The sequence below is a fragment of the Clostridium sp. CTA-5 genome (assembly GCF_054768135.1).
Map to the genome: position 1 here is coordinate 1 of NZ_BAAAAT010000015.1, position 53,554 is coordinate 53,554.

The following is a 53,554-nucleotide window of genomic DNA, read 5'->3' on the forward strand; positions in this document are numbered from 1 at the left end:
ATTTAGCAGTTATATATACTTAATTAAAACATTAGCTACACCTATATTAGGAGTTTGTTTAATAAAGTTAGTATGTGAAGCTTTATATAAAATTTTAATTGTAGCAGAAATCATTATTAATAAAAATATCAAAGAAAATAAACAATAATTTTATTATTGAATATTCTTTAAATCATTCATATTTACACATTATTTTAAAATAAGGCCAAATAAATTAAAAGGAGAGACTGCCCTACAATGGTAAGAAAAAAGGACTTTATTATAGATAAAAATGATTTAGCATATCAAGAAGAGGAAGAGGAATGTTGTTTTACTGACTATGTACCACCTGATAAAGATTCTATAACTCTGTTTTCATTTAATAATGATCCAGTAGCAGCTTCTAATGAAGAAAATAATAATACAATAAATTTAGATGTTAATAATGCTCCTAATAAAAATGATAATACTTTAGCAGATTTAGCTGCTAATAATAATTCTAATGAACTTTCAGAACCTCAAAGAAAATCTAATAATAGTTCTGCTAATCTACTATTAAATAATAATACTAGTAATGAAAACATTAATAGTAATATGCTTTTTAATAACTCAAATAATAATACTCCTATTTCATCAAATACCACCTTATTTGATAATAGAAAAACTCCTCTAGCTAATGGAGCTGCCCCTCCAATTGATGGAGAAGATGCTAATATAAAAAGAAGTTATACTCTTCGCAGTTCTACTGTTAGAAAAATAAATGAACTTAAAAGTATACACCCAGATATAAATATATGTGTTAGTACACTCGTTGATATTGCTATATCCTATTATCATAATCGCATAGTAAATAAAGGTGGCTTTAAATAAATCTTTTATATAATAGTCCTACTTTTATTATATAAAAAAATATTACTGGAAATTTTCCTTTCCAGTAATATTTAATAGCAAATATATAAATTACACAAAATTATTTACAGTTCCATAGACATTCTTATTTCTTCTATTTCCGCAATAGGTAACTCAGTTAATTCATTTATAAGTTTATTACTTATTTCCTTTTTAATAGCTTTTTTAGTAACTTCAATACTCTTATTCTTTCTCCCTTGAAGAATTCCTAATTCTCTACCTTTTTCAATTCCTTCTTGAATTAAACTTCTTCCTAGTTCAGTCATTTTAATCTCTAATTTTAATTAATATTAACATAATTAATTATGAGTAATTGCCTTTCTTATTATCTCTATATCCTCAATAGATAACTCTGTCAATTCACTTATTACTTCATTACTCATACCCTTTTTAATAGCTCTTTTTGCAGTTTCTATTGCATTTTCTTGTTTTCCTTCTGATTTACCTTTTTCAATTCCTTCTTCAATTAAGCTCTTACCTAATTCTGTCATCTTAATCTCCTCCCTTACTTTATCTAAATCTTTACCGCTTAAAAACTTATTTGCAAAAGCATACAGAATTGACTCAACATCATATCTATAAGCCTTATCAATATCCTTAACAACTCTTATTGCATTTACTATCTTATCACCTTTACTAAGCTTTCCACCCATTATAGGCGTAAAAGTTAATGCTATAATATCTTGCTTACTAAGTTCTTCTCCTGATTTCATTTTATCTATTATATCATTAAAGATTTTATCTCCATCTTTATTAGCCATTGAAATAGCATTAACTCTATATGAATTAATTCCACTTTCATATCCACTTAAGGGATTTTTAATATCTCCTGAGTAAACTACATAAGTTATAACATCTTTTCCAGTTTGCATATTTAATAATGCTTCATATGTTCTAAATCTTCTTAAATCAGTAACACCTTTATTAGTTGTTTGGAACTCAAAATGTATATACGTATCATCTTCCATTAAGAATGTATAGTCCATAAACATATTCTTAATTTCAAGAACAACAATCTCAGTAGATCCTGTATCCTTAACTTTTTTATCTATTCCAAAGAACTTTAATCCATCTTCTGCAAATATATCCATAGCTCTCTTTAAGTGAGAATCAAAATCTATGATTTTGTTCTTCGAACTTACCCAGTGAACGTATGTGAATCGGGCTTCCTTTTATCATATCTTCGTAATTAGTAGCTCTCATCACTTCACCCCTTTAGCTATAAAATAATATTCCTAGCATATAACACTTTTAATATATATGTTCTAATTAAGTTATTACATTTATACTTTTTATATAATTTTTATATAAAATTATATCTTTAATTAACAATATCTAGTTAGAAGCATATATATCATAAATTTGTTGTTACTTCAATTATAACCTATAAAATAATCACCTTATAAACATATATTCTCTATGTAGGAGGTGATCTTTATGGATATTAATGAATTAATAAGTCTTATTGGTAATGTTGGTTTTCCTGTAGCATTAAGTGCATATTTACTTATAAGATTAGAAAAGCAAATGAATAATCTATCAAATTCAATTAATAAACTTAATACAATAATATCAACTAAACTTGGAGTTGTTATTGATGCTAATGATAAAAATAATGTTGCATAATTAAAAGCAATAAACATTTTGAATTTAATGTTTATTGCTTTTAATTTTTATTATATAAATTAGAATCTTTAATCATTATATTGTTTATTATAGATGTAATGCCCACCCTATTTAGTTTGATTATATATTTAGAAGAGACCTAGATGTATTTACAATTGCGTCATTCTCAATCCTTCAACATTTCATATAGTACCTATTGTCCATCCAATAAGAAATCTATGAAAGTTCTAAGGATTAAAGAATGACTTAGATGTTTCAACGCTCCTTATTTACCCTTTAATCTATAAAATTTACCTTTAGCACTTCGTTTTAAAAGAAAATTTTATATATACAGGACAAAATAAGGAGCTATTACCAACCCATTTGATTTTATTAATTATTTAATATTGGATTTATGATATGCTTTTTACTTTTAAAATACATACTTTGTAGATTTCACGTAGTAATTTGAAAAATGTTCTTTGAAAATTGAATTACATGGTGCTTACAATTTGTGCTATAATTGAGTCATTATAGCAAGATATAATGACTGAAATTACTTTAAGGAGGAAATGAAAAATGTTTGGTCAAGATTCAAAAAGATTTGATGTTATTTATAAACAAGGTACTGTATCTGGGTTTAAAATAATAGTAGACAAGGAAACAGGAGTAAATTATTTGTCTAATTGGGATGGATATTCAGGAGGAATAACCCCGCTTTTGGACAAGGATGGTAAAATAGTTATTACACCAAATAATTAATAGGTTCAATTACTAAAAATAAATAGCAAATTGTAAAATCGCATTATTCAAAAAAGTTGGATTTGCGATTTTTTTAATACACCATACTATCAAAATGTGTATTTGGTTACAAAGATTTTATCACCTAAAAATAATAATATTCAAGAGGTCAAAGCTTTTAAGTAGTTTGAATATTTTTATTTTATGTTATGCACAAGTGGTAGTCAAAATCATGCCTTTAGGCTTGTTCTTAAGTTTTATTTGTTTTTTAACTATTGTAGTAATTTTATAGTTTACCTAATACAGACCCCTAAGAGCTATCGCTCTTAAAGGTCATTGTCTATGTACACTATTAATAACTATTCTAAAATTTAATAGTAATTATTTTTATTTTGTTTAGTTTTATCTTTATATTATATGTACTAGAATGGTAACTCTTCTAATGGTATATATTCCTCCTATACTATAGCTTCTTTCTCTTCCTTTTCCCAATCTATTATTGAATATTCATTTGAGTATTCTTCTTTCATGCGTTTTGAAATTCTCTTCCATAAATCAATTTCAGTTTCAGTTATAAAATAGTTTCCATCTCTTCCAACAAATCCTGTATAAGAAGTTTTAACAGCATATTCACTATATTTACCACCTAGAAAATGCATAAAATATTCTCCATTTTTATCTCTATATAATTGTTCATATGTATAATTTTCTTTTGAAGTTAAATTTCTATACCTCACCTCATACAATAATTTTGATGTTTCTAAATTAAATCTCATTTTTTGATACACCCTTTCTACCATAAATAAAATTTATCCCCTTTTAATATTTTGCCCTATTAAAAGTATTTCCAATTTAAGTAGTTACTATACATATGATAAAAGAAATATAAAATAATATGGTATAATAAGTAAACATATTAAAATTATTTATGTTAAATGAGGTGAAATAATAATGGCTAAAGTAGAATTAACCAATATGTGTATGGTTTATGATAAGGAAACTAATAGAGTTTTAGTTCAAGATAGAATTAAATCTTGGAAAGGAATTTCATTTCCTGGAGGACATATAGAAGATGGTGAAAGTATAGTAGAATCAACAATAAGAGAAATAAAAGAAGAAACTGGTTTAACTATATCAAATTTAGAACCATGTGGAATTATTTCTTGGTATAATACTGAAACTAATGATAGATATTTTGTATTTAATTATAAAACAGAAATATTTAGTGGTGAACTATTAGAAAAAACTGCTGAAGGTAATGTCTTTTGGGTGAATAAAGAGGATTTGTTAAAACTTAATCTTGCAGATGGATTTAAAGAGAGATTGCCTATGTTTTTTGAAAAAAAGTATTCAGAAGGATTTGCAACTTGGAATGAACATAGTATCAGCCAAATAAAATTTATTTAAATTTTATTTATACAATATAACTATTACTATCCTTCTACATATACACAACATTCTTAAATTTCTTATACATAAAAACTCTAATTTAATCATTTTTAAACCTATTACCATTTTTGTAGACAAGCCTTAAGTATGTTTGACCTAGCTACAAAAGTATTATAAAAAATTAATAATGTCAATCTGCTTCATAGTCCTAGCTCCTTGACATTATTAACTTTTTTTATGATATAATTTTGCTTTTCAAACTACAGATATATAGAAAATAATATATTAAATAAGGGGTGGTGGTCGGGGTATGTTTAGAATATATAAACACTCTAAAAATTCGTTAAATTTAGTGCTATCAATTTATCGAATTTTTTAGAGTGTTATTTTAAAAGAGTATTTATAAACTTAAAATATCTAAATTTACAATATAATAAGTGGTGGTAAAAATTTTAAGACCATCTGTATTCGTTAAAGGATGGTTAATGTTGTGCATCAAGATTAATCATGCTTTATCGAATAAATTTCAGAATATCTGCAATAAGTATAGGAGCTGTTCTTAAAATTCCTACTGCTTTAGCTGCAGCTCTTATACCTAACATCTATAAATTAGCTACATAGGAATATAACAATTTGGAGATAGAATAGCCATAAATGAAGTAGGAGTGGCTTGGATGTTCTATCTCCTGGTTGTTTTATTCCTCTTCCAGAATATTATCTATGAATTAACTAAGTTTAAAAATTAGGATTTTTTTATCTTAAAGAATATCTATTTTATTAAAAAATATAGGCATGTCTATTTAGGTAAACAAAGTTTCCCGAAGTGTACTAGCCTGTTTAGGCTTGTATCATTTACGGGATAACGTCTTGTTTGCCGGAAGTAGACTTGCCTTTATATAATATGATTTTTATTTAAAAAGATTATTGAAAAAAATCTTCCTTTAATCAACTTGTCTTAACATTTATAAGAAAATAAATATTTCATCAACAAAAAATTTTAAATTTAACTGTTGCATTATACTTATTTGGTGAGATTATGCATGAAAGCCCTCCGCTCTTCTTGTTTCCATTATTGTTGCTTTTTGAGTTTAACCGTTGTAGTCGTGCCCATAGCGGAAGCTTCATAGCTTAATACACCATTTTGGTATTTGATAGTTTTAGTATCATCACTTGAAGCGAGCAAAGCACTCTCAGTTTTACTATGATCATTTTCCGAAGTCCATGAATAAGGTTCGTCAGCAGTTGTTGGAGCGACAAAAGAGCCAGCCCAATAAAGTGATTTTGTATCTCCGTTATCACTTACCCAGTAAATTGTAATCGTATCACCAATTATTGTTGCAGCTTGATAAGACTTATCAGATTTGCTATTTTCTTGTTTCCATTCACCAGTCAAGTCAGGTATTTGCTTTTCAGGGGTATTACCGCCATTGCCCGAGCTTGTCGGCGTGGAGCTACACCCAGTAAATATTGTTATTAGCAGAGCCACGCAAAGGCTAATTTTCGCTAGTTTTTTCATTTTTATTATCCTCCTATTTTTTAATATAGTCTTAACTTAAGAAATTATCTGATAAATTACTATTTATCTATTGGTTAATTATATCATATTTTGTAAATACATCCTTGAAAATTTTTTAAGAGAATTCTACTAATGACTACAACTTTACATATTATAGAAATACTTATAACTTTTTTTCTTCTAACCTTGTATTTTTTAATTCTAAAACATATATCCTATATGAAATCAAATTAAAGGGTGTTAAACTAATGTCTATAAACAAACTTGTAAAGGACACTATTATGAGCATTGAAATTCAAAGAAGTGTTGATAAGAATGGTGATCCAGTATTTACAAAAAAGAACTTTTCCAGTGTAAAAGAAGATGTATCTGAAGAAAATGTCTATGATGTAGCTCAAGCTATTAAAGACATTCTGGATGGTGAAACTAGATCTACTTTCATCACTGTATCATCTAAGCTAATGAAAGCTTAAAAACAATAAGCAATAATTAATAAATAAGGGGGTTATACTAAATGGATCATATTTTAACAATGTCATTTTTAACACAAACAGGTAAAAAACTTCAATAACTATAAATGGAGTTAAAGAAGATATTGATGCAGATAAAGTTAAAGCATTAATGAACCTTATAATCGAAAAAGAAGTATTTTTCGTTAATGGTGGATTATTAAAAGTAATTGATTCTGCTCAATTAACAAACAGAGCTATCACAAAATTTGATTTAAAATAATATTTCTTTCATAATAAAACACCCATGTATAAGTTAAGATTTATACATGGGTGTTTTATGTTTATTATTTAATTTTCTTTCATCTTAATATCTAAAAATTATATCTACTATACTATTATTTAAAGTTAAACTTTATATTTTATGAATAATTAGAAGTTAGATATATTTAATTAAATCTTATCTTTAATACTTCTTTATTCTTTTTTATCATTAATTTTTCCATATTGTTTTCTAAAGATATTTCCCTCTGGAGAATATAATATTGCAAAGCTTGTATTAACTTCTATAACAACATATCCCCTTTCCTCTAAACTAAATTTAAATTCTAGCTCTTTGTTATAGTTTTCTATTTTATTTATAGATTCAAATTGATTTTTTATACTTGTATAGTTACTTCTTACATCTTCTTCAATTAATCTTATATCTTCTAAAATATTATCTGCATTATTTGTATGTATAATACTTGTCCCTACACTATTTAATCCTCCACCGATAGGGAAATATACTTTATTATTGATTGAATATAGCATAAAAGAACCATTTTTTCTTGCTTCTTGGATTTCCTTATTTGTTAACCTATTTACTGAAGCTACTCCTTTAGCTAAATATTTTTCTAATATAAAATGCCAATTTCTATCTAGAGTTTCTAATAATTCTTGATTTGAAAATACATTTTTTGTATTATGATGATATATGTCTATAAAATATATTTCATTATTTATTATTTTGATAAATAATAAATATTTAGATCTATTTCCTTTTTCTTTGTTAGTTTTATCACTACGCATTTCTTGTTCAGTCTTAGCCTCTTTTTCATTTAAATGGATATGATAAATTCCCCAATCGTCCAATAAATAATCTCTTGAATTTCTATAAATAGGACTTCTTTTATCTTTTATAGACATGTCAGAGTAATATATATTTGCACTTAAATGACCATTCATATCTATCCCTTTTTCAAAATTAAACTTGAATTTTAATAAAGCATCTATATATTTCTTTTCAAGTTGATTTTGCTTAATACTCTTTTCAATATTATCAGATAAAAAAACCTTTCTTGGTATAGGTTTAATTGTTCTATTTATGACATTTAAATAACTTATTAATAATCTAAATGTTGAATCTTGTTCATTGAATCTTATTTTACCTTCACTTAATAATTGAATCATTTGTTCTCTTAAATCTTTTTCAAAATTCATGACATCCCTCACAATAAATATAAAAATAACTCATGCCTTAAATTTACTTTTATGTAAAATTTATTGAATATATTACTATCACAAGGCAACTTCATACAGATTGAAATTACTTGATAAATCTAAAATTTTACGGCATAGCTTGTCACAGATTCTTTCTATATAAACATCCAATTATTAGCCTAATGAGTATTTAGATAACGAAAAGTTATCCAGTATGATAATAGTATTCTCTAATAACTATAATATTGATAATTTTTACTATATTTTCAAATAGAATTAATAATTGTAATATTGTTAAATTGTATTAGCTTTCTGCTAATATGTGTACTCATACATTGAAATATTCCCTTATACTGGCTGACTCAAGGTGACTTATATAATGTCAATTCGGTCCACTTTCGTTCATGTAACATTCAATCATCTAATTAAAATTTCTGTACTTGAATTGAAAATGTTATATAAGCCTACTTAGCAAATGATTTGTATAAAATATATTTCTTATTGTATCCACATCATTTTTTCTTAAATTACCTGTATGTGCACCACTTCTTCTTAATCTATTGATACTATATAAATCAGTTAAATATTGATTATACGGACTAACTCTATTGTTGCTGATTGTATAAAGCACACCACCTAATGTTTTTGCATCACTTGGAACCTTAGACCCTAAAAGCACTCTTAATTGCTTTTCTACAACTTTACAATATTCTACAACAATAGGTGCAAAATCAATAATGCTAGATTTATGAATCTCATACAGCGTTTCAGCAGTAATTAAAAATTCTTTTGCGACATTATTTAAATGTGCGAATGTTGAATTAACAAAGGTCTCTGAATTTCTATAAACACTACTTTCCTTATTAATTATCTGCGACATCTCATTAAGTATGTTTTCCATTTCATTTTCATACTCTGTCCAGTCATCATCTTCATCTAGATTTAATTGCTCCGAATTATTCTGAAGTTGCATAAGTTTAAATGCCCAATTTCTAATAAAATTTTTTTGAGCACCAATACACCTCTCTGTTTCCGAAAGTTTCTTTTCAATTTCTTTGTGTTTTTCTACGGTGACCTCAATCTCTGGCAATGTTTGATCCCATATCTCCCAATCGCTCTTTTGGGGAAGTTTTTCTTTTGCCATTTCCAAATAAGCTTTTGCATTCTCATAATCTTTCTGCAAATTAAAAGATGATATTATACCTTTTAGTATTTCATATAATATTAAGTCCAAACTATTGTTGGATGCCATGGAATACATTGTATATTTGTTAGCATCATCAAACTTATAAACATTTTCTCTAGCATTTATATGTCCAAGACACAATTGATACATTTCAACTGCATCTTCATATTTTTTCATCCTTTTATAAATATCGGCAACCACCAATAATGTTGTATCATCTTCTATTAAGAAAAGTGCCTTGTTTCCCCAATGCAGAGCTTCTTCATAACGCCCCTGACGTTTCAATAACTCTGCATAATTAGAAAAGTTTTGATTACATGGATTTCTTTTAATTAAATCCAATATTAATTTCTCCGCTTTATCAAAATGTTCGTTCTCCATTAATGCAACAAAATAATTACCATTCATTTGAGTTTTTTGATTATCATCATCTGAAAGTTCTATAGCTTTAAGGAAATATGTTAATGCATCTTCTTTTCTGTTCATTTCTGAATTCAGACATATCCATCCTAAGTTATTATATGTTGATGAATTCGGCCATTCTTCAATGCTTCTTTTTCCCAATTCGTATGCTCTTAACGTGTCATTTCCAATGCCAAGATAATACATAATAGCTACTCCACATAGACCTGCATTCATACCAAATTTATTGAACAACGTGTCTGTTATCTTATCTAGTCCTTCTTTTACTGTTTCAGAGTACTTATTTCTATTTGCATACTCAATTGTATTCTGATATTCTATAATAATTTGTATACTCATCGGACTAAAAATATTCGTCTCCTCATATTTTTCTAACGCTAAACAGGCTTCTTGGTATTCTTTTAATTCCAGACATATTCCATACTTGTTTTTTAAGGCAGCTTGATTAGTCTTTTTTAATTCAAGCGCCTTATTACAGTATATTTTGGCATCGTTCAAATCGGATATATTATGGTTCAAATAATAAAGTACTCGTTTTGCCAAAGCCATATTTACATATGTACCAGTTATACAAACACTTCTTGTATTATTTGATATAATCCTCTCCCCAATTTCTAATATTACATAGCAATTTTTCTCATCCTTAGGTCCTTTTGCCAACTTCAATTGTTTAAGATACAATTCTTCTATCTTTTTTTCAATTAATTTATTAATACAACATTTTTTATATTTTTTCCCACTACCACAAGGGCATGGATCATTTCTTTCAATTTTCATCTTTCACCTTCATTCTACAGCTTTGTTTTGACAACTTGATGTTAGTATCACCACCAAGAATGATTTCCACAATGCCAACAACTGCAATAACAGCCATAGTACCCAATGAAATCATTTTTAAGTTAAATTTCTCGCTAGACGCTAATATACAGTATATTTCATTGGAAGTATAGAATAATCCTAGCTGTTATTTTTCAGTTTAAGCAATTCCTGTATTTTACAACTTTACACATTACATATTATGTAAATACTTATTTTTAAACTTCCCATTATAGACATTATCTGTATATAATTTTACTTTTATTTTTACATTTTATTGCATATTATACCATATTAATCTAACTTCTTACTACTAAACTTCCAATAAATTTCCCTTTAATTAGCACATCAACTTCTTCCCCAAAAAATAAAACCCACCACATAAAACTTCTAAAAGTCATACACAGCAGTTCCTAAATATATCACTATTTTATTAAATATCCTCTTCCAAATACTAACTAATCTTCACCTAAGTCTATAATTATTCTCTTGCCTCTTCTCTATTTCCACCACATAATCTTTACACATTTCATAAAGTCTAGAACCTATCCCCTCAGCAAAGTAAAGCAATCTATCTACTGTAAATTCAGTGCTTATTATAACTGGTAAATGATTTAGGTATCTATAATTTATTATTTCAAACATTATGTTAATATCACTCTCATTAACTTTTCCTTTGAATAAATCATCAATAAGTAAAACATCACAGGTTTGGTATTTTGAAATCATTTTTGTATAGTATTCATCATCAAGCATATTTCTTTTTATCTTTGTTAAAACATCTCTATATGACATATATACAACCTTAATTTCTTTATCAAGAAAATTAATTCCAAGAGCTACTGAAAGATGCGTTTTTCCACTTCCTACTTGACCACAAAATAAAATACTATTTTGTCTATGATTTTTTATATTTTTAAAGTCATTATAAAATGCTATTGCTACTTCTTTAGCAAACCCAGAACTTTCATTCCAAACTTCAAAATTAGAAAAGGTTTGTGTACTCATCTATGTATTAATACTAGATGATTTCCACTTTCTTTTCCATTTATATATCAAATTGGGTATCAATAAAAGTTAATAAAGTCGTGTCAGAGGTGAGGGAATTCTTAGGGGTGCATTAGGGGTAAGTAGTAAGGGAAGATGGACTTTAGGTCCATTTATTTTCCATTCTTTTATCCATTCATTCTTCAAACCTTTCCATTCCCCTATAACCTTACCCCTTCAAATCAGAGGCTTGAAGAGGTTTTTCTATTCTTTTTCTCTTCTATTTTCTTTTCTGTATAACAAAAAAAGTTGTGAAATAACAGAGGATTTCTCCTTCATTATTTACACAACTTTTAACACAACTTTATTATCAGTAACACAAGTTTATTAACTGTGACATGACTTTATTGTTGTTGGATAGTTGGTATTACTATTTGTTCATACCTTCTTCAACAGCAACAGCAACTGCAACAGTAGCTCCTACCATTGGGTTGTTACCCATACCAATTAATCCCATCATTTCAACGTGAGCTGGAACTGATGATGATCCTGCGAATTGTGCATCTGAATGCATTCTTCCCATAGTATCAGTCATACCGTAAGAAGCTGGACCTGCAGCCATGTTATCTGGGTGAAGAGTTCTTCCTGTACCACCACCTGATGCTACTGAGAAGTATTTCTTACCTTGTTCGATACATTCTTTCTTGTATGTTCCTGCAACTGGATGTTGGAATCTAGTTGGGTTAGTTGAGTTACCAGTGATTGATACGTCAACACCTTCCATGTGCATTATAGCAACACCTTCTCTAACATCGTCACAACCAAAGCATCTAACTTTAGCTCTTTCTCCGTTTGAGTAAGCTTTTTCTTTAACTACTTTAACTTCTCCAGTATAGTAGTCAAATTGAGTTTGAACATAAGTAAATCCATTAATTCTTGAGATTACGAATGCAGCATCTTTTCCAAGACCGTTTAATATAACTCTTAATGGTTCTTTTCTTACTTTGTTAGCTTTTTCAGCTATTTTAATAGCACCTTCAGCAGCAGCGAAACTTTCGTGTCCTGCTAAGAATGCGAAACATTTAGTTTCTTCTCTTAAAAGCATAGCTCCTAAGTTTCCGTGTCCTAAACCAACTTTTCTGTCATCAGCAACTGATCCTGGGATACAGAATGCTTGTAGACCTTCTCCGATTGCTTCAGCAGCTTCAGCAGCCTTCTTGCAACCTTTCTTTATAGCTATAGCAGCACCTAAAGTGTAAGCCCATCCAGCGTTTTCAAATGCTATTGGTTGAGTTTCTTTAGCTATTGTGTATGGATCGATTCCGATTTCTGCACAAACTTCCTTAGCATCTTCCATAGTTTTCATTCCGTACTTTTCTAGTACTGGAGTGATTTGATTAATTCTTCTTTCATAACTTTCAAATAATGCCATAATAAAAATCCTCCTTTACAAATAATTATTTATGTCTTGGGTCTATTAATTCAGCCGCATCTGCAACTCTTCCGTATTGACCTTTAGCTTCTTCTAATGCTGTATTAGCATCCATTCCCTTGCCTATGTTTTCCATCATTTTTCCTAAGTTAACAAACTTATATCCAATGATTTCTTTATCTGAATCTAATGCTACATCTGTAACATATCCTTCAGCCATTTCTAAGTATCTAGGTCCTTTTGCAAGAGTTCCGTACATAGTACCAACTTGAGATCTTAATCCCTTACCTAAATCTTCAAGACCTGCTCCTATTGGTAGTCCACCTTCTGAGAATGCAGTTTGAGTTCTTCCATAAACGATTTGTAAGAATAATTCTCTCATAGCTGTGTTTATAGCGTCACAAACTAAGTCTGTGTTTAATGCTTCTAATATAGTCTTTCCTGGTAATATTTCTGAAGCCATAGCAGCTGAATGAGTCATTCCTGAACATCCAATTGTTTCTACTAATGCTTCTTGGATTATACCATCCTTAACATTTAAAGTTAATTTACAAGCTCCTTGTTGTGGTGCACACCAACCTATTCCGTGAGTTAATCCTGATATATCAGTTACTTCTTTTGATTGTACCCATTTTCCTTCTGCAGGAATTGGTGCTGGTCCGTGATTAGGACCTTTAGCAACTACACACATTTCTTCAACTTCTTTTGAATACATCATATAATTTTGCTCCTCCCTAATTAATAGATAATACTAATATTAAAATCGTATAATAATTACTTTCTTAATACTGTACTGGGCTAAAAAACATCCCAGTGGGATATTACACCCATATATATTCTAGCAAATGATTTAATTTGTAACAACCTTTATTTAAAAATTTTGAAGAAAAGTACCTAAAAAAATATTTCTTGAATTATTTTTCATATTATGCTAGAATAACTATTGTTCGGTAACAAGCCGATATGGCGGAACTGGCAGACGCACATGACTCAAAATCATGCGGGAAACCATGTGGGTTCGAGTCCCACTATCGGCACCATTTTAAAAGAGAAAACCCCTTGAAGTATTGAAATTACTAAGTTTCATTATTTCAAGGGGTTTTGATTTTATGCGTTTTGGCGCTACGTTGGCGCTACCGTAAATAACTTTATTTTTTATTGAATTTTTTTAATATCTATTAATCAACTTATATAGATATATTTATCTTTATTGCATTTTTATGTATTAATTCTAAATGAATCTTTATTCATTTTTATAGTTTAAAATACATTTAAATAATAAAATTTTTACTCAAAATAAAAAACACCTACTAAAATTAATTAAGTAAGTGTAATAAAAAATTCTATTTTTATTAAAATAAATTTTATTTTATTCTAAGATCCTCTCCTATATAAATCATATTCTTATCTTTAATTCCATTAAGTTCTACTAAACTTTCAACTGTAGTATTAAACTTTTTAGCAATTTTATATAGAGTATCTCCTTTAATCACATTATAATAAATTTGATTTTCATTAAATGAACCTGATAACTCATTTTCAATATCAAATATATTACATATACCACTAAATATAGCTCCTGCCATTTTTTCAGGATTATAACCATTCATATCACTTTCACTATCACAAAAAGCACACTCTATTAGTAAAGCTGGCATTATAGTTTAATTAATTATAAATATATGTTTTTTTATGTTTAAAATTAATTAAAAAATAGTAAGGTTATAAATTAAAAATCTTCTTAAAGCGCATTATACAAGCAAATTCTTAAATTCTTAAGTTCTTAAATTCTAAACTTCTAAAATTTTTTTCTTTTTTTATTCTTTTCTTTTTTAGAATTTTAGATTTTTAGAAGCTAAAACATATAATATCTTTTAAAATTAATTAAGAGGTGAGAATTTATGGGAAGAAAAAAGAAAAGGACTTTATTATAGATAAAATGATTTAGCGTATTAAAAAGAATAATTCTAATTAATGTTTAGAACTTCAAACAAATTAGAATATTTAATTATTATATATGTAGTACTCACTCTATATATTTTGATCATACATTTAGAAAAGATAAAAATATATTTACAATTTTGCCATTCTTAATCCATGAAAGTTTTAAGGATTAAAGAATAACTATATTGTTCCTGCACTCTTTATTTCTAATTTAATCTATAAAATAAAGAGCCGTTACCCACCCATTTGATATTAGATTTATAAATATTTTTCCAATATATGTTATAATAAATTCATAAATAGTAAATTATTTCAAATTAGTTTTATTCTATTAAGAAAGTGATGTCTGAATAAATATGATTATTTCAAAATATGAGTCATATGATGCTAAAATTTTTTCTGTTTATAATTAGAAAGGAGATAAAGCTATGTATAAAGATATTGAAAATAGATTGGGTATTAAAATAAAAGAAGTTAAAGTTTTAAAATCAGGATGGGCAGGAGAAATTATCTCATTAGAATTTAAAGACAATACTCAAAAATATGTAATTAAGACCTATAATAGTAGTAAAAATGGACTTGAAAATATAAAACAAGAATGGACAGGACTAAACATACTTTATAATGCAAATTATCCAGTTCCAAAGCCAATAATGAGTAACTTTATAAATGAAAAACCTTATATAGTTATGGAAAAAATTCAAGGAAAAAATTTATGGGACTGTTATCAGACTGTATCCAAAGAAGATAAAGAACAATTATTAGAAAAATTTGCAAAGGTTTTTTTTGAACTTCATGAATTAGATGTCTCCATAGTAGACAAGAACCTTGTAAAAAATTCTACACTCTCTTTTATTGAAAAAGAGATTAATGAGATTAAAAAATTAGTAGAAGAAAATAACTTAGAATATTTTACTCAAATAATAGATTGGTTAAAGAAAGAAAAAGTAAATATTATAGGTGAGAAATTATCTATAATTCATAGAGATTATCATCCTTGGAATGTAATAGTTGATAATAATGAAGAACTCTATGTAATTGATTTACTGTGGGGAATTGGAGACTATAGATTTGATTTAGCATGGACGTATACACTAATGGAAAGAAGCGGATTTAAAGACTTTAGCAAAAATGTATTACAAAAATATAAAGATCTAAAAAATGGAAATATTAATAATTTTGAATATTTTAAAGTGTTTTCAACTTTAAGATGGCTAATTAATGTCATGATTTCATTAAAAACTGGTGAGAATCTTAATGAAACAAGAAATAAAGAATTTGAAAATTTTGTTTCCCCACTCATACAGAATGGAATAATGACAATTCAAAAAATTACTGGCATACAAATAACAATTTAAATTAGCTACACTTATTATTTTTACTACTTAGTTACAGCTCTTATACCTAACATCTATAAATTAACTGCATAAGAATATCCCCCTTGAGATACTGAAACTACTATGTTTTTGTATTCCAAAGGGGTTTTTGTTTTATATCATATTCTCTATTGATTTAATTCTACATTATTTGCCCACATTGCAGGAACACTTATATTTCCTCCTAATGTTGATTCATAAGTGTATATGCCTAAAGACTTACCAGATATAGTAACATAATCATTTTCTAAAATTCTTACACTTGTAATACTTGGATCATATCCTACAAATAATATAGTATCATAATTATTATTAATTGCTATTCTTAAATCTATTTCCTTTTTATCTTCTACAACTTGAATAACTTTTCCTGTAAATTTAGCCTTTTTACCTTTGTAATCCTCAGGTGTTCTTGCTAATTGTTCATAAGTTATTCCTGTATTATATGAAGCTTTTTCTTCTTCTGCCTTTTTGGCTTCTGCTACCTTTCTATCTTCTTCAGCCTTTTTAGCTTCTTCAGCTTTTTTAGCTTCTTCTTCCGCTTTCAATCTATTAGTATATTCTGTTTTACTATTTAATATAGAATCTTTTTGTGCTTGATATGAAGTTTGGAATTCTTGTTCAAGTTTATCCCACTTAAAAATTAACTCATCAGCAGTTTTTCTTTCTTCATCATTCATAGTTTCATAAATATTATTACTTTCTAATAAAATTTTATATTTGTCTTGTAATGCTTTAATATCTTCAGTATTTTTAGTTTTTTCAACTTGATTATTTGAATTTAAACTACTTGAGTTGTTTGTTGTAGTTGGACTAGCTAATATACATATAATAAATATTATAAAGCAAGCACCAAGCCCAATAAGCCAATATTTAGTTTTTTCACTTTTTGTTGCTTTAAAAATAATCAACATTATTAAACAAATAAAAAAACCGATAATAGAACTAATCCCTAAAAATGGTATCATAAAAATCCCCCCCTAATTTTTAAACATTTTTATTTTAATATAATATGTTTTTAACTTATAACATTTAATCAAACTACTTTATAAACTATTCAATGACTTAAAATTTTATGTCTATTGCGTAAATAGAAATATTATCATAAAAAAAAACAGTAGATAATTTTGTTTTTTACACAAAGTCATCTACTATCCTTAATCAAATTAAAAACCTAATAAAAATCACATACTTAAAATCAATTATATATATTAAAAAAGTACCTATAACTTAAATTATAGATACTTTTTTTGCTATATATAATGTAATATTTTTTTTAATATTTATAGCCTGAAAATACCACTTTACAAAAGTTAGTATTTAATTATCACTAATCTTTTTTCTAATAAGTATATCTCCGACCTTCAGCTCATGTTGGCATCTTACAGTAAAAATCATTTGTGGACAATTTGCACTTTCTATAACTTCACCATTTTCTTTTCTCATATCTTCAAGTTTTATAATCTTGTTATCTCCTTTTATGGCTAAAACTTCAACAAAATCACCATTATAAACTTTATTTCTTTGCTGTATCTTTACAAGATTGATATCTCTATTATAATATTTCACAATACCTACCATATCATAATTTTGAATATATGCTGAACTTTCATAAATTTGTCTTAATTCTTCATCAAAGTAAAAACCTGTTGTATATGGTCTATGACTAGGTTTTTCAAGCTCTTCTATCCATTTAGAATTAAATTTATAATTTTTAGGATCATCTATAAATTTATCAATGGCCTCTCTATAAACTTTTACTACGGATGCCACATAATATGAACTTTTCATTCTTCCTTCGATTTTAAGAGAATTTATACCCGCTTCAATAAGTTCAGGAATATGTTCTATCATACATAAATCTTTTGAACTCATAAAATTAATTCCATTATCACCCTCAGTGATTTTATAATATTCTCCAAACTCCTTCTCTTCATATAGTTGGTACTTAAATCTACAAGGCTGTGTACAAGATCCCCTATTAGAATCCCTTCCAGTTATATAATTTGATAATAAACATTTACCGGAATACCCCATACACATTGCTCCATGAACAAAAGCTTCTACCTCACATGTTTCTGGTAGTTCTTTTCTCATTGTCTTTAACTCTTCAAGACTCATTTCTCTTGCAGCTACAATCCTTTTAACCCCAACCTTATGCCAAAAGAGTGCAGATTTGTAGTTTAAATTACTTGCCTGAGTGCTTAAATGTATTTCAAGATCTGAAGCTACTTCACGAGCTATACTAAAAATCCCTGGATCAGCAATAAGTACAGCATCAATACCTATTTCATATAATTCAGTAATGTAATCTTCAATACCTATTAAATCGTCATTATGTGGAATTACATTTAATGTAACATGTACTTTTCGTCCTCTCGAATGTGCATATTCAAGTCCTTCTTTTAATTCTTCTATTGTAAAATTATCTGAGGCCGCCCTTAAGTTTAATTTATCGCCCCCAAGATATACTGCATCAGCACCAAAATCTATAGCAGTTTTAAGTTTCTCTAAATTTCCCGCTGGTGCTAAAAGTTCTGGTTTATACATAATTAATTCTCCTCATACTTAAAAATCTTTGTACTATTGCTAATAATTTTTGAATAAACAGTTGGTCTTCTTAAACTCATATATGGTTTCTCATTCTATCTCCACCTTCTGCTTTTGTAGTTAATTTAGCTTTTATTAACCCATCTAAAACATTATTTAAATCTTCTATTTTTACAGAATGGAATTGAACATCCTGCCTTGTTGTAAAACGTATCTTACTCTCCCCATACTTTTTTGCTATTTCACTTATTGCCTTTAATTGTTCTACCGTTATACATCCACCTTGAATTCTTGTTCTTACCATACACGTCTCTTTCAGCCTTTCTTTATGTATTTAAAATTTTGATATAAGCTGTTATTCTTGTGCTGATAATTTAAATACATCTGGCTTTGAATAATGGCCATCCACATCTTGCAAGCTTTTATCTTTGTATTCATATTATTATAGTATGAATTTTATATCAACAAATAAATTCTCTATCTGTGCTAGTACAGATAGAGAATTATAATTAACTCACTAAATTTTACAACCAACTTTTTCTCCAATAATCACCTTAGTTTCAAAGCCTTTCTTAGTTTGATATATTATATCAATATCTATCTTAGCCCTACCTTTTTGTAACATCATTATAATTGTAGATCCTCCAAATTTAAAATGCCTCTTTTCCTCTCCTTTAGTAAAATGTATATTAGGTTTATAAGTTTAAATTATTGAACCAACACAAGTTGCTCTGCCCTTAATGTATAGTACACGTCCAAAATTTTTAGTTACAAGAATATTTCATCAAACAAAATTTATAATATTACCAAAAATACATTATCCTTCAATCACCTTTTTTCTAGACCCAAGTTCTTTTGATACCATTCTTCCTATAGAGGCTATTTTCCCATTAATGCAATTCCAACATTTATTTGGTGTATCATTTATGCATATCTTTCCTGGATAAATAGCATATAACTTTCTATATTCTCCTTCTGTAATATTTGGCATAACAACGTTTGCTCCACTTGAAAGGGCAATTATTCTGCCATTTCTATTTAAACTTTCCATTGCAGTTGTTGCAGGTACATTAGAATCTGGAAGTAGTAATCTAACTAAAGCCATTACTTTTAAGCTCATTGTGAAATTATCTGCTTTAAAATCTCTTAATGGCGTGTCTTCATTCGGAATAAATGGACCTAAGCCAATCATGTCTGCATCTATCTCTTTAAAAAACAGTATATCATCAGCTATAGATTCTATAGTTTGATTAGGCAAACCTACTAAATTGCCTGTTCCAACTTCATAACCTAAGGATTTTAAATTACTAAGACATCTTTTTCTCTCCTCATGAATCATTCCTGGATCTAAATCTTCATATATTTTTTTATCAGTAGTCTCTATTCTAAGTAAATATCTATCCGCTCCTGCTTCCCTATAATCTTTATATTCTTCAAAACTCTTTTCACCTAAACTTAAAGTAACTGCTACTCCTAATTTTTTTATATTTGTTATTATTCTACAAATAATATCTACTGTGTAATAAGAATCTTCTCCTGATTGTAAAACTATGCTCTTATATCCATAGCTTACTGCTTTTCTTGCTAAATCAATTATTTCATTAGGCATCAATCTATACCTTTTAATATTTTCATTTGACCTTCTTAAACCACAATATAAACAGTCTTGTCTGCATATATTGGAAAATTCAATAATCCCACGTAAATGTACCTCATCGCCCATATATTTCTTTCTAACCCTATCTGCCACTTCAAAAAGTCTATTATCTATACTACTATCTTTAAGTATAGATATTATCTCTTTTCTATTTAGATTATGACTTTTCTCAGCTTTTTCAATTAGTTTTATATTCATATTTATAAGATTTCCTCCTAAAATTTAATTATCATATATAAAAGGCGCAACTATGCGCCTTTTGTTTTTTTATATATAAGTGTTTTTTTATTCTTCGCCTCCTACTGATAAATTAATTTCTTCATATGTTATAACCATATTTTTACTATCCCCAAATTTTCTAACAACTGGTGTAGGATTTTGATTAAAATTCATGCTTAAGCTTTGGTTTGAATAATGACCTGCTGGATCAATATAGTATTTAAAGTCTATTGTTTTTTCTACGTCTATTTCTGCATAAGCTATTCCTTCTGTTTCTGCTGGAATCATATTACTGATTGGTTCTCCATCTGGTCCATAAATGCAAGTATGTCCACTCTTAAATGTATCAAAGTATTCTCTTTGTTCCGATGTTAAACAAATCATATCTTTCATTTCTTTTGAATAAATTGATGAAGTCATTAATACAAATGTTTGAGTAGAAATTGCATAGTATCTGCTTGATATTTCATCATCAAAATATCCTGGCCACGAAGCTACATGAACTTGTTCATTTTGTGAATTCATAGCTAAAAGATCTAATGGCACTTGGTGCTCCCAACACATACAGCCACCTAAATTACCGATTTCTGTTTCAAATACTGGCATTAAGCTTCCGCTTCCATCTCCCCATATTAATCTTTCTGCAACAGAAGCTCTCATCTTTCTATGCTTTCCAATTAAATCTCCATCTGGATTAAACCATAATTGTGTTAGATATAAAGAACCATTATCTTTCTCACTACAAGAAATACATACATAAGTTTTATTTTTTTTAGCTGCTTCACTTATTTTTTGAATTGCTAAACTTGGAATTTCAACTGCATTTTTATATAATTCATGATAAAATTTTCTTGTATATTCTGGATGTCCAATAAATGCAAACCAAGGATAACCAGGAAGAAATGCTTCCGGAAATGCAACTAATTTTGCTCCATTTGATGCAGCTTCATCAATTAATTTACAAGATTTCTCAACCGTTGCATCTAAATCTAAATATACTGGTGCAGCTTGAACGGCAGCTCCTATGAATTTTGGGTATTGTTTTGCCATAATTATATCCTCCTTTTTTGTAATACATACAAGTGACTAAGTATTTTTTTCCTCAATTTCTACTGCATATACTCTACATTCTTCCTACACTCCACAATTAGTATAAACTGCCCCTGTTGGGTTATTAGGATTATTTATTAAAATTGCTTTAGTCCTTGAACTTACTGCATTTTCTAATATAGTTTTTGTATATTTAAAACTATTTTCTTCTTTATGAGCTAATTAAAACTTTTGACTTATCTAATAATTTTACATACTTTATCAATAATTTCTTCATTATATCCAAGTCTTTTTAGAAATAATCTTACTAAAATTTCATTTTCTTTAAAATTATTATTTTCTGCCATAACTACTTCCTCCTTATATATTATTTGAAAAGCTATATACTGACTTGCTTTTTTATGTGCTAAACTAATAATTACTATACAATCATGGTATTATAGTGTAACCTATATATCAACAAATAAAATTCAAATCTGTGCTAGTACAGTACTTAAGGAGTGATTCATTTTGCTTAAATACGAAGAGATTATAGAATATATTAAAAACAGTATAAAAACTGAGAAATTAAATCATCCAAAAAAATTGCCTTCTATAAGATTTATTCAAAATCTGTTTCATTGTAGCGCCGGTACAGTTTTAAAAGCATATACAAAGCTTGAACAAGATCATATTATTTATTCTATTCCTAAAAGTGGATACTATATAATTAATGATTTTCATAATAAAAGTTTATCAAAACATCAAATAATTGATTTTTCAGCTGTAAACTTAAATTGCGAAGCTTTTCCATATAAAAATTTTCAACATTGCTTAAATCAGGCAATAGACCTATACAAAGAAAAACTTTTTGCTTATTCTGATCCTAGAGGATTAGACTCTTTAATTAATGTATTAAAAAATCATATTCAAAACTATCAAATCTTCACAAAACCGGATAACATAATAATTACATCAAGTTCTCAACAAGCGCTAAATATACTATCAAATATGCCGTTTCCAAATGGTAAATCTAATATTCTTGTTGAACAACCTACATATTACGGAATGATAAAATTTTTAGAACTTAATAACATCCCTACTCTCGGCATAAATAGAGACTTTAGTGGAATAAATTTAGACGAATTAGAAAAGTTATTTAAATATGGTAATATAAAATTTTTTTATAGTATTCCAAGATTTCATAATCCAACTGGAACTTCATATAATAAACTTGAAAAACAGGAAATTATTAGACTAGCAAATAAATATGACGTATATGTTGTTGAAGATGATATTGCTGCCGATTTAGATATGAATAAAAAAAATGATCCTATGTTTTCATACGATACTTATTCGAGAGTTATATATCTTAAAAGTTATTCAAAAGTACTTATGCCTGGCTTAAGGGTTGCAGCCCTTATAATGCCTGAATTATTGATTAATAAATTTTTAGAATATAAAAGATGGACTGACATAAGCAGTCCTATATTATCTCAAGGAGCTTTAGAAATATACATAAAGAACGGAATGTTTGATTCTCATATGAAGCAATTAGTTAATTTATATACTAATCGTATAGACTCTTTAAAAGATACTTTATTAGTATATAAGCATCCAAGAATAACACATAATATCCCTGAATCCGGGTACTTTGGCTGTATTTATGTAGATACTCCTTTAAATTATGATAAAATAATCACTTCACTTTATCATAAAAATATAAAAATACTTGATACACGTGAATGTTTCCTCAAAGAATATATGTGTGATAACTATTTTAGAATTACTATTAGCGAAGTAAATGAAAAACAAATCACTAAAAATATTCCTATAATACTTAATAGTATTGAAAATAATTTAGATTAGCATTTACCCTTTATTCAATTGTCTTTCTATTTAAATGATATTTTATTAAAAGTAACATTAAAAACTCAATAAAAACCACATACTTAAAATCAATTATATATATTAAAAAAGTACCTATAACTTAAATTATAGATACTTTTTTTGCTATATATATAATGTAATAAAGTTTTAATTAATTACTTCAGTTTAAGTTCTCCTACCATACTTCTCGTTTCTTTTAAATATTTATCTACAGTAGAAAAATTGTCTTTTGCAACACCTATAAATAATATATCAATAACTGTAAGTTGTGCTATTCTAGATGATATAGCTCCAACTCTTAAATCTTTTTCTACACTTGGTACTTGTATTTTTATATCACCTAATGAAGCAATAGGATTATTCCCAAACTTAGTTATTGTAACACACTTTGCCCCTTTTTCTTTCGCTTTAATAAGTGAATTATATACTTCTTTTGTTTTCCCTGAATAAGAAATTCCTATAGCAACATCACACTCTGACATATTTGCCGACATTGAAATTTGTGTGTGACTATCTAAACTCATCATTACATTCTTATGTATTCTAATTAATTTATATTGTAAATCCATGCCTATTAATGCTGATTGTCCAACGCCAAAAATATATATGTTTTTAGCATTTTGAATAATCTTTACAGCCTCTTCAATATTTTTTTCATCAAGTAATGCAACCGTATCATTTATACTCTGTACATTTTTATTACTTATTTTTAGCATTACTTCCTTTATAGTATCATTTGTATCTATATAGTCATACTCTACCACTTCATTAGATATACTCTCATCTTTAGCTAAAGCAATCTTAAATTCTTGAAAACCCTTAAAACCTAATTTTCTTGAAAATCGTACAACACTTGCAGCACTTGTTCCAGTAATTTTAGCTAATTGACTTGCTGAAAATTTATATACTTCACTAGAATCGTTAAATAAATATTCTGCTATCTTTTTTTCAGATTCTGTCATTGTATTATAAATTTGTTTTATCAAAAGTGAACAATTCATATATTACTCCTTTATTATTTGTATTCAAATTTTCTATCTACTATATAATATTAAATTTAATCCATGTTTTAAAATAGTGTTGATATTTTAATCTAAATGCAAAACTAACTTTGAAACTTATAATACAATATCAATATTTTACTTAAAACATAGTCTAAACTTTTGCCACGGTTCTATATAATCTAATAGGAATATTTCATCTTCAACTATATTTCCAACTACATTAGATTTACCCGAATTTTTCATATCAAGTTTTGCTATTTGCATCTCTCCTGCATAATGTCCATAAAGAGAACTTTCAATTATGATGTCCCCTCTTTTAATATCTGGAGTATTAAAAACTTTAAAATCATGTTCCTTATATTTAACTCTACTTTGAGTTGATCTAATTACATAATCTGAGACGTCGCCTCTATTAAAGTGAAACTCTTCGAATACTATTTTTCTTTCAAGTTCCGGAACTCTTTCATCTAACTCACATTTTAATGTCAAGCAATAAGGATCTATTTCGCTTAAATTTTTTAATTCTTCTTCTGATGCAAAACTATTAGCTATAATTATATCATCAATTAAATTCGTTGCCCACAGATGCTTTGCTTGTGATGTTATAGGTAATTCTCTATGCATTTCAAGTGTACATAATCCTTCACTTACTGGCCATGGTCCATATTTAGCATTTGAAGATGATATAAATGCTGCTGTCTTAATCCCTAAATCTTTAAATTGCTTACTAGTTTTTATAAAATGATCATAATTTAATCCTGTATATCTATGTGGATAAAAATTATGACATGCCAGAATATTATCTATATTAGGTTTATACGATAAAATATTATATATATATTTTGTACCACTGCTCATATTTAATTCTATTTTTAAACCTTCTTTATTAAATGTCATTATAGATTCTTCAAGTCCGCTAAAACCTTGATCTAATCTTATTCCATAAATCCCAAGTTTTTTTAAATCACTTAGATCTCTATAGCTGATTTCAAGATCCTTAAAAACTTCAGGATTTATATCTGCAATAACATCCATATCATATTTATTTGCATATTCTATGATTTCTTTGAATTCCTTTAATGTTTGTTCTTTTTTACCTTCTACTGATAAAAGGCATGTAAATATTCTTTTAAAATTATATTTCGCTGCTAAATGTATATATTCTTTAATTTCATTAGCAGAATTATGCATTGGATAAATAGATATACCTAATCTTCTCATTTTTTCCTTCTCCCTTTAAATAATGACCTAATCTATTTTTACTTTCCTTATAAGAAAGTTCTATAATTCTTCTTTATTATAGTTATAGCTTTATATATTTAACCACTTCATAATATGCACCTATTGTGGGTGAAACTTTTTCATCATATATTTTGAAATTTTTTATTCCTTCTTTTAATGTTTCTATAAAACTTTGTTTAACTAAATCTATATTAATTAAAATACTTCCCATTATACCAATATTTACAGTATCATTTGTTTTAATTTTATTTATTGCCCTTAAAGTCATTATTCCTAATTTTCTTCCCGCATCTTTTAATATATCTTTCGCTATAACATTACTTTTATTAGAAAGTTCTACTATTATAGGAACTATTGATGCTATTTTCCCTTTATCTGAATTATATACAAAATTAATAATATCAAATTCATCAGAAAATCCTAATTCATTTAATATTTCTTGTGTGAAATTAGATCTTTCATATCCAATATCTTTTTCCAATAGAATTTGCTTTAAAGCTTCAATAGCAATATAATATCCACTTCCTTGATCTCCTAGGATATGTCCCCATCCACCTACCCTTACTTTTTTATTATTATATTTACCTATACATATAGATCCAGTTCCTGCAATAGTAAGTAAACCATCTTTACCTTTTAAAAGTGCAGAAAGTGCTAATTCTGCATCATTTACAACTGTTGTTTTTAAGTTAAAAGTTTCTACAATATATTTTGTTGTCTTTTCCTTGCCATCTCCCGCACTAACTCCTGCAAGACCTAAATACACATGAATACATTCATTGATATTTAGAGCTTTAGTGCAGTTATTAATCGCTTCATTTATATTATCTAAAGCTTTTTCATTATTAATTAACACATTCCCAAAGCCTGAAACTCCTCTTGATAATATATTTCCCTCCAAATCATAGGCAACTGCTTCTGTTTTTGTCCCACCACCATCAACACCCAATATATACTTCACTTTAATCATTCCTTTGCCACTTTAAATTTTCATTTAGTCACATTTAAGAAAATAACATTAATATTATTGGATTTATTTTTTTGAATGTGTCTTATCTAATTTTTCTATAAGTAGAGCTTTTTTTATTTGTTTTTCTTTATATATTCCATTATTAAGTTCAAAAAACAAAACACATAAAACCATAAATATAAAAACTAACATTGCCCATATTATAGGATTTATATTTTCAAAGAAAATTCTAGGGATAATAAGAATAAGTGGGGCTGCAAAAGCAATAACCCACCTATTCATCTTAAATTTATTTATTAATTTTCTTGATAAATATATAGATCCTAATACAAACAATATAATTGAAATTATATATACTCCCCATATTAGTATCTTCATATTTTAACCTCTCTTAAAATTTATTTAGTATGAATAACTTTATACATTTCAATCATTTCTTCAACTAAATTATTTTCAGACATTGCATTCATTAGTTGATCTTGAGCATGGACCATAAGTAATGATATCTTTACATTTTGTCCATTTATCTCTTGCTGAATTAATTTAGTTTGAGTATTATGCGCTAATCTTAATTCTTCTTTTGCCTTAGTTAACAATTTTTCTGCTTCTTCAATATTATTTTTTCTTGCTTCAGTAAGGGCCTCAAATGTATATCCTCTAGAATCTCCTGCATGTGATATTATTTCAAATATATCTTGTTCCATATAAATTCCTCCCATTGTACTTAAAGCCTTTATTTAAATTGTGGTAAATATTCTTTGTTAATATCTAATAATTCATTAAATAATTTGATTGCTATATCTATTGATGGAATTAATGGATTATTGGTTAATGCCATTATTGCTTTATTCTTATCTCCAGTAACAGCTGCTTCAACTGCTAAAATTTCATATGATTTAACACTTTGTATAAGTCCTAATATTGATTCTTCTAATTCACCAGTAAGAGTTAATGCTGTTGCCCCTCTACTGTCTACTATACAATTAGTTTCAATTAATGAATCATTTGGAATACCCTTTATTACACCATTATTTTTTACATTTACTGTATGAATCTCTTTTTTATCATTATAAATAGCACTTATAAGAGACACTGCTGCATCTGAATAATATGCTCCTCCTCTTTTTTCTAGTTCAACTGGTTTTACATTTAGGTTTTCATCTTTATAAAGTTCAAATAATTTCTTTTCAATTTCTTGTACTTGTTCTGCTCTTGTTCCTTTTCCATTAGTTTCTGCTGACTCTTTTTCTTCTTTTAAAAGTCTATCTGTCATATAATAATATCTATGATAAGGACATGGTATCATTCCTAATGCATTTAAAAATTCTGATGGCCATTTTAAATCTGATATATTTTTCATTGTAAGTGATGCACCATCTTGCAGATTTTGTATAACTTTTTCAGTTACATCTTTACATTTATGCCATACTCTTCTTCCCCAGACTAAATGGTTAAGACCTACAAATTCTATAAATAACTCATTACTTTTTACTTCTAGCATTGAAGCTACATCCATTTTCATATGAATAGGAACATTGCATAGTCCTATACACTTTATGTCTGTATATTTTGATACTGCTTCTGTTACAAGCCCTGATGGATTTGTAAAATTAACAAGCCATGCATCAGGACAAAGTTCTTTCATATCTTTACATATATCCAAAATTACAGGAATTGTTCTTAAAGCTTTTGCAAAACCACCTGGACCTACTGTTTCTTGTCCCAAAACATTATACTTTAGTGGAAATCTTTCATCTCTTGCTCTCGCTTTTAATCCACCAACTCTGAACTGAGTTGTTACAAAATCTGCATTTTTTAATGCCTCTTTTCTATCTAAAGTAAGTATAATTTTAATATTTAATCCTGCTTTTTTTACCATTCTTTTTGCTAAATTTCCGACTATATTAAGTTTTTCTTCCCCTTCTTTTATGTCGACCAAATAAATTTCACTTACTGGTAATTCTGACTTTCTCTTTATAAAACCTTCTATGATCTCTGGAGTATAACTGCTTCCTCCTCCTATTATTGCAATCTTTAATCCTTCCATAAAATATTCCTCCAATATCTAAATACAGTATCACTTAAAATGTTTCTGTATTTTTTAATGTTATTTTTTATTCATTACTTTGTAATCCTTCTTGAATTAATTTCTTTTCATATGCTTTAAAGAATGGAAAGTATATTACCGTTACAATTGCTATATTTATTAAAACTAAAACTATTGCTCTCCAATCTCCACCAGTTGCAAGATAAGCTCCTATCGGTGCTGGTAATGTCCAAGGTGCCATTACAACTGGTTTTGCTACCAAATTAAGTGCCATTGCAAAATAGCTTATACATCCAGTAATTAAAGGTCCAACAATAAATGGAATAACTAATAACGGATTTAACATAATTGGAGCACCAAATATTATTGGTTCATTAATATTACAAATTCCTGGTATTAAACTAACTCGTCCAACGTCTTTTAAATATTGTGATTTTGAGAATAACATTAAAAATACTAATCCTATTGTTGCTCCTGAACCTCCAATCCATATAAACCATTGAAAAAATGGTTCTGGTGCAATATTAGGTATTGCTTGTCCTGATGCTTGTGCTGCAGCATTTGCATCAAGCATAGTTAGCCATATCGGTCTTGCAACTGTACCAACAACAGAATCTCCATGTATACCACAACCCCATAAAAGTGTAATAAGTAATACTGGTACTAACACACCAGGTAATGAATTTCCCGCTGTTACTAAAGGCATAAAAATCTTTAAGATATTTCCTTGAATATCAAAATTCAACATATCTCTGATTATCCAAATTGGTATAATTATAAATGTAGCTGGTATTAATGCTGCAAAAGAATTAGCAACAGATGTGGGTACTTCTTTTGGCATTTTAATAGTAAGATTTCTTTCTTTACAGAATCTTAAAGTTTCTACTGCAAAAATTGACATTAAAATTGCTACAAACATGCCTGCTCCACCTAGATTAGATAAAGGCAATACCCAACCTTCTGGATCAAAATTTAATGGTATACTTGTAAGCAAAAATGCTGCTAGTCCAAGACTTCCACCTGACAATGGATCTAATTTATAAGATTTTGCTAAATTATAAGCTATACCAAACGATGCATATACTGACATTATCCCCATACTTAATCTATAAGGAAACATTATTTGATTAACATATGGCTTTACTACTTCTTTTAACCAAGCATTTGGTGGTACTGCAATTACTAAAAAGAAACTACCTACAATTATTAAAGGTATAGTAGATACGATACCATCTCTAATAGCTTTCAGATGTCTTTGTTCTGACACCTTTGTCATTGGTGGTACTAAGTATTTTTCTAACCAGTCAAAAAATTTATTCATTTAATATTCCTCCTAGTTAATATAATTTCTTAACTTTAAACAAAATTATAATTTACCTTACACATAAAATTCTTAAAAACATAAATTCCTAACGAATAAAAAAATCGCTAAGCGACTGTGGAGCGTCGATTTTTTTAGCCATACACCCTTTCCAAACGTAGTGCAGGAATAATGGTGCGGCAGATAATTATTTTTATTTTACTTAGCATATTTTTTTATTTGTGCAAGAACTTTTGCACCACCTAGTGGAGTGTATCCCATTGGAACAATAGTATCTATAGCTAAATCAAATTCAGCTGCTTGTTCTTTAAATGTACTCAATCTATGTCTTACTTGAGGAGCCACTAATGCTAGATCATAATTTCCATCTTTGATTTCATCATAAAATTCACCTGTACCAACAGCTTTAATTTCTAAAGCAAAACCTTCTTTATCCGCTTCTTTTTTAATTGCCTCTACCACTATTGCACTAGACATTCCACCTGAACATACCATTAAAACTTTCATAAAATTACCCTCCATTATTTATATATATTATTTTATTTATTAACCCTTAAGAATTTATAATTTAAACGTTTTCTAAAGCTTTATATATATACCCTTGATTTTTATTTAATAATTCCTTAGCTGAGACTTTATCCAAACCACTTTCAATCATGAAAATAGACAATTTAACATCATAATCAGTTTCTTTTAAATATTGTTCTGCTACATCTCTAGAAACATTTGTAGCCATCATAACTATTCTTTTAGCTCTTTCAACAAGTTTAAGATTTGATGCTTTTACATCAACCATTAGATTATTATAAACTTTTCCAATTTTTATCATTGATGCAGTAGATAACATATTTAATATCATTTTTTGAGCGCTTCCTGCCTTCATTCTAGTAGATCCCGTTACAACTTCTGGGCCTGTAACTGCTTCTATCACAATATCTGCATACTTCGATAAATCTGAATCTTTATTACATGTAACTGCTATCGATACTGCTCCTAACTTCTTTGCATACTCAATTCCACCTATAACATATGGTGTTCTTCCACTTGCTGCTATTCCAACTAATACGTCTTTATTTGAAAAACTTATGGCTTTTAAATCATTTTTACATTCTTCTTTACTATCTTCTATACCTTCTTTTGCCTTAAACATAGCATCTTTTCCACCAGCCATGATAGCATGTACCATTTCATCAGATACTCCATACGTTGGCAAACATTCTACTGCATCTAAAACTCCTAATCTGCCACTAGTTCCAGCACCTATATATATTAGCCTTCCACCTTTTTTTAAAGCTTCTGTTATTTTATCAACTGCTATTTCTATTTGTGGTATTTCTTTTTCAACTGCACTAGCAACCTTTTTATCTTCTTCATTAATCATTTTTAATATTTCAAAAGTTGATACCTTGTCTATATTAACTGTGTTGACATTAATGCTTTCGGTAATTAAACTTTCAAGATTAATCTTGTCCATTAAAATCCCTCCCATTCCCTTATAATTCCAGTATATACTTCTTGGAATATAGTGTCAATATTTTTACATTTTAATGAAATATAATTTCAAATATTATTTACTATTTGAATTAATGTAATTTCACTTAAAAAATCGGCATTTTAAAATTAATTACTTAATATCTTTAATTTTAATCTATGTTTTAAACAGCATTATATAATTAATATTATAGTTTTTCGGAATTTATAAGTAATATTAATTAATTTGTATAGTAGACAATAAAAAGGCACTTACTTTAATTTAATTTTCTGCCAATTTAACATAGTGCAAAAAATTCAACTTAGTAAGTGCCTAATATAATAGCTTTTATATTCTTAAACTAAAAATATAAACATATTTAATTTCCTATATTCTATAAAAATTCACCATACCTTCTTATATATAATTTTTTTAGTATTGTTACCAAAATCATATAGGCAAATATAATACTTCCTAACCATAAAAAGTATACTGCAGGCATAGGTGACATTCCAATCATTCTTCCAAAATTGGTATAAGGAATTATTGTTCCTACTAAAATAGCAATTGTTGTAAGAATTAATATTGGTAAAGACGCTCTACTTTGAATAAATGGGATTTTAGGAGTTCTTATCATATGAATTACAAGAGTTTGTGACCATAATGATTCAACAAACCATCCAGCATTAAATAATGCCATAAACATTACATTATCCACCCCTGATGAACCATAGCTTCCACCACAAACTGCTGGACATATTACAAAAAACATAAGAATGTAAGTTGTAATATCAAATACTGAACTTGTTGGTCCTATCCAGCGCATAAAGCTTCCAATTGAAGATGCATCCCATTTACGTGGTTTTTTTAGATAATCTGAATCTACATTATCCCATGGAATTGATATACATGAAATATCATAAATAAGATTTAACACTAAAATTTGAACAGGTAGCATTGGTAAAAAAGGTAAAAAGGCACAAGCAACTAGTACACTAAACATATTTCCGAAATTAGAGCTTGCAGTCATTTTAATATATTTAATAATATTAGCAAAGGTTCTACGACCTTCAATCACACCACTTTCAAGTACCATTAAATCTTTCTCAAGAAGAATAATATCTGCTGATTCTTTTGCTATATCAACAGCAGTATCCACTGAAATTCCAACATCAGCTTTTCTCATTGCAGGTGCATCATTAATTCCATCTCCCATGAAGCCTACAACATGTCCATTATCTCTTAAAATTGACACTACTCTAGATTTTTGTTGTGGAGATAATTTAGCAAATATATTAATTTTCTCAACAGCTTCTTTTAACTGTAAGTCAGTCATGCTCTCAATATCTGACCCTAAAAGTATCTCATTTGTAGGAATACCAACTTTATTACAAACATATTTTGTTACTTTTTCATTATCTCCTGTTAGTACTTTAACCTCTACTCCATATTCATGCAAAGCCTTTATTGCCTCAGTTGATGATTCCTTTGGTGGATCTAAGAATCCAATATAACCCATTAGAACCATTTCTGATTCATCTTTTATAGAGAATACTCCTTCTGGTGAAGGATTTGTTTTTTGAGCTACTGCAACAACTCTCATTCCACTTGCATTAAGTTCATCTACAGTTTCAAGTATTTCACATTTTACCTCGTCTGTAAGCTCAACTACATCACCTCTATATTCTGCAAAAGTACATATAGATAGCATTTCTTCTACCGCGCCTTTAGTAATTAGCTGAGTTTTCCCATTTTTATCTTCTAGCACTACTGACATTCTACGACGTGCAAAATCAAATGGAATTTCATCTACTTTCTTATACATTGTTTTTAAATTTGAAAAGCCCTCTTCATCTCCATGTTCAAGTATTGCTATATCAAGTAAATTTTTAAGTCCAGTTTGAAAATAACTATTCAAATATCCATGTCTTAATACTCTAACATCTTCATTTCCATGAATATCAAGATGACGTTCTAAAATAATTTTATCCTCTGTAAGAGTTCCTGTTTTATCTGTACATAAAACATCCATTGCACCAAAATTTTGAATTGAATTTAAGTTTTTTACTATTGTTTTGTGCTTTGACATCATTACCGCACCTTTTGCAAGGTTTGTAGTAACGATCATTGGAAGCATTTCTGGTGTAAGTCCAACTGCTACTGATAATGAAAATAAAAATGCTTGAAGCCAATCTCCTTTTGTTATTCCATTTATTATAAATACAACTGGTACCATACATGCCATAAACCTAATTAATACCCAACTTACAGAATTTACACCTTTATCAAAACTTGTAGCTTCTCTTTTTTCTGTAATTGAATCTGCCATAGTGCCAAGGCATGTGTTATTTCCTGTTGAAATAATAATTGCTGTAGCTGCTCCACTAATAACATTTGTTCCCATATAAGCTAAATTTTCTAATTCTAAATGGCTTGATACATTTTTTCTTTTTGTAGCTTGATGTACTTCACCATGTTTTTCAACTGGTTCAGATTCTCCTGTCATTGAAGATTGACTAACAAATAAATCTTTCGCATATATTATTCTTACATCTGCTGGAATCATATCACCTGCTGCAAGTTTTATTACATCTCCTGGAACTAGTTCAGATATAGAAATTTCTTTTGAAATTCCATTTCGTAATACCATTGCAGTAGTTTTAATCATAGCCTTTAATTTTTCCCCTGCCTTATTAGATCTACCTTCTTGAATAAATCTAAGGCTTCCACTTATTGTAACCATTGCTCCTATAATAATTACTGTTTTTAGGCTTCTATCTTCTGAAGAAGCAATGACATAATCTGTAATAAATGAAACTATTGCAAGTAAAATTAGTACTACAGAAAATGGATTGATAAATGCACTAATTAATTTTTTAATTAAAGTTTCTTCATTAGCATGATTTATTTCATTATAACCATATTCATCTAATCTTTTTTCAGCTTCTTCATCTGTAAGTCCCTCAATTCTAGTATTAAGTTTTTTTAACATATCATTTTTTTCAAATAATCCAAATTGAAGTAATTTGTTAGATATTTTATCTTTATTAATATTTTTTTCTATAATTGATTTATTAAAATTCTCTTTATTTCTAATAAACTTCATCTTCTATTCCCCCTGTATAATTAGATTTTATAGGGTATTGGAATAGACATAAGTAAAAATTTATGGCTTTTAATCTCTACTAAAGATTATCTACTTTAAGAAATATAATTCTGAAATTATAAAATAAGTAGAACCTAGTTAATAAATATTGAAATAATATTTTAATGTAAATTTTGTTTTCTACATTGTTCATCTTTTCAAAAAAATATTTCTTTCTGGGATAACCCCCGTCTATCCCAATACTACTTCCTGGTTCCACTTATAATCACCTCACTTAAAAAATAACAAAAAATCCTCGCTCAGCTAAAACTGAACGAGGATATAAAATACACGTTATAAATAAATCTTCCGTTCAAGCTTTAGCTTCATAGGGCAATGAAATTGCATTAGAATACGCCTTAAGCTCGACGTATCCTGCTAACCTTCTCATAGTGTCTCCACTACTCCGCGGCAGCAACCCGTATCCCTATGGTAACCTCACCTACCGATTTTATTCAATTATTATAATCTTCTATCTTAGTATATTAACATACTCGAAATTTGTCAACAAATCTTATAAATTTAATTAAAGTGTTTATTATAACTTTATTTAGCTAGAAAATTTTTACCCAAAACACATAATGCTATAATAAATAATACTGTTATTAATGCTGCTGATCCAACAATTGAAATTATACAAATATAAAAAGCACTTACTTAAATTAAATTCTTTTATACTTTTAAAATTTAATTTAGCAAGTGCCTAATAAATAATCTTTTTATAATTTCATAAAGTATTAATTAAACTATTTTATCTACATAACTTTTTAAATTCATCTGCTACGAACTGTACTTGTGTACCTACAATAACTTGTAAGCTTGTTTTACCAGGTCTAATTATTCCTGATATTCCTGCAGATTTAATAACTTTTTCATTTACTCTTGATTGATCTTTAATTTCTAAACGTAATCTAGTAACACAATTGTCAATAGATGTTACATTCTCTTTTCCTCCAACACCTTTTAAGATTATAGAAGCTACTTCTGTAAAATCATTGTTTGAAAGTATTGCATCTAATTCTTCATTTTCATCATCATCATCTTCTCTACCAGGTGTCTTTAAATTAAATTTTACAATTGCAAAACGGAATACTACATAGTAAATAATAGCGAATACTAAACCAATTGGAATTATTAAAAGCGGATTTAAAGCCATAGGAGCTTTGAAACTTAATACCCAATCTATGAATCCACCACTAAAATTAAATCCTGATCTTACTGGTAATAATGTACATACAGCTACAGAAATCCCCATCAATCCAGCGTGAATTAAATATAATGTTGGTGCTAAAAACATAAATGCAAATTCTAATGGTTCTGTTACACCTGTAAAGAAAGAAGAAAAACCTGCTGCTAATAATAAACCATATACTACTTTTTTCTTATTGTCTTTAGCTGTATGATACATAGCTAAAGCACCTGCAGGTAAACCAAACATCATTACAGGGAAGAATCCAGTCATATACATACCAGTTACTCCTTTTGTTCCAGTTCCTCCCCAGAAATTACCAATATCATTAATTCCAGCTACATCAAACCAGAATACAGAATTAAGTGCATGGTGAAGACCTGTTGGTATTAACAATCTATTAAAGAAGGCATATATACCAGAGCCAATAGCACCTGTAGATATAATTGATTTACCAAAAGCTACTAAAGCTCCATAAACAAAAGGCCATATAAAGAATAATATTATAGCTGCAACAATTGATTCTAATGCTGTTACTATAGCAACGCATCTTTTTCCACTAAAAAATGCAAAAGCATCTGGTAATCTAGTATTTTTAAACTTATTATAGCAATTGGCACCAATTAAACCTGATAAAATTCCTATAAATTGTGTCTCAATCTTAGTAAAAGCTGCTGGCACTGTTGCCACATCAATATGTTTAAACATTGCTACGGCAGCTGGAGATAATAAAACTGTAATCATAAGCCATGCAACAAGGCCTGCAAGCCCTGCAGTACCATCATTATCATCTGACATACCTACTGCTACACCAATCGCAAATAATAATCCCATATGATTAGAATCAATTATTGCACTACCGGCTTTTACCAAAAAAGCTGCTATTAAATTATTTGCTCCCCATCCAGTAGGGTCAATCCAATAACCAACACCAAGCAAAATACTTGCAACTGGTAAAATAGCTACTGGAAGCATTAAAGATTTCCCTAATTTTTGTAAATACTTCATCATAATAAAATTCCCCTTTAATTTTTTAATTTATTTTAAAAATGCATTTTTAATATTCTAATTAATTTTTTACACAAAAAAAGCTGAAAAGAACAAACAAAAGTTATCCTTTTCAGCTGATGCTCGAATTTAATCGGTGACACGCCAATAATAGTTTCCTATATTTATCATTTTTTCTATGTTTTTATAATACCACATTTTGTAATCGTAATCAATACTTTTTTTATTTTATATTACTTTTTTATACAATAAATCTATTTTAAGTATTTTTAATAGTACATACTCTAAATCTTTCTATATGCATTGCTAAATAAGCAATCTCATCTTCTGACACATTTTTTTCTAATCTTTTTTCTAATATCTTAGATACATCTTTTGATATACTATATGATAATCTATATTTACATTTTATTTCCCTTATAAAATCATTTTTCGCCGGAGAATCCACTAACATTCTCCTAATTGCAAACCTTACATGAGTAGCAAATCTCGCATAATCAAGAGAATTTTTATCTATTTTTATTTTTAACTTTTTTTCTACATATTCAATTATCATATTAATTAAATAAGCATTTTTTATAGTATTGGATAAATTCCCTGAGTTTCTTGCTGAATGAATATGTAATGCTATCATTCCAATTTCATCATCTGGTATCATTATATCCATTTCATTATTTAATATCTTAGCTGCTTTTTTAGCTAAAATATATTCTCTTTGATAAAGAACTTTAATCTCCATAAGAAATGGATTTTCAATTATTTCATTATTTTTAATTCTTTTTATAGCATAATATAAATGATCTGTTAACCCTATATGAATTCTTTCATCTAACTCCTCATTTAATTCTTCTGATATTAAAATTATTATTCTTTCACACACAGTTAAAAAGTCCTCATCAACTTTTTCAATTACTTGTTTAAAATTTCTTAAATTATCTTCATCTTCAATAACAAATATTTTTTCTACCTCAGTTCCGGCTTTAATCTTATCTCCAAACTTTTTACCAAATCCAATACCTCTAGAAAACAATATTTTTTCTTTTCCATCCATTCTAATAGAAACTATATTATTATTATAGGCTTGTACTATAACTCCAGAATTAACAATTGTTTTCATAATCTCACCCCTCTTATTATAGTCTTTTATTTAAATAAAAATATATGTCCTAGTACATATATTATGTTTACTTAATCAAAATATAAAAATTTATTTATTTTTATATAACTTAATCTTGTCAAAATTTATTATGTTCATAAAAATACCCTTTTCAAAAATATGTGGGGCAAAAATTAAAGATATATAAAAGATTATAAATGTATTAACTTAATTAAAACATTTAATATTAATATTATTAAGTAATTTTATAGTTTTTGTTATAAATCCCTTTTTTTATATTATTACATCTTTGAAGTTAAAGACATCTTTTTTATTCTTATAAATGTATATCAATAAATTTCTATACTACTTAATACAAATATAACCTATTATAACATATTATTCTATAATTTATAGATGTTATTATAGCATCTACAAAAACTTCTTTATTACTAATTTCTAAAAGTTATCTTCATATAATATAAATTACATAATTTAATTTTTTTATATTTGATATAATTATATATAACTAAAATTTTACATAAAAAACTAATAAAAATATATTTTATTTTTATTTTTCATATTTTATTTCCTAACCCTTAAATAAAATATAATTTCAGTTATTCACAATTTTTACTTCATTATAATTTACTAAAAAGTAAAAAACTCTGTTAAGTAAACATAGTTTTTTAACTACGTCTACTTAACAGAGAGTTTAACTTAAGTATTTTTAATTAATTATTTTATTTTGCATTTGGACAACTTTGTATTGTTTGTTGTGTTGGGCAAGCCCCTTGACAAGCTCCATTTACGTTAGATGCATTTTGGCTTTCTATAACTTTAACGTTTGGACATTGATTTCCGCCATTAGCACAATTATTTTCTGAATTTGTACAATTAGTATTACATGACCCATTTGTACAAGAGGTTGTACAATTACTGTTGCATGAACCGTCTGTGCAAGAAGTTGTACAATTACTATTGCATGATCCATTTGTACAATCTGTATTACATGATCCATTTGTACAAGAATTATCAGAATTATTCTTAGACTTTTCAGATTTCACTTCATTTTTACTTGAATTTACTGTTGCTTTATTATCACTCTTAGCTTCTACTTTTGGGTTGTTAACTTCTGTATCTGCTTTAGTTACTTCATTATTCGTTTGTGGCACTGATGCATCTGTAGATTCTACTTTTTGATCATTATTTGATGGAGCTACTTGATTAGTTTCTGTATTTGTATCTTGAGATTCTGTATTATCTTTAGTAGCTTGTACAGCTGTTGTATTTATTGTTTCTGTATTTGCATTTGTAATACCTGCAAAAGCTGCTGTTCCTCCAATTAATAATGTACTAACTATAGATAAAATTATCATAAACTTCTTTCTATTCATATTAATTCTCCTTTTTCTTTAAATTTAGTAATTCTTAAAATTACTTTATTTATTATTTTAAGGTTTGAAGTTGTTGCTTGTTTTATGTTTCTCAACTTCATGACCTTATTATAATTAAAAGTTTTACTAAAATATATAGTTGATAACTGGACAATCTAATATAAACTTCCTACATATCCTTAGATTTTGTTGCAAAAATTGTTTAAATTTTAACATTTTTTATAATTTTTATTAATTTATTTTTAATATAATTCCACATTATCATAATTTTTGTTTTAATTAGTTAATATTATTTGCTATTTAATAATATCTTATTTAGTAATTAATAATACTTACATACATAAATAAATATTATAAAAAAGTCAGAATCACCCGCTTAGCAAGTAGTTTTCTGAACTCTAAATCATAAAATAAAAACACAAAAGTAAAAAAATATACTTTTGTGTTTTTATCAAGAGTTTAGGAATTATTGAACATTATACATTCCTTTGCTCTCCATATACTTAAAGATAGATTCTCCATGTTTTTGTTCTTCTTTTTGTATATGATTTAATATATCACGTACTTGAGTATCTCTAAATTCAAAAACTGAAGTATCATAAGTACCTGAAACATATTTTTCTGTCATTAATAAATCTGAGCATATATCCTTATCAGATAAATTATTTTGTGTTGCTTGAGCATTATTCATAGTTGAAGCAGGATTTTGATTTTGTTGTTGATTCATATTTTGCCCAGAATTTTGATTTTGTTGTTGATTCATTTGAGGAATAGTACCACTTAACAATTGATTAATAGTGTTAAGATGAGTCCTTTCAATTTGTTCATTTGTTTTACAAATCTGTTGTAATTGCATATCTGTTGCTTGATTTGCATAATTAGAATACTTATCTATACAAATTTGTTCATGACTTTTTTGATCCTGTAATAACATTCTTTCTTTTTGAGTTAAAACTATTTGCAAAATAAACACCTCCTAGATTTATTTTGTATGATTTTTATTTTTTTATACAACTAGATACTAAATTAATGTTTTATTGTATTATAAATAACCTTTAGTAAAATATTATGATAAAATTAATTAATTGTAGCATTTTTATTATTATGTTAATATATTCTTATCATTTTTAAAAGAAATCTATTAATTTAATATATATTTTCTAATTAAATTAATAAACAAACTTTATTAGAACTTATATATTTTCTTTTAAAATACTATTAAAAACATTTGAAAGGAGAATTTTATATGGAACTATGGTCCGTTATAGCTATTGCAGCATACATATTTATATTGCTTTCGATAGGTTATTATTCTTACAAAAAAACATCTAATATTTCTGATTATATGCTTGGTGGTAGAGGTTTAGGCCCCGTAGTTACAGCATTATCTGCTGGTGCAAGTGATATGAGTGGTTGGATGATTATGGGGCTTCCTGGTGCAGTTTATTTAACTGGAATCTCTAGTCTTTGGCTTGGAATAGGATTAACAATTGGAGCTTATTTAAACTACTTTTTATTAGCTCCAAGGTTTAGAGTCTATACAGAAGTTGCAAATGATTCGTTGACAGTTCCAGATTATCTAGAAAACCGTTTTAAAGATACTTCTAACATGCTTAGACTTATATCAGGTATAATAATACTCGTTTTTTTCGTACTTTATGTTTCTTCAGGAATTGTAGCTGGTGGTAAATTATTTTTAGATACTTTTGGCTTAACATATACAATGGGTGTAGTAGTTACCTTAGCGGTGGTTATCCTATATACATACTTTGGCGGTTTTTTAGCTGTAAGTCTTACAGATTTTTTCCAAGGAACTCTAATGTTTATTACATTAATTATGGTGCCTGTTGTAACATTTATGAACTTGGGGGTAGATCCTGGTACTTTTGTAAATAAAGTAAAAGATATTGATCCATCATTGTTTGATATATTTAAGGGAACGAGTTTAGCTACTATTATCAGCTTTTTAGCTTGGGGACTTGGATATTTTGGTCAACCACATATTATCGTCCGTTTTATGGCAATTAAATCACCAAAAGAATTAAAATCTGCAAGAAGAATAGGTATTAGTTGGATGGCTATAGGTCTTTTAGGTGCTGTTGCAAGTGGTCTTACTGGCCTTGTATACTTTACTGAACATAAAAGTCCATTAAGTGATCCTGAGACAGTTTTTCTACGTCTTGGTGATATTCTATTTCATCCATTTATTACAGGAATAATACTTGCTGCAGTACTTGCTGCAATTATGAGCACTATTTCATCTCAACTTTTAGTTTGTTCAAGTTCTATTACAAAAGATTTTTACTTAACATTTTTTAATAAAAAAGCTTCTGAAAAACAACAAATGTTCATAGGAAGATTATCAGTCTTAATAGTTTCAGCATTTGCAACAGTGCTTGCATACTTACCAAATAAAACTATACTTGATATAGTTGGGCAGGCATGGGCTGGCTTTGGTTCATCTTTTGGTCCAGTACTTTTATTAAGCCTCTATTGGAAGAGAATGACTAAATGGGGTGCCTTATCTGGAATGATTGTTGGTGGATTAACAGTAATAATATGGATTGTTTCAGGTTTATCTGGCTATATATATGAGATGATTCCAGGATTTTTGCTATCTCTTATCTCTATTATAGTTGTTAGTCTTATGACCAAAAAACCAGATGAATCTATTAATAAAGATTTTACTAATATGGAAGAAACTTTAGCAAATATGAAATAATCAATATTTTTAATTTATAATCACATATTGGCTTTAGCTAAAGATTATCTTTAATTATAACATCAAAATAGAACTATTGGATTATATCTGATAGTTCTATTTTTAATGTTATTTTTTACTTATTTGTTTTCTTATTTTACATCATTCCTTATTAATATTTGCATAACACTTTATTATAAATAGTACTAATATTAGTAACTTAAGGATTATTTTTTTAATTGTATATATATATTGTATCTATTAAATTTTTAGTATTATTAGAATATTTTTTAGTATATGTGAAAATATAAGTAAATAGTTGCTTTATCCCAATAAATATATTATTATTTAAACTGTTCTAGTGTTTATGCGAAATTTGTAAAAAAATGCTTTAATTTGAAACTAAATACTTTTAAATCTCACATAATTAACAGAACATATAATGTTATAGGGGGGAATATAAAATGAAAACTACTAAAAAAATTTTGGCCTCATTAGCACAGGGATTATTAGTTGTTATGCTTCTGAATGTATTTGTTAATTGTAATTCAAAAAATAATATTTTATTGGCAAATACAAATGAAAAAAATACTTCAGTAGAAACACCTAATAATGAGACCTTAACCTCTAATAATGCTGAAATAAAAAACGAAGAAAAAAAAGCTACTAATTTAACCGAAAAAACTACTGAAGAAAATGTAGTAAGTGAAGCTACAGAAATAGACGAAAATTTATTAAATCCTGATAATGTACAAGCTGTAGAAACAATAGAAGAACCTATTGTAGAAAATACTCCTATTATAAGAGCTACTTTAGAAAATGATCTTAATGATATTGATAAAAATATTTATGGTCTATCTTATGATCCAAATGAAATTTTATCATATAATGGAGATTCAGTTGAAAGTTTTGTTCCAGCTGAGGGATTTGAAAATCCTAATAAATATATTGTAGTAAAAAGAGAAAAAAAACATATTTCAGATTCTACTTCTGATATTTCTATTATAGATTCAGTAAATGATAGAACATATCCTGGTGCAATACAACTTGCAAATAGAAATCTTGTAGAAAATAAACCGAATTTAGTTTCTTGTAAAAGAAAACCTGTAACAATAAGTGTTGACTTACCTGGTATGGGGGAAGATGGCAAGAAAGTTGTTAATTCTCCAACATATTCTAGTGTTAATGCTTCAATAAATTCTCTATTAGATACTTGGAATACTAAATATTCATCTAGATATACTATCCCTACAAGAATGAGTTATTCTGATTCTATGGTATATAGTAAATCTCAATTATCTACTATGTTTGGATGTAATTTTAATATTTTAGGTAAATCATTAAATATAGATTTTGACTCTATATTTAAAGGTGAAAAACAAGCTATGATAGTTGCCTATAAACAAATTTTTTATACTGTAAGTGTAGATGCACCTGAACATCCATCTGATTTCTTTGGTGATGGTGTAACTTTTAATGAATTATCATTAAAAGGAGTAAATAAGAATAATCCACCTGCTTATGTTTCAAATGTAGCATATGGTAGAACAATTTATGTAAAACTTGAAACAACTTCTAAAAGTGCAAATGTAAAATCTGCATTTAAAGCATTAATCTCTAATCAAGATATTAAAGCTAATGCTGAATATCAAGATATATTAGATCAAAGTTCATTTACAGCTACTGTTCTTGGTGGTGGAGCTAAAGAACATACAAAAGTAATCTCTAAAGACTTTAATGAAATTAGAAACATTATACAAGATAATTCAGTATATAGTCCTAAAAATCCTGGTTATCCAATTTCATATACAAGTACATTTTTAAAGGATAATAGTATTGCATCTATAAACAACAAAACAGAATATGTAGAAACAACAGCTACAGAATATACTAGTGGAAAAATAGTTCTTGATCATAGTGGAGCTTATGTTGCTCAATTTGAAGTTACATGGGATGAAGTAAACTATGACAAAAATGGGAATGAAATAATAGAACATAAAGTTTGGTCTGGAAGTGATAAAGATAGAACAGCACATTTTAATACTGAAATCTACTTAAAAGGAAATGCAAGAAACATTTGTGTTAAAGCTTGGGAATGTACAGGCCTTGCATGGGAATGGTGGAGACAAGTTATAGATGCTGAAAATATACCACTAGTAAAAGAAAGAAAAATCTCAATATGGGGTACAACATTATATCCAAAAAAATCAGTTGAACCTGAAGTTTAAAATAATAATATAAAAAAGTGAAAACATCATATTTCACTTAACATTTTACAATATACAATTTATAAAAGAGAAGGTTACAAAATTTTAACCTTCTCTTTTTTACTTACTTTATTTTATCCTATCATTTAAAATATTCTTTATACTACAATGTAAATATTCACTTAAAACATATACTTATTTTAAAGTAATTTTATCATATCCTATTGCTTTTTTATGGCATGCTATTGCACATTTACCACATTGTATACAATCAGGATGATTTAATATATCACCTTTGTATTCATAAGGGACTATTCCTAAAGAACAATGCTTTTCACATACTTTACAAGATACACATGAAGATGCTACTTGTAATACTTTTTTATTTTTTCTAAACTTTGATATAACTGATGCTATAGTTCCCATAGGACAAAAATGACACCAAGTTCTATGATTATAAACTAAAGATAATACTATACCAATTATAGTTGTTACAACAATCATTCTATAAAATACCATACCAATACCATATAAGTTTCCTAAGTTTTGTTTAATTCCCATACCAAACATAGACATCATAACTACAACTACTATAGATCTAAAATAATAAGATTTTAAAAATTTAGGTACTTTTCTTTTATTACTAAATTTAGAAACTATATTATCATAAAAATTTCCTCTTGGACATAAATTTCCGCACCAGAACCTTCCTTTAAAAATTGAAACAATTATTGGTGCAATCATACATACAACAGCTAATAAAGCAAATCTTAAATCAATTAAACCTAATAATATAAAAGCTATTAACATTATAAACGAATATTTTTTCCATAATTTTAAAAACTTGTCCATTAAAATTCCTCCAATTTACACATTATCTTAAATTAATTTTTTTGTTCCTTTGTAAATCTTATTAGTTAATCTTTATTTATTTTATTAAATAAATTTATATTTATCTGTAACTTTCTCACTCATAAAAAACATCTAATGATGTAGCTAGTTCTATTATTACAAAGATTTTTCATATGTTATTTCCTCCTAAAAATCTATTTTATATAAAATGTTTTTTGACATTAAAATTTATATTTAATCTTATCTGTTTATTGATAATTCAAAACATTATTTTTTCAATTTAATTCTATATATTAGTTACTTCTTTGTTTCTATATATTTATTATAAATTAATCTGTTATATATTTATGTAACTTAATCACATGAAATTTTTTATCAATTCACTAATTTCCAAAGCTAGTACAGGACTAATTGTGAACATATGATTATTTTTTATTCCTTAAGTTATCTACTCTCTTTATGAATCACATTTTCATATAAGTTATATACAAATTTTAATTTTTATAATTTTTTTAAAAATAAAAAACCACCCAAGCTTTTATACTTGAGTGGTTCCATTTACACTAATAGTTATTTTGTTGTGTTTGATCTATAATACTTTCCATTTGCTCTTTACTTAAAGCACCACTTACATAGCCATAAATTTTTCCTTCTTTATTGATCATAAATGTTGTAGGCAATGAATTTATGTGATAATCATTGAATACTTTTCCACTTTCATCAAAAACAACTGGGAATGTGAACTTTTGTTCATTTAAGAAGTTTTTAATTCCATTTATATCTTTTTCATCTCCACCCGGCTGCGCTAAACCTATAATTATAATATCATCTTTATTATAATTAAATTCTTTATATAATTCTTCTATATGTGGCATTTCCATACGACATGGAGGACACCATGTTGCCCAAAAATTCAAAAATACTGTTTTTCCTTTATAATCTGATAACTTATGAATGTTTCCATATTGATCTGTTAATTTAAAATCTAAAGCATCTATAAGCTCCTTATTGTTTGAATTATTATTTTTATAGTTTTCTTGCTCTGATTCATATTTTTCTTCTATATTGTTATCTTTGTTTTCAGAAGATATTGTATTATTTTTAGATTCTAATCCTCTATTTAAATATCCTGTAAGATTATTTAACAATCCTGTAAAAGTCATAACTCCCATAATTATCATTATAATTCCACCAGCTTTTATTGTATATTTCATTATTTTTTTATTTTTCTTTATGAAATTTAAAGCCTGAGTTGTAAATATTCCAAGAATTAAAAATGGTATTACAAAACCTAAAGTATATATTAAAACTAATATATTTCCTATAATAGTACTTTGAGCACTTGAAGAAAGAATTAAAACTGATGATAATGCTGGTCCAACACAAGGTGTCCATGCAAAACTAAATGTAAAACCCATTAAATAAGCCATTAATGGGTTTATTTCCTTTTTTCTTAAATTTAAATTAATTTTACGCTCTCTTTGTAAAAATCTAAATTCAAAAATCCCAATCTGGAATAAGCCTAAAACAATTATTATTATTCCACCAATTTTACTAAATGTAACTCTATTATTATTAAAAAATGTTCCTATAGCAGTAAAAGATAATCCTAATATAAAGAATGCAGTTGAAATTCCTAATACAAAAAATATTGTGTGTAACAAAACCTTTTTTCTCTTATAAACAATTGTCCCATCATTATTTTCTTGCTTTGAATTTCCAGCTAAATACCCTATATATATAGGTATTAATGGTAAAACACATGGTGATAAAAATGAAAGTATCCCTTCTAAAAAAACTAGAAAAAAACTTATATTATTTGAAGATACTAATCCTTCAAACATTCTTATAAATGTGCCTCTATTTTATTTATTATATTTTCTTTTGGCATAAAACCTGCTAAGTTTTCTACAGGTTCTCCATCTTTAAATATAATTATAGTTGGTATCGAAAAAACTCCATACTTTTGAGCTATATCCCCACTTTGATCTACATCTAACTTAAAAAATTTAGCTTTCTCGTTAAATTCATTACCTACCTCCTCAAATATTGGTGCTAACATCTTACAAGGAGCACACCAAGTTGCAAAAAAGTCTACTACAACTACACCTTTATTATTATCTACTTGTTCAATAAATTCATTACTATTTATAATTTTAGCCATCATTAATCCTCCAATTCATATTTTAGTATATATTTTAATTTGTGTTTCTTATTTTTAATTATACTTATATTTTCATATTATTTAAGTGACTTAATCACATTTAATATATTATATTACTAATATATTGTTATTTTTTATATAAAAATATATCTTTTACTAACATTATTTGCACTATTATATGATAAATAATTCTTCTAAATAATTATAGACATAATAATTTTCTTGTCGAGCATAGTTGTTATATCATGTTAATTATTAATTAATAAACATTATTATAATTCAAAGAAATTTATTTGTCAAAAGTTATTCATATTTATAACACTATCTCCTTCTTCTATGGCTATAATTAAATGTGTCACATAGTATTTGTTAATAAAATCTATTCTATATAATATATTTACTAGTCTTTATTATATTTTAAATTTTTGAACTATCCCATTAAGTTTTTGTGCAAGTTCTGCTTGACCTTGAGCGGTTACTGCTACTTGTTTTATAGAATTAGTAACTTCATCCATACTCTCTTTTATTATAACAGCCTCTTCATTTGACTTTTGTGAAGCCTGAGACATATCTTCAATAGCTTTACTTACTTGTCCAACTGTATTTGTTATTTCCTTAGACATAATAGCAAATTCATCAGACATTTTGCTCACAAAATCAGAATCCTCATAATACTGATTCCCTGTTTTTCCATACTCATCAAATTGTTCATACACTTGTATATTTATAAATTCTAATATGTCATTACCTGTATCAATACTACTTTTAAAGGCTTGCTGAACTTTAATAATAGTATCTTGAATATTTATTACTGCTTGTGATGATTGTTCTGCAAGTTTTCGTACTTCCTCTGCTACCACTGCAAAGCCTTTTCCTGCTTCCCCTGCCCTTGCAGCCTCTATTGCAGCATTTAATGCAAGTAAATTTGTTTGCTCCGCTATACCTCCTATAGTGTCTGCCATTACCTTTATACTATCTACTACTTTTTCATCTTCAATAGCTTTTAACATTTTATCTTGTTTTTCTTCATATACTTTTTGAGTTTCTTTTATTGCATTTTGACTGTCATTTTTAACTTTTATAGCTCTTTCTTTAGATTGATTTGCATTATTACTTCCATCTACTGCTTTAGAAGAAAGAATATTTATACTTGAATCGACCTCTTCAACTGATGCACTTATCTCCTGTGATGTATCACTAGATTCTTGCATTTCTAAAGCAATATTATCTACAGCTTCATCTATAGTTATAGCCTTTGAAGATAATTCTTGTACTGTTGCTGAAAGCTCCTCTGAAGATGCACTTATCTCTTCAGAATTTTCCATAATTACTTTTACCAAATTACTTACATTTTCTTGTGCATTATTTAAAGCTATACCAGTTTGTCCAAATTCGTCTTTACTTATAATAGTAATTGGAGTAGAAAAATCATAAGAAGATATTCTGCTTCCAAAATCTTTTATTTTATTTAACTGATTCATTATATTTTTACTTAATATGTATGCAATAACAAGTATTATGACAAATATTAAAGATGTATAAAATATTGTTGAATACATTACTCTATTAAATTGAGATTGATTGTTTTCATTAGCTTCCTTAGCTAATCCTTTATTCATAGAAATAAGTTTATCTAACTCATTAAACATTGTAGCCTTTAGTGATTGTAAATCTGAATTAGTAATTTTTATTGCTTCATCATAGTTTTCTTCCTTAACAAGATCAATGATTTTATTACGTATTTCTCTATACTTTGATAATTCATTAGAAAAATTATTATAAATTCTATCTTCTTCTTTTGCTATATCAGAATTTAATTCCACTGGTGTATTACAATATTCATTTTGTAATCTTATATTTTCATTTGTTAAATCCTCTATAATTTTTGTTTGTTCATTTAAATTTGATCTTTCTCTTTCAAAAAGCATTAAACCTATATTAAATCTAATTTCATTCAAGTTTACTTTAACTTCTTCTAAATCGTTGATAGCTATTATATAACTGTTATACATATTATTAGAAGCATTACTTATTTTAGCTGAACCTAATACGCCTTCCACTCCTATTAAAATTGTAAAAATACAAATCACAAAAAATGATACTATAAGTTTTTTCTTTACACTTAAGTTTAAAAAATATTTCATTTTATTTTTCCTTCTCCTTTTTTATTTAAACTTCATTATTTATAAAAAAATTTACTTTACGACAAAATTATACCATTTTTTATGTAAAAAACATATATATTTTAAATTTCGACTTTTATTTTTAAGCTTTTTATATTAATTTTAGTACATAATAAAAGGTATTAATAAAAAACTTACTAATACCTCTAATTAATTATTATATAAATTCTATTCTGCTATAACTTTTGCATTTTGAGCTAAATTAAATAAATCTGAACTCACAAAAATAGTTCCATCTTTTAATATAGTTTTACTGCTTAAATAATAATTAGTATCTTCTATATTTACCATATCATTATTAATAGTCACAGTATAAGGTTTTGCCCCTTCTTTTGTAATTGTAATCACATCTGTATTTTCATTTATACTAACATTATATCCAAGTTTTTCTGCAATTACTTTTAAAGGAAGCATTAACTTATCTTCTTGCATGAATGGAGTTTCATTTGAATTTAAATTAATATCATCTCCATTTATATTTAACTTATTAGTTGAAGCTTTGATTAATCCACTATATTCATAAGGCATAAGTAAACATTTATCTATTTTAACTCTTTCCGGAAGTTGCATTGTTTGTATGCCACCTTGTTCTATTCTATCCCATAAAACCAAAGTTGAACCTGGTTTTATATTATCAATAGTTACAATATTCTTTGTTAAATAAGGAAATATATTAGTATCTTTATCTAAGGTAGCTTGTAGATATCCGTCTTCGCTTGTAACTGTTACACTTCCATCATCATTCTTATTTACAGATTCAACTTCTATATATCTAGGAACTGCATAATCTTGAGGTATATTTACCATAATCACTTTAGCATTAGTCATAGGTGGTAAACTTAATGTCATTACTGGACTAATATAAGCATAAATAGTTTCATTACCTGTTATATCTTTAATATTAACTGGTAGTCCACTAACTGCATCAATTATTTTAGTTTCTTCTGATATATTTAATATAATATCATTATTTACATTACTTGAATTTTTAATATGAATTCTATTCTCATCTTTTTCTTTAACATTTCCCCATACTTGTACAAACTTTGGTATTTGAATAATTTCTTGATTTGATGTTATCATTTCATTAGCTGATACATATTGCGGTACCCCCATAATTATTGTTAAAGCCAACATACTCCCTAAAATTCTTTTTATTGCTTTCATTAAAATCATCTCCCTAATTTAAATTATATATATTTACTTTAATATTTTCTGCTTTGTTATTTCCTCCTTCACTTATAACACAATTCGCATAGGGAAAATGTTGCATCTTTTAGAATCTTTTAATTTATTTTCTTCCATATTCCTTATATTTTAATATAACTTTATCCTTACTTTCTTCCAAAAATATATTTAAATAAGAAAGTTCTTTAAAACTTTATTTAATATTTATATTTATTATATAAAAAAATCGCCAAAGCGACTGTGGAGCCGTCGATTTTTTTTACGCATCTAGGTTTTCGAACGTATGTGAGAAAAATCTGGTAGGCGAATATATTTTCTTTTTATTCTTTAGATTTTATGTTTTAATTAAGTTATTACATTATATAGTCTTTTCTATAATATTTATCTGAAATTATATTCTGTAACTATACTTTCTCTATTCATGGTTTTATCATTAAAGTATTCATATAATGATATTCCTAAAAAACTTCCTGTTATATTACACACATTATTAAATCCTAAATTTTGAAGTGCTAAAGCAGCATTATAACTTCTTTGTCCTGTTCTGCAATGAAGATATACTGGCTTATCTTTTGGAATTTCATTTATTCTTTCTCTTAGTTCGCTTAAAGGTATATTTTGAGCACCTTTAATATGTCCATTTGCATATTCTCCTCTTTCTCTAACATCAACTATATAAGAATTATTTTCTACAAGTTCTCTTACCTTATCTATATTTACTTGTTTAAAATCTCTATTTAAAAGGTTCGATCCAACATAACCTGCATAATTAACAACATCTTTTGCTGTTGAAAATGGTGGTGCATAACATAATTCTAAATCTTTTAAATCATCTACAGTTGCACCAAATTTTATAGCAGTTGCAATTACATCTATTCTCTTTGTCGCATCCCCTTTACCAATAGCTTGAGCACCTAAAATTTTTCCTGTTGGAACTTCATACAATAATTTAAAATGCATTGGTGAAGAACCTGGCATAATCCCTACTTTATCATTAAGTATCACTCTTACAATATCATAATTAATTTTCATATTATTAGCCTTTATTAAAGATTCATTTAAACCAGTTGATGCTCCATTATAATCAAATACTTTTATTGCAGATGAACCTATATACCCTTTATTTAATGTAAGCTTATTATTTATCTTATCAGCTACTGTTCTTGCTGCTTTTTGTGCTGGTCCAGCTAGAGATAATTTAGTCATAGAATGAGTAAGTTCATTATAAACTTCTATTGCATCACCTACTGCATATATATCATCATCATTTGTTTTATAATTTTTATCAACTTTTATAGCTCCAGTTTCTCCAATTTCTAATCCTGATTCTTTTGCTAAGTTTATTTCCGGAGTTACACCTATTGCCATAACTACAACATTAGCATTTATCTTTTTCCCTGATGATAAAACAACCTTATCTTTTTCAAATTTTTCAACCTTATCTCCAACTATTAAATTTATTCCATTATCATATATTTCTTTATGAAAAATTTGTACCATATCATAATCAAATGGTTTTAATATTTGATTAGTTGCTTCTATTAATGATACATTATATCCTGCTTCTCTTAAGTTTTCAGCTACTTCGACACCTATGTATCCCCCACCAATAACAGCTATATCTTTAGTATTTATAGATTTAATAAATCTATTTAATTTATCTATATCTACAACATTTCTTATTGTAAATACATTAACATCTTCAATTCCTGGAATATTAGGTAAAATAGGTTTAGCCCCTGGTGATAAAATCAGCTTATCATATTTTTCTTTATAAATTTCTTCTGTTACTAAATCTTTAACGTCTATATATTTATTTTCTCTATCTATTGAAATAACTTCATTATTAACTCTTGCTTCAATTTTATATTGAGTTAAAAACTTTTCTGGACTCATTAATACTAATTTATCTGCTTCATCTATTTTTCCACTTAAATGATATGGTAAAGCACAATTTGAAAAAGATACGTGTGGCCCTTTTTCAAACATTATTATTTCATCTTCTTCACTGTTTCTTCTAAGTCTAGCTGCTGCTGATGCTCCCCCTGCAACTCCACCTACTATTAATATTTTTTTCTTCACAATCATTATCCTCCTAATGAAATTATAAAATACTTAACTAAATTTAATATTCTTAAACTAGATTTTTTCTGTACTATAACAAAATAGTTAACCAATTCTTTTTTACTTGAAAATGTCGATATAATAATTAAATGTTTTTAGTTTAAAATCTTAAAAACTTTCTAAAAACTATTTAATTTTGTTTGTTCCTAAATATGAACCAACTCCGCCTGAAACGTTAATAACATCAAATCCTTGTTTTACAAGATTACTACAAGTTCTTGCACTTCTTCCTCCTGATTGACACATTATGTAATACTCTTTATTTTTCTTTAAATATTTACTAGGTTCATTTAACAACTCTCCCATTGGAATATTTTTTGCAGTTTTTATACTTCCATTTTTATATTCATATTCTTCTCTAATATCAATCAAATCTATTTTCCCTATTAAATTGTCTATATCATTTACATTTATAACTTTTGTATCTTCTTTTTTAAAAATTCCAAACATATTAAATTCCTCCTAAATTATCAAATATATTAGTTAATTTTTTAATGTAAAATTTAATTTTAAATAGATATATATGTTCTAATTAAGTTATTACATTTATAATCTTTTATATAATTTTTATAGAAAACTATATCTTTAATTAATAATGTCTAGTTAGAAGCATATATATAATATATTTTCTATATAAGTTCCTCACTATAGTAATCAGTAATATCA

At 27.2% G+C, this 53,554-nt stretch carries 48 protein-coding genes, 1 tRNA gene, 2 pseudogenes and 1 riboswitch; of the genes and pseudogenes, 11 read left to right on the top strand and 40 right to left on the bottom strand.

Annotated features, from left to right (window positions below; genetic code table 11):
• Positions 1 to 237 precede the first annotated feature (237 nt).
• Positions 238 to 849, top strand: coding sequence for a hypothetical protein (locus ACYUET_RS17670; protein WP_460281810.1), 612 nt, complete (start codon positions 238 to 240; stop codon positions 847 to 849).
• A 104-nt stretch (positions 850 to 953) separates the two neighbouring features.
• On the opposite strand, the gene ACYUET_RS17675 is transcribed toward ACYUET_RS17670, so the two are convergent.
• Together ACYUET_RS17675 and ACYUET_RS17680 are read right to left on the bottom strand one after the other, a co-directional pair.
• The gene (locus ACYUET_RS17675; protein ID WP_460281812.1) at positions 954 to 1,154 is read right to left on the bottom strand and encodes a hypothetical protein; all 201 of its coding nucleotides are present in this window, start codon (positions 1,152 to 1,154) and stop codon (positions 954 to 956) included.
• Between the two features lie 33 nt (positions 1,155 to 1,187).
• Positions 1,188 to 1,979: an RpnC/YadD family protein gene (locus ACYUET_RS17680; protein ID WP_460281814.1), complete on the bottom strand. Its 792-nt coding sequence runs from the start codon at positions 1,977 to 1,979 to the stop codon at positions 1,188 to 1,190.
• Positions 1,980 to 2,325: 346 nt separating this feature from the next.
• On the opposite strand from ACYUET_RS17680, the gene ACYUET_RS17685 reads away from it, so the two are divergent.
• Both ACYUET_RS17685 and ACYUET_RS17690 read left to right on the top strand, forming a co-directional pair.
• Positions 2,326 to 2,514, top strand: a complete 189-nt coding sequence (locus tag ACYUET_RS17685) for a YvrJ family protein (RefSeq protein ID WP_460281816.1) — start codon at positions 2,326 to 2,328, stop codon at positions 2,512 to 2,514.
• A gap of 558 nt (positions 2,515 to 3,072) precedes the next feature.
• Complete coding sequence (locus ACYUET_RS17690; protein ID WP_460281818.1) at positions 3,073 to 3,255, top strand: DUF6440 family protein; 183 nt, start codon at positions 3,073 to 3,075, stop codon at positions 3,253 to 3,255.
• 437 nt (positions 3,256 to 3,692) lie between these two features.
• Here ACYUET_RS17690 and ACYUET_RS17695 read toward each other — a convergent pair whose 3' ends face one another.
• Complete coding sequence (locus tag ACYUET_RS17695) at positions 3,693 to 4,010, bottom strand: hypothetical protein (RefSeq protein WP_460281819.1); 318 nt, start codon at positions 4,008 to 4,010, stop codon at positions 3,693 to 3,695.
• Between the two features lie 175 nt (positions 4,011 to 4,185).
• Between ACYUET_RS17695 and ACYUET_RS17700 the strand changes: the two genes are divergently transcribed.
• A complete protein-coding gene (locus ACYUET_RS17700) occupies positions 4,186 to 4,641 on the top strand; it encodes an NUDIX domain-containing protein (RefSeq protein WP_460281821.1) in 456 nt (151 codons plus the stop codon).
• Between the two features lie 1,051 nt (positions 4,642 to 5,692).
• Here the strand turns inward: ACYUET_RS17700 and ACYUET_RS17705 are convergent.
• On the bottom strand, positions 5,693 to 6,139 hold the full coding sequence (locus tag ACYUET_RS17705; RefSeq protein ID WP_460281823.1) for a hypothetical protein: 447 nt from the start codon (positions 6,137 to 6,139) through the stop codon (positions 5,693 to 5,695).
• 248 nt (positions 6,140 to 6,387) lie between these two features.
• Between ACYUET_RS17705 and ACYUET_RS17710 the strand changes: the two genes are divergently transcribed.
• On the top strand, positions 6,388 to 6,612 hold the full coding sequence (locus ACYUET_RS17710) for a DUF1659 domain-containing protein (protein ID WP_460281824.1): 225 nt from the start codon (positions 6,388 to 6,390) through the stop codon (positions 6,610 to 6,612).
• A gap of 121 nt (positions 6,613 to 6,733) precedes the next feature.
• Positions 6,734 to 6,871: a DUF2922 domain-containing protein gene (locus tag ACYUET_RS17715; protein WP_460281889.1), complete on the top strand. Its 138-nt coding sequence runs from the start codon at positions 6,734 to 6,736 to the stop codon at positions 6,869 to 6,871.
• A gap of 194 nt (positions 6,872 to 7,065) precedes the next feature.
• Here ACYUET_RS17715 and ACYUET_RS17720 read toward each other — a convergent pair whose 3' ends face one another.
• The 7 genes and pseudogenes from ACYUET_RS17720 to ACYUET_RS17750 all read right to left on the bottom strand — a co-directional run bounded on the left by ACYUET_RS17720 (position 7,066) and on the right by ACYUET_RS17750 (position 13,632).
• Positions 7,066 to 8,070, bottom strand: a complete 1,005-nt coding sequence (locus ACYUET_RS17720) for a hypothetical protein (protein ID WP_460281825.1) — start codon at positions 8,068 to 8,070, stop codon at positions 7,066 to 7,068.
• 454 nt (positions 8,071 to 8,524) lie between these two features.
• Entirely contained in the window at positions 8,525 to 10,228 is a 1,704-nt protein-coding gene (locus ACYUET_RS17725; RefSeq protein WP_460281891.1) for a tetratricopeptide repeat protein, read from the bottom strand.
• A 156-nt stretch (positions 10,229 to 10,384) separates the two neighbouring features.
• Positions 10,385 to 10,459 (bottom strand): annotated as a pseudogene (locus tag ACYUET_RS17730) (SEC-C metal-binding domain-containing protein); the annotation flags it as partial.
• Positions 10,446 to 10,571, bottom strand: a complete 126-nt coding sequence (locus tag ACYUET_RS17735; protein ID WP_460281826.1) for a hypothetical protein — start codon at positions 10,569 to 10,571, stop codon at positions 10,446 to 10,448. The pseudogene ACYUET_RS17730 and the gene ACYUET_RS17735, both read right to left, overlap by 14 nt.
• Positions 10,572 to 10,960: 389 nt before the next feature.
• Positions 10,961 to 11,503 (bottom strand): ATP-binding protein, encoded by a 543-nt coding sequence (locus ACYUET_RS17740; RefSeq protein ID WP_460281828.1) that lies wholly within the window; start codon positions 11,501 to 11,503, stop codon positions 10,961 to 10,963.
• A 409-nt stretch (positions 11,504 to 11,912) separates the two neighbouring features.
• A complete protein-coding gene (locus ACYUET_RS17745) occupies positions 11,913 to 12,914 on the bottom strand; it encodes a GGGtGRT protein (RefSeq protein ID WP_460281829.1) in 1,002 nt (333 codons plus the stop codon).
• 25 nt (positions 12,915 to 12,939) lie between these two features.
• Entirely contained in the window at positions 12,940 to 13,632 is a 693-nt protein-coding gene (locus tag ACYUET_RS17750) for an iron-sulfur cluster assembly scaffold protein (protein WP_460281831.1), read from the bottom strand.
• A 239-nt stretch (positions 13,633 to 13,871) separates the two neighbouring features.
• Between ACYUET_RS17750 and ACYUET_RS17755 the strand changes: the two genes are divergently transcribed.
• Positions 13,872 to 13,954 (top strand) — tRNA-Leu (locus ACYUET_RS17755).
• Positions 13,955 to 14,278: 324 nt separating this feature from the next.
• Here the strand turns inward: ACYUET_RS17755 and ACYUET_RS17760 are convergent.
• Positions 14,279 to 14,524: a LysM peptidoglycan-binding domain-containing protein gene (locus ACYUET_RS17760; RefSeq protein ID WP_460281833.1), complete on the bottom strand. Its 246-nt coding sequence runs from the start codon at positions 14,522 to 14,524 to the stop codon at positions 14,279 to 14,281.
• Between the two features lie 762 nt (positions 14,525 to 15,286).
• Here ACYUET_RS17760 and ACYUET_RS17765 point away from each other — a divergent pair.
• Positions 15,287 to 16,216: a phosphotransferase family protein gene (locus ACYUET_RS17765; protein ID WP_460281834.1), complete on the top strand. Its 930-nt coding sequence runs from the start codon at positions 15,287 to 15,289 to the stop codon at positions 16,214 to 16,216.
• A 146-nt stretch (positions 16,217 to 16,362) separates the two neighbouring features.
• Here the strand turns inward: ACYUET_RS17765 and ACYUET_RS17770 are convergent, their stop codons facing one another.
• From ACYUET_RS17770 to ACYUET_RS17800, 7 genes and pseudogenes are all read right to left on the bottom strand, one after another.
• Entirely contained in the window at positions 16,363 to 17,202 is an 840-nt protein-coding gene (locus ACYUET_RS17770) for a hypothetical protein (protein ID WP_460281835.1), read from the bottom strand.
• A 352-nt stretch (positions 17,203 to 17,554) separates the two neighbouring features.
• The gene (locus ACYUET_RS17775; RefSeq protein ID WP_460281837.1) at positions 17,555 to 18,784 is read right to left on the bottom strand and encodes a peptidase U32 family protein; all 1,230 of its coding nucleotides are present in this window, start codon (positions 18,782 to 18,784) and stop codon (positions 17,555 to 17,557) included.
• Between the two features lie 76 nt (positions 18,785 to 18,860).
• Positions 18,861 to 19,088, bottom strand: coding sequence for a hypothetical protein (locus ACYUET_RS17780; RefSeq protein WP_460281839.1), 228 nt, complete (start codon positions 19,086 to 19,088; stop codon positions 18,861 to 18,863).
• 213 nt (positions 19,089 to 19,301) lie between these two features.
• Positions 19,302 to 19,472, bottom strand: coding sequence for a phosphatidylserine decarboxylase (locus ACYUET_RS17785; protein ID WP_460281893.1), 171 nt, complete (start codon positions 19,470 to 19,472; stop codon positions 19,302 to 19,304).
• 129 nt (positions 19,473 to 19,601) lie between these two features.
• Entirely contained in the window at positions 19,602 to 20,639 is a 1,038-nt protein-coding gene (gene hydE, locus ACYUET_RS17790) for a [FeFe] hydrogenase H-cluster radical SAM maturase HydE (RefSeq protein ID WP_460281840.1), read from the bottom strand.
• An 87-nt stretch (positions 20,640 to 20,726) separates the two neighbouring features.
• Positions 20,727 to 21,710 carry a carbon-nitrogen hydrolase family protein gene (locus tag ACYUET_RS17795; RefSeq protein ID WP_460281842.1) on the bottom strand — a complete coding sequence of 328 codons (984 nt, stop codon included), beginning with the start codon at positions 21,708 to 21,710 and terminating at the stop codon, positions 20,727 to 20,729.
• A gap of 84 nt (positions 21,711 to 21,794) precedes the next feature.
• Positions 21,795 to 21,911: pseudogene (locus ACYUET_RS17800) on the bottom strand (aminotransferase class I/II-fold pyridoxal phosphate-dependent enzyme); the annotation flags it as partial.
• Positions 21,912 to 22,220: 309 nt separating this feature from the next.
• Here ACYUET_RS17800 and ACYUET_RS17805 point away from each other — a divergent pair.
• Entirely contained in the window at positions 22,221 to 23,558 is a 1,338-nt protein-coding gene (locus ACYUET_RS17805) for an aminotransferase-like domain-containing protein (protein ID WP_460281844.1), read from the top strand.
• Positions 23,559 to 23,734: 176 nt separating this feature from the next.
• On the opposite strand, the gene ACYUET_RS17810 is transcribed toward ACYUET_RS17805, so the two are convergent.
• The 14 genes from ACYUET_RS17810 to ACYUET_RS17875 all read right to left on the bottom strand — a co-directional run bounded on the left by ACYUET_RS17810 (position 23,735) and on the right by ACYUET_RS17875 (position 40,433).
• Positions 23,735 to 24,580, bottom strand: coding sequence for a MurR/RpiR family transcriptional regulator (locus ACYUET_RS17810; protein ID WP_460281845.1), 846 nt, complete (start codon positions 24,578 to 24,580; stop codon positions 23,735 to 23,737).
• Positions 24,581 to 24,718: 138 nt separating this feature from the next.
• Positions 24,719 to 25,804: a DUF871 domain-containing protein gene (locus tag ACYUET_RS17815; RefSeq protein WP_460281846.1), complete on the bottom strand. Its 1,086-nt coding sequence runs from the start codon at positions 25,802 to 25,804 to the stop codon at positions 24,719 to 24,721.
• An 82-nt stretch (positions 25,805 to 25,886) separates the two neighbouring features.
• Complete coding sequence (locus ACYUET_RS17820) at positions 25,887 to 26,786, bottom strand: N-acetylglucosamine kinase (protein ID WP_460281848.1); 900 nt, start codon at positions 26,784 to 26,786, stop codon at positions 25,887 to 25,889.
• 72 nt (positions 26,787 to 26,858) lie between these two features.
• Positions 26,859 to 27,173, bottom strand: coding sequence for a hypothetical protein (locus ACYUET_RS17825; protein ID WP_460281850.1), 315 nt, complete (start codon positions 27,171 to 27,173; stop codon positions 26,859 to 26,861).
• A gap of 20 nt (positions 27,174 to 27,193) precedes the next feature.
• Positions 27,194 to 27,499, bottom strand: coding sequence for a PTS lactose/cellobiose transporter subunit IIA (locus ACYUET_RS17830; RefSeq protein ID WP_460281852.1), 306 nt, complete (start codon positions 27,497 to 27,499; stop codon positions 27,194 to 27,196).
• A 29-nt stretch (positions 27,500 to 27,528) separates the two neighbouring features.
• Complete coding sequence (locus tag ACYUET_RS17835) at positions 27,529 to 28,842, bottom strand: 6-phospho-beta-glucosidase (RefSeq protein ID WP_460281854.1); 1,314 nt, start codon at positions 28,840 to 28,842, stop codon at positions 27,529 to 27,531.
• A 67-nt stretch (positions 28,843 to 28,909) separates the two neighbouring features.
• Entirely contained in the window at positions 28,910 to 30,163 is a 1,254-nt protein-coding gene (locus ACYUET_RS17840; RefSeq protein ID WP_460281856.1) for a PTS sugar transporter subunit IIC, read from the bottom strand.
• A gap of 198 nt (positions 30,164 to 30,361) precedes the next feature.
• Positions 30,362 to 30,670: a PTS sugar transporter subunit IIB gene (locus ACYUET_RS17845; RefSeq protein WP_460281858.1), complete on the bottom strand. Its 309-nt coding sequence runs from the start codon at positions 30,668 to 30,670 to the stop codon at positions 30,362 to 30,364.
• Positions 30,671 to 30,731: 61 nt separating this feature from the next.
• Positions 30,732 to 31,637, bottom strand: coding sequence for an N-acetylmuramic acid 6-phosphate etherase (gene murQ / locus ACYUET_RS17850; protein ID WP_460281860.1), 906 nt, complete (start codon positions 31,635 to 31,637; stop codon positions 30,732 to 30,734).
• A gap of 391 nt (positions 31,638 to 32,028) precedes the next feature.
• On the bottom strand, positions 32,029 to 34,740 hold the full coding sequence (gene mgtA, locus ACYUET_RS17855) for a magnesium-translocating P-type ATPase (RefSeq protein WP_460281862.1): 2,712 nt from the start codon (positions 34,738 to 34,740) through the stop codon (positions 32,029 to 32,031).
• 336 nt (positions 34,741 to 35,076) lie between these two features.
• A riboswitch (M-box (ykoK) riboswitch) is annotated at positions 35,077 to 35,236 on the bottom strand.
• A 294-nt stretch (positions 35,237 to 35,530) separates the two neighbouring features.
• On the bottom strand, positions 35,531 to 36,979 hold the full coding sequence (nagE, locus tag ACYUET_RS17860) for an N-acetylglucosamine-specific PTS transporter subunit IIBC (RefSeq protein ID WP_460281864.1): 1,449 nt from the start codon (positions 36,977 to 36,979) through the stop codon (positions 35,531 to 35,533).
• Positions 36,980 to 37,235: 256 nt separating this feature from the next.
• On the bottom strand, positions 37,236 to 38,093 hold the full coding sequence (locus tag ACYUET_RS17865) for a PRD domain-containing protein (protein ID WP_460281866.1): 858 nt from the start codon (positions 38,091 to 38,093) through the stop codon (positions 37,236 to 37,238).
• A gap of 722 nt (positions 38,094 to 38,815) precedes the next feature.
• Positions 38,816 to 39,469 carry a hypothetical protein gene (locus ACYUET_RS17870; RefSeq protein WP_460281868.1) on the bottom strand — a complete coding sequence of 218 codons (654 nt, stop codon included), beginning with the start codon at positions 39,467 to 39,469 and terminating at the stop codon, positions 38,816 to 38,818.
• A 466-nt stretch (positions 39,470 to 39,935) separates the two neighbouring features.
• Positions 39,936 to 40,433: a spore coat protein gene (locus tag ACYUET_RS17875; RefSeq protein WP_460281870.1), complete on the bottom strand. Its 498-nt coding sequence runs from the start codon at positions 40,431 to 40,433 to the stop codon at positions 39,936 to 39,938.
• Positions 40,434 to 40,715: 282 nt separating this feature from the next.
• Here ACYUET_RS17875 and putP point away from each other — a divergent pair, with 282 nt between their 5' ends.
• Positions 40,716 to 42,191, top strand: a complete 1,476-nt coding sequence (gene putP / locus ACYUET_RS17880) for a sodium/proline symporter PutP (protein WP_460281872.1) — start codon at positions 40,716 to 40,718, stop codon at positions 42,189 to 42,191.
• 443 nt (positions 42,192 to 42,634) lie between these two features.
• A complete protein-coding gene (locus tag ACYUET_RS17885; RefSeq protein ID WP_460281874.1) occupies positions 42,635 to 44,398 on the top strand; it encodes a thiol-activated cytolysin family protein in 1,764 nt (587 codons plus the stop codon).
• Between the two features lie 174 nt (positions 44,399 to 44,572).
• On the opposite strand, the gene ACYUET_RS17890 is transcribed toward ACYUET_RS17885, so the two are convergent.
• The 7 genes from ACYUET_RS17890 to ACYUET_RS17920 form a co-directional block, all read right to left on the bottom strand.
• Positions 44,573 to 45,229, bottom strand: coding sequence for a 4Fe-4S binding protein (locus ACYUET_RS17890; RefSeq protein ID WP_460281876.1), 657 nt, complete (start codon positions 45,227 to 45,229; stop codon positions 44,573 to 44,575).
• Positions 45,230 to 45,792: 563 nt separating this feature from the next.
• Positions 45,793 to 47,073, bottom strand: coding sequence for a redoxin domain-containing protein (locus ACYUET_RS17895; protein ID WP_460281878.1), 1,281 nt, complete (start codon positions 47,071 to 47,073; stop codon positions 45,793 to 45,795).
• A 2-nt stretch (positions 47,074 to 47,075) separates the two neighbouring features.
• Positions 47,076 to 47,393, bottom strand: a complete 318-nt coding sequence (gene trxA / locus ACYUET_RS17900) for a thioredoxin (protein ID WP_460281880.1) — start codon at positions 47,391 to 47,393, stop codon at positions 47,076 to 47,078.
• Between the two features lie 410 nt (positions 47,394 to 47,803).
• Positions 47,804 to 49,537 carry a methyl-accepting chemotaxis protein gene (locus tag ACYUET_RS17905; RefSeq protein WP_460281881.1) on the bottom strand — a complete coding sequence of 578 codons (1,734 nt, stop codon included), beginning with the start codon at positions 49,535 to 49,537 and terminating at the stop codon, positions 47,804 to 47,806.
• Between the two features lie 207 nt (positions 49,538 to 49,744).
• Entirely contained in the window at positions 49,745 to 50,743 is a 999-nt protein-coding gene (locus tag ACYUET_RS17910) for a stalk domain-containing protein (protein WP_460281883.1), read from the bottom strand.
• A gap of 402 nt (positions 50,744 to 51,145) precedes the next feature.
• On the bottom strand, positions 51,146 to 52,846 hold the full coding sequence (locus ACYUET_RS17915) for an FAD-dependent oxidoreductase (RefSeq protein WP_460281885.1): 1,701 nt from the start codon (positions 52,844 to 52,846) through the stop codon (positions 51,146 to 51,148).
• Between the two features lie 168 nt (positions 52,847 to 53,014).
• On the bottom strand, positions 53,015 to 53,338 hold the full coding sequence (locus ACYUET_RS17920) for a rhodanese-like domain-containing protein (protein WP_460281887.1): 324 nt from the start codon (positions 53,336 to 53,338) through the stop codon (positions 53,015 to 53,017).
• Positions 53,339 to 53,554 lie beyond the last annotated feature (216 nt).

What these genes read in the sequence shown, in the direction of transcription:
- ACYUET_RS17670 (WP_460281810.1), top strand. Translation starts at nt 238, where the DNA reads ATGGTAAGAAAAAAGGACTTTATTATAGATAAAAATGATTTAGCATAT.
- ACYUET_RS17675 (WP_460281812.1), bottom strand. Translation starts at nt 1,154, where the DNA reads ATGACTGAACTAGGAAGAAGTTTAATTCAAGAAGGAATTGAAAAAGGT.
- ACYUET_RS17680 (WP_460281814.1), bottom strand. Translation starts at nt 1,979, where the DNA reads ATGGATATATTTGCAGAAGATGGATTAAAGTTCTTTGGAATAGATAAA.
- ACYUET_RS17685 (WP_460281816.1), top strand. Translation starts at nt 2,326, where the DNA reads ATGGATATTAATGAATTAATAAGTCTTATTGGTAATGTTGGTTTTCCT.
- ACYUET_RS17690 (WP_460281818.1), top strand. Translation starts at nt 3,073, where the DNA reads ATGTTTGGTCAAGATTCAAAAAGATTTGATGTTATTTATAAACAAGGT.
- ACYUET_RS17695 (WP_460281819.1), bottom strand. Translation starts at nt 4,010, where the DNA reads ATGAGATTTAATTTAGAAACATCAAAATTATTGTATGAGGTGAGGTAT.
- ACYUET_RS17700 (WP_460281821.1), top strand. Translation starts at nt 4,186, where the DNA reads ATGGCTAAAGTAGAATTAACCAATATGTGTATGGTTTATGATAAGGAA.
- ACYUET_RS17705 (WP_460281823.1), bottom strand. Translation starts at nt 6,139, where the DNA reads ATGAAAAAACTAGCGAAAATTAGCCTTTGCGTGGCTCTGCTAATAACA.
- ACYUET_RS17710 (WP_460281824.1), top strand. Translation starts at nt 6,388, where the DNA reads ATGTCTATAAACAAACTTGTAAAGGACACTATTATGAGCATTGAAATT.
- ACYUET_RS17720 (WP_460281825.1), bottom strand. Translation starts at nt 8,070, where the DNA reads ATGAATTTTGAAAAAGATTTAAGAGAACAAATGATTCAATTATTAAGT.
- ACYUET_RS17725 (WP_460281891.1), bottom strand. Translation starts at nt 10,228, where the DNA reads ATGGCTTTGGCAAAACGAGTACTTTATTATTTGAACCATAATATATCC.
- ACYUET_RS17735 (WP_460281826.1), bottom strand. Translation starts at nt 10,571, where the DNA reads ATGATTTCATTGGGTACTATGGCTGTTATTGCAGTTGTTGGCATTGTG.
- ACYUET_RS17740 (WP_460281828.1), bottom strand. Translation starts at nt 11,503, where the DNA reads ATGAGTACACAAACCTTTTCTAATTTTGAAGTTTGGAATGAAAGTTCT.
- ACYUET_RS17745 (WP_460281829.1), bottom strand. Translation starts at nt 12,914, where the DNA reads ATGGCATTATTTGAAAGTTATGAAAGAAGAATTAATCAAATCACTCCA.
- ACYUET_RS17750 (WP_460281831.1), bottom strand. Translation starts at nt 13,632, where the DNA reads ATGATGTATTCAAAAGAAGTTGAAGAAATGTGTGTAGTTGCTAAAGGT.
- ACYUET_RS17760 (WP_460281833.1), bottom strand. Translation starts at nt 14,524, where the DNA reads ATGAATGGTTATAATCCTGAAAAAATGGCAGGAGCTATATTTAGTGGT.
- ACYUET_RS17765 (WP_460281834.1), top strand. Translation starts at nt 15,287, where the DNA reads ATGTATAAAGATATTGAAAATAGATTGGGTATTAAAATAAAAGAAGTT.
- ACYUET_RS17770 (WP_460281835.1), bottom strand. Translation starts at nt 17,202, where the DNA reads ATGATACCATTTTTAGGGATTAGTTCTATTATCGGTTTTTTTATTTGT.
- ACYUET_RS17775 (WP_460281837.1), bottom strand. Translation starts at nt 18,784, where the DNA reads ATGTATAAACCAGAACTTTTAGCACCAGCGGGAAATTTAGAGAAACTT.
- ACYUET_RS17780 (WP_460281839.1), bottom strand. Translation starts at nt 19,088, where the DNA reads ATGGTAAGAACAAGAATTCAAGGTGGATGTATAACGGTAGAACAATTA.
- hydE (WP_460281840.1), bottom strand. Translation starts at nt 20,639, where the DNA reads ATGAATATAAAACTAATTGAAAAAGCTGAGAAAAGTCATAATCTAAAT.
- ACYUET_RS17795 (WP_460281842.1), bottom strand. Translation starts at nt 21,710, where the DNA reads ATGGCAAAACAATACCCAAAATTCATAGGAGCTGCCGTTCAAGCTGCA.
- ACYUET_RS17810 (WP_460281845.1), bottom strand. Translation starts at nt 24,580, where the DNA reads ATGAATTGTTCACTTTTGATAAAACAAATTTATAATACAATGACAGAA.
- ACYUET_RS17815 (WP_460281846.1), bottom strand. Translation starts at nt 25,804, where the DNA reads ATGAGAAGATTAGGTATATCTATTTATCCAATGCATAATTCTGCTAAT.
- ACYUET_RS17825 (WP_460281850.1), bottom strand. Translation starts at nt 27,173, where the DNA reads ATGAAGATACTAATATGGGGAGTATATATAATTTCAATTATATTGTTT.
- ACYUET_RS17830 (WP_460281852.1), bottom strand. Translation starts at nt 27,499, where the DNA reads ATGGAACAAGATATATTTGAAATAATATCACATGCAGGAGATTCTAGA.
- ACYUET_RS17835 (WP_460281854.1), bottom strand. Translation starts at nt 28,842, where the DNA reads ATGGAAGGATTAAAGATTGCAATAATAGGAGGAGGAAGCAGTTATACT.
- ACYUET_RS17840 (WP_460281856.1), bottom strand. Translation starts at nt 30,163, where the DNA reads ATGAATAAATTTTTTGACTGGTTAGAAAAATACTTAGTACCACCAATG.
- ACYUET_RS17845 (WP_460281858.1), bottom strand. Translation starts at nt 30,670, where the DNA reads ATGAAAGTTTTAATGGTATGTTCAGGTGGAATGTCTAGTGCAATAGTG.
- murQ (WP_460281860.1), bottom strand. Translation starts at nt 31,637, where the DNA reads ATGGACAAGATTAATCTTGAAAGTTTAATTACCGAAAGCATTAATGTC.
- mgtA (WP_460281862.1), bottom strand. Translation starts at nt 34,740, where the DNA reads ATGAAGTTTATTAGAAATAAAGAGAATTTTAATAAATCAATTATAGAA.
- nagE (WP_460281864.1), bottom strand. Translation starts at nt 36,979, where the DNA reads ATGATGAAGTATTTACAAAAATTAGGGAAATCTTTAATGCTTCCAGTA.
- ACYUET_RS17865 (WP_460281866.1), bottom strand. Translation starts at nt 38,093, where the DNA reads ATGAAAACAATTGTTAATTCTGGAGTTATAGTACAAGCCTATAATAAT.
- ACYUET_RS17870 (WP_460281868.1), bottom strand. Translation starts at nt 39,469, where the DNA reads ATGAATAGAAAGAAGTTTATGATAATTTTATCTATAGTTAGTACATTA.
- putP (WP_460281872.1), top strand. Translation starts at nt 40,716, where the DNA reads ATGGAACTATGGTCCGTTATAGCTATTGCAGCATACATATTTATATTG.
- ACYUET_RS17885 (WP_460281874.1), top strand. Translation starts at nt 42,635, where the DNA reads ATGAAAACTACTAAAAAAATTTTGGCCTCATTAGCACAGGGATTATTA.
- ACYUET_RS17890 (WP_460281876.1), bottom strand. Translation starts at nt 45,229, where the DNA reads ATGGACAAGTTTTTAAAATTATGGAAAAAATATTCGTTTATAATGTTA.
- ACYUET_RS17895 (WP_460281878.1), bottom strand. Translation starts at nt 47,073, where the DNA reads ATGTTTGAAGGATTAGTATCTTCAAATAATATAAGTTTTTTTCTAGTT.
- trxA (WP_460281880.1), bottom strand. Translation starts at nt 47,393, where the DNA reads ATGGCTAAAATTATAAATAGTAATGAATTTATTGAACAAGTAGATAAT.
- ACYUET_RS17905 (WP_460281881.1), bottom strand. Translation starts at nt 49,537, where the DNA reads ATGAAATATTTTTTAAACTTAAGTGTAAAGAAAAAACTTATAGTATCA.
- ACYUET_RS17910 (WP_460281883.1), bottom strand. Translation starts at nt 50,743, where the DNA reads ATGAAAGCAATAAAAAGAATTTTAGGGAGTATGTTGGCTTTAACAATA.
- ACYUET_RS17920 (WP_460281887.1), bottom strand. Translation starts at nt 53,338, where the DNA reads ATGTTTGGAATTTTTAAAAAAGAAGATACAAAAGTTATAAATGTAAAT.